We start from the raw sequence: 43,862 nt of genomic DNA on the forward strand, positions 1-43,862 counted from the left end.
ACCAAGGTTATCGGTCTTTCCATCGACCCCGTCACGAATCACGCGCAATGGGCGAAGGATATCGAAGAGACGCAGGGCAGCGCGGTCAACTATCCGATGATCGGCGACGCGGATCTGAATGTCGCGAAGCTCTACGACATGATCCATCCGAACGCGAGCGGCGGCAGCCCGCGCACCGCCAACGACAATGCAACGATTCGCGCCGTGTTCCTGATCGGTCCGGACAAGAAGGTGAAGGCGACCTTCACGTATCCGATGAGCGCGGGCCGCAACTTCGACGAAGTGCTGCGTCTGCTCGATGCATTGCAACTCAACGCCAAGCATACGGTGGCCACGCCGGTGAACTGGAAGCCGGGCGATGACGTGATCATCCCCACTTCGGTGTCGGACGACGATGCGAAGAAGAAATACCCGGACGGCTTCAAGACACTGAAGCCTTATCTGCGCACGGTCGCGCAGCCGAAGTAAGCGTCGTTCACCTGGCATCCTGAAAGCGCCGGCCGCTGCAAGCGGCGCCGGCGCTTGTTGTTTCAGCTTGTGTTTTCAGAAAGGCATTGCTCAGTGGCGGCCCGTGCGGCGCTCGGGCGTGGTATCCACTTCACCGGGCCTGCGCAGCATCTTGTCGACTTCGCCCGCATGCAGCTCTTCGACCTGGATCATCTGCCGCGCATATTCCTCCAGCGCGACCGACCGGTCTTCCACAATCCGCAGCAATTCGCGATAGTGACCGAGCGCAACCTGCTCGGACTGTAGCGATTCGCGAAGGATGGTGGAGATGTCGAACGTGTGGGTATCGAGCAGCGGTCCGATGGTCAGCGACGGATACGCGCCGAGCGTGGTGATCCATTCGCCGGCCTGATGCGCATGCATCAGCGACTCGTCGGCTTGTGCGCGCAACCACGACACGATGGGAATACGGCCGAAGCCGAACACCAGAAACGAGTAGTGGGTATAGCGCACGACGCCTGCGAGTTCGGATTCGAGAATCCGGTTCAGGACGCCGACGACCTGTTCCTTGTCGAGTTCTGCCATTCCTGCCTCCGTGTCTTGAACGTACGTCAGCGCACGAGCGCACCGCAGGGCGGACGCGCATGCGTCCTCGCACGCGAAGCTTCACCCGGGGCTTCACTCATTTTAGTCACGCGAACGGCGCATGCGAGGCGAAAGCGCTGACCCAGGGCTCGTAGAGTCGCGCAAGATGCGCTCCCGGCTTGCAGGAGCGTCTTTGCGGCAGTGCGGGAAGAACAGCTTGCTAGCGGGTGTCAGACGAGAACGTGTCAGACGAGCTCTTCGGTCCACAGCGAAGCACTGCGCGCGAGCACTTGCGTCATGGCCTCGCGGGCGGCCTCGCTGTCATTGAGTTCGATCGCGCGCACGAGCCGGCCATATTCGCCGAGCTGGCTCTCCGGCACGCGTGGCAGCGCATGCGGCTGCGTGCGCAGCGCCGCCTTCATCGTCTTGATGCCGATGCGCACGACGCAACCCATCTGCCGCAGCAACTCGTCGCCGCTGGCATCGACGATGGCGGCCTGCAAGGCATCCTCCGCCGTGGATTGCAGCGCTTCGGTCGGGCTCGTGTGCAGCAGCTTCTGGAACGCCGCGTTGATGGCAATGCGTTGATGGCGGTTCGCGCGGGTCGCAGCCAGCGCGGCGGCGGGCGGATCGACCAGTGTGCGGAACTCCATGAGGCGGCGCACGAAGTCCGTATCGGGCTGGACGCGCAGACGCCATTCGGCAACCTCGGCATCCATCACGAGCCATTCGCTGACCGGCTTGATGCGCGTGCCGGTCTTGGGCCGCACGTCGAGCATGCGTCGCGAGATCAGCACGCTCAGCGCTTCGCGCATGATGGTGCGGCTCACGCCGTGCTTCTTCGAAAGCAGCACTTGCGGCGGCAGGACATGGTCCTGGTATTCACCGTTCACGATGCTTGCGACGAGTTGATTCACCACGCGCTTGACGAGCGATGCTTCATAACCATGATTCATGTTTTTTGTTCTCGTGAAATCGCCCACGCTTCAAGGCTTCCGGCCGCTCATCCCCGAACGGTTGATCCGCGCCTTTTCGAATTCCGGCAGCGTGCACCCCGCGCCCTTCCCTGCGCTTCCATGCGCCCGCGACGTGCCTGCCCTGCGGCCTGCCGTGTATTGATCCCCGGGATCACTGTCGACGATGCGCTTCCGAATGCGGCCAGATTCTGGCGCTCGGCTCCCCTGCGGACGGCATTGTCAATCCACTGAAAGAAGCGTATATCCGTATGGCCTGATTTAACAATATGGTTCACCGCGAATTCGACTGACTATGGTGCGTCCGCACACAAAGTTGCGACGATAGCCAACATCACGCGATTTGCTTCGACAAGCGCAAGCGTTTGCGCATCTTCGCTAGCGTTGCGCGTGGACCGGCCGCTTCGCTGTGTTACCGTGGCGAGCCAATGCAACGCCATGCAATGAGGAGAAGGCGAGATGAAAGTCGCGGTGATGGGCGCGGGCGCGGTCGGTTGTTATTACGGCGGCATGCTGGCGCGCGCGGGTCACGAGGTCGTGCTGATCGCGCGGCCGCAACATGTCGAGGCGATCGAACGTGAAGGACTGCGGCTCGACACGCAACAGTTCGACGAGCGCGTGCACGTCGCGGCCAGCACGCACGCGAACGCAGTGCAGGGCGCGCAACTCGTGCTCTTCTGCGTGAAGTCCACCGATACCGAGAGCGCCGCTCGCGAACTCGAGCCGCATCTCGAACGCGACGCGTTGTTGCTCTCGCTGCAGAACGGCGTCGAGAATGCGGCGCGTCTGCGTGAGATGCTTCCGCAGGAAGCGGCGGCCGCCGTCGTGTACGTCGCGTCCGAAATGGCCGGTCCCGGACATATCCGGCATCACGGCCGCGGCGAACTCGTGATCGAGCCATCGACACGAAGCGAGGAAGTGGCACGCGCGTTCATCGAGGCGGGTGTGCCCACCGAGATATCAGACAATGTACGCGGCGCGCTCTGGGCCAAGCTCGTGCTGAATTGCGCTTACAACGCGCTCTCGGCCATCACGCAATTGCCGTATGGAAAGCTGGTTCAGGGCGAGGGCGTGACGCGCACGATGCGCGACGTGGTAGATGAGTGCCTGGCCGTCGCAAAGGCCGAAGGGATGACCATTCCCGGCGACGTGGATGCCGCAGTGAGCCGTATCGCGGAAACCATGCCGAGCCAGTTTTCCTCCACCGCGCAGGATCTTGCGCGCGGCAAGCTCAGCGAGATCGATCACCTGAATGGTCTGATCGTACGGCGCGGCGAGGCGCTGGGTGTGCCGACGCCGGCGAATCGCGTACTGCATACGCTCGTCAGGCTGGTTGAGAGCAAGGCGTCATAGGGATTTCCCTAGCGGTCTGGCACGCTCGATGCTGAGTATGAAGCACGCGCAGAAAAATCTCTGCGCGATGTCTACATACCGGAGGATCACCATGAAATCCTTGATCAAGGCCGTGGCCATTGCCGCCGTTGTGGTGGCGCCGGCCCTCTCATTCGCGCAATCCGATTCGACCGTGACGCGCGCCCAGGTGAAGCAGGATCTGCGGCAAGTGGAAGCAGCGGGCTATGACCCGTCGCAGTCGGATCAGACTTCGTACCCGCAGGATATCCAGGCCGCGGAGGGCCGTGTGCAGCGTCAGAACGGCAATGGGTATAACGCCGATATGAATGCGTACGGCGGAACGCGGGCCGGCACGTCGGCGTCCGGCATGCGCTCGATGCGCCCGATGGACAACGACGGCACCAAGCCGGTCTATTTCGGCCACTGATCCGTCATTGCCCCGGCAGCGGGGCTGACAGGCGAGGCGCAGTCGCGGAAACGCGGCTGCGCCTTAGTCGTTTGAGCAGGGATCACGCGAGGGCGCTACCATCATTTCGATCACGCGCGTTGGGCGCGCCCTGCGAGGCTGAAACTCATGGACAAAGCCGTAAAGATTCCCGGACCGGATCATCCGATCACCATCGAACGCAGTCCCTTGCGCGTCGTCGTCAAGGCAGGCGGCCGCGTGATCGCGGACACGACGGAAGCGCTCGGACTTCGCGAGAGTACGTATCCGGAAGTGCTCTATGTGCCGCGCAAGGATGTGGACATGGCGCAACTCGAACGCACACCACACAGCACCTATTGCCCTTACAAGGGCGAGTGCAGCTATTACAGCATTCCTGCGGGTGGACAGAAGTCGGCCAACGCGGTGTGGACCTACGAGACGCCGTATGAAGCGGTCGCGGCGATCAAGGACCATCTCGCGTTCTACAAGGATCGCGTGGACTCGTTCGAAACGCTCGAGCGCTGAAACTCGCGCAGGCGCATCTCAGTCGAGTAACAGCCTGGCATGACGCTTCAGCACCGCGCTGAAGTCGTCCAGCCAGCCCACCGCCAGGCGCCAGCTTTGCCAGTGCAGATCGACATCGAAGCGCACGCCCGGCGACATCTCCACCAATTCGCCGCTTTCCAGTTCGCGCGCGACCAGGCGCCGCGGGCACATGCCCCAGGCCATGCCCGCGGTACACGCGCTCACGAAGCCCGCGCCGTGCGGCACCACGTGAGCGGGCGGATGGATGTCCGCGCGCGTCACGCGCCGGATGAAACGCCGCTGCAGCTCGTCCTTGTCGTTGAAGTTCACGCACGGCGCCTGACGGAAGGCATCGCGTGTGAGACCGCGCTCGAAATGCCGCGCGAAATAAGCAGGCGCGCACACTGCGCCATAACGCATGCGTCCGAGCTTCATGGAACGCCAGCCGGGCACGGGCTCGGCCAGCGTCGTCACTGCACCTTGCACGTCGCCATCGCGGATGCGCTGCGCCGTGTGATCCTGATCATCGACGACGAGATCCAGCAGCACCTCCCGCTCGACACAAAACTCCGCTGCCGCCGCGAGAAACCAGGTGCTCATGCTGTCGTCGTTCACGGCGATGCGCAGCCGCGCGCGCCGTTCGCCTGAAGTACCGGGCAGGGCCGGCATGCGGCCGCCGAGTTCCGCTTCGAGCAACTGGACGCGTTCCGTGTGACGACACAGCAGCGCACCGGACGCCGTGGCCTCGCAGGGCTGACCGCGCCGCACGAGCAGACTGCCGACGCGCTCTTCCAGAAGCTTAACCCGCTGCGATACCGCCGATGGCGTGATGCTGAGTTCGCGCGCGGCACGCTCGAACGAGCCGGTGCGGACCACGGCCAGCAGCGCGTTCAAAAGGGCATAGTCCAGCATTAGCGTTCCTTGATCGGGATTAGCAAAATGAGCTTTGTTAAGGCCTGTCGAACGCGCAGACTACGGCTTTCTTCGAACCCGATCAAGCCACGCATCATGCAACCGACGCCATTCAAGCTGGAACGCTACTTCGCGCAACACGAGTTCACCGCGCGCCATCTGCTGTGCAGTTCAGATCCGGAATCGATGTCGGTCGGCGAACTGCTCGAATTCGAACCGGACGCGCTCGATGGACTCCGCGACACCTGGCTCGGCTATACCGAGTATCCCGGCGCGCCCGCATTGCGCCGTGAACTGGCGTCGCTGTATGACAGCGTGAGCGCGGACCAGATCATCGTGCATACCGGCGCGCAGGAAGCCATCTATTCGTTCATGAGGTCGATGCTCGCGCCGGGCGACCACGTGATCGTCCAGATGCCCGGCTACCAGTCGCATTATTCGGTGGCGGAGGCATCGGGCGTGCGGGTGTCGGCGTGGATGGCGCGCGAGACGCATGGCTGGGCGCTCGACATCGACGCACTGGAAACACTCGTGACGCCCGCCACGCGCGCGCTCGTGATCTGCGCGCCGCACAACCCGACCGGATATTTGCCATCGCGCGAAGCGTTCGAACAGATCGTCGATTTCGCCCGGCGGCATCAGTTATGGCTGTTCAGCGACGAGGTGTACCGCGGGCTGGAACACGATCCCGCCGATCGCCTGCCGGCCGCCTGCGACGTGTATGAACGCGCCGTATCGCTCGGTGCGCTTTCGAAGACGCACGGACTGGCCGGCCTGCGGCTCGGCTGGGTGGCGACGCACAGCGCCGAGGTGCTCGAACGCATGAGCACGTTCAAGGACTATCTCACCATCAGCAACAGCGCGCCGAGCGAATATCTGGCAACGCTTGCCGTGCGGCATAGCGGCGCGCTGCTGGCGCGCAACCTCGAGATCGTGCGCGCCAACCTCCGGCTGCTCGACGACTTCTTCCTGCGTCACGCGCAACGTGTCGAATGGCAGCGCCCGCGCGCGGGGACGATCGGCTTCGTGCGCCTGAAGCAGGGCGCTGCCACGCGTTTCTGTTCAGAACTGCTCGAACGGACCGGCGTACTGCTGTTGCCTTCCACGCTGATCGATCATGGCGATGCGCACGTGCGTCTCGGCTTCGGCCGCCGCAACCTGCCCGAGGCGCTCGCCATCCTCGACGCCTACTTGGACGCGACCGTCACCAGCACCGCGTCCTGACGCCAGACACCCGGGAACATCTGCTTGAGGTTGCCCACCTTGGGCAGATCGTTGATCGCGATATACGGGCTTTCCGGGTGCTCCGTCAAATAGTTCTGGTGATAGCCTTCGGCGGGATAGAAGCCCTTGTAGTCCTCGACCCGCGTGACGATCTTGCCGCCATAAGCATGCGCGCGGTCGAGCTGCGCGATATACCCGGTGGCAATCTCGCGCTGCGCCGCATTCGTCGGGAACACGGCCGAGCGATATTGCGTGCCGTGGTCGGGGCCTTGATAGTCGAGTTCGGTCGGATTGTGCGCGACCGAAAAGAAGATCTGCAGCAGTTTGCCGTAGCTGACCTGCGCCGGGTCGTAGGTGATACGCACGGATTCCGCATGACCCGTATCGCCTTCGCTGACACGCTCGTATTGCGCTGTGTTCGCCGCGCCGCCCGCATAACCGGACATCACTTCCTTGACGCCGCGGACGTGCTGGAACACGCCCTGAACGCCCCAGAAACAACCGCCGGCGAACACGGCGGTTTCGCTATGCACCGCGCCGGCGGTTTCGTCGTGCGCGGGCGGCGGAATCTTTACCGCTTCCTCGCTCGAATGCGCGACACGCTGCAACGCAAAGGCGCCCGCGAACAGCACCGCCACGCTCGCGACCTTGAAAGACTTGCTGGTTTTCAACATGGATTACTCCTGGTGACACACGCTGTATCCGCTGATGCGGAAATCAACCGAACGTGAACGCGTAGGCTTCGACGCCGGGATCGAGAAATTCGATGGTGAACGTGCGATCCGCAACCGGACCGGTCTGCCGCACGAGCTGATACAGGCGCTGTTCCTTCACGGTACCACTGCCGTCGGCCTGGATGTCGCTGCCGTGCGATGCGCCGGGCGCCGCGCCGTCGATGCTCACGCGAAACCGCACCGGCTTGCCGTCCTTGGACGGCCCGAGCACGAGATGCAGGTCACGCGCATGAAAGCGGTAGACGATGCGCCCCGACGCGCCTTCCAGCGTGGCATGCTCCGCGCCCACCTTCCAGGCGCCGGCGAGGCCCCAGTCGTTGGTATCAAGCGCCTTGGGCGCGGCGTAATCGTGCAGGCGATCCGGCGTCTGTCCGCCGGGCGACATGAACTGCGATGCCCGTTCGTAACCGACATAGGTTTCCGGCGAGCGCATGTCCGCGTTGTCGGCCTGCATCATCGCGCCCTGGCCGGCGGCGGCGTCGTGCTGCGGGGCGGCCGTCATGGCAGCCGACGGCGGCGCGCCATGTCCCGCTTCGGCAAGCAGCTCCTGAATGACGCGCTCGGACTCCGCATATTCGCCTTCGCCGAAATGGTGATAACGGATGTTGCCGTTGGCATCGACGAAGTAATGGGCCGGCCAATACTGATTGTCGAGCGCACGCCAGATCGCGTAGTTGTTGTCGATGGCCACCGGATAGTCGATGCCGAGATCGTGCGTCGCCTTCTTCACGTTGTCGATATTGCGCTCAAAGGCGAACTCCGGTGCATGCACGCCGATCACCACCAGGCCCTGATCGCGATACTTCTGCGCCCACGTCTTCACATACGGAAGCGTGCGCAGGCAGTTGATGCACGAGTACGTCCAGACATCGACCAGCACCACCTTGCCCCGCAGCGCTTCACGGGTGAGCGGCGGCGAATTGAGCCACTGCACCGCGCCATCCAGCGGCGGCAGCACGCCTTCCACAGGCAGGCCGGACGCGGCGGCTTTTTGCATGCCAGTGCTGGCGCGCATCATCGCTTGCGGTGCTTCGCCGGCGTCCTGCTTCTGCACAGGCGCAGGCTTCTGCGCCGACATCATCATGGCGCCATTGCCCTTCGAGAACTTGTCGACGAGCTGCTGTTCGATGCCCGCGGTGGCCACGGTCGAGACGCGGGCGAGTGCGCCCGTATCGAGACCGAGTGCGATCGCGACCACGCCGAGCAGCATGGCCGCGCCGAGCCCGCGCCGCACCCATTCGCCGGCGCCGAGCGAGCGCTTCATCGCCGCGAACACCCGTCCGCCGATCAGCAGCGCGACCGCCAGCGAAGTCGCCGCGCCGGCCGCATAGGCGAGCAGCAGCAGGGTCGTGCCGACGCTCGCGCCATGCAGCGCCGCGCCGGTCAGCACTAGGCCGAGGATCGGGCCGGCACAGGGCGCCCACAGCAGGCCCGTCGCGATGCCGAGCACCACCGAGCCGCCGATGCCCGGCTTGCCGTCGCCATGCTGCGCGTAGGCCGTCAGACGGTTGCCCAGCGTGACCAGCGGATGCATCACGCGGTCGGCGAAGCGCGGCAGCAAAAGCGTCAGGCCGAACACGGCGAGCAGCGCGATGGCGGCCCAGCGGCCATACTGGTTCGCCTGTGTCACCCAGCCGCCGCCCACGGCGGCGAGCGTCGCGACGCCGGCGAACGTCAGGCCCATGCCAGCGAGCAGGGGCAGGCCGCTACGCACGAACGACTGATCCGCGCGCGCAAACACGAAAGGAAGGACCGGCAGGATGCACGGGCTGAGAATCGTCAGCGCGCCGCCGAGATAGGCCAACACGATCAGCAACATGATGAGCTCGCGTAGAAAGGTTTCTTGGGTAACAGCGCGTCAGGCCGCGCCGGGATTGAACGTCATCGCCACGCCGTTCATGCAGTAGCGCAGTCCGGTGGGCTTCGGGCCGTCGTCGAACACGTGGCCGAGATGGCCGCCGCAGCGCCGGCAATGGACTTCCGTGCGCAACACGCCGAACGAACCGTCCTGACGTGTCGCGACCGCGTGATCGAGCGGCGCCCAGAAACTCGGCCAGCCGGTGTGGCTCTCGAACTTGGTCTGCGACGAAAACACCGCGAGCCGGCATCCCGCGCAGCTGAAGGTGCCGGCGCGATGTTCGTCGTTCAGCGGGCTGGTATAGGGGCGCTCGGTGCCCTCGCGGCGCAGCACGTCGAATTGCGCGGGGTTCAGCAGGCGGCGCCATTCGTCGTCGCTATGGACGATCTCGAAGCGCTCCGGCGCGGCAGCCTGCATTGCACCCTGCGGCGGCGTGCCGGCGAGGGCGCGGAAGCGGCCCGACAGCGCGAAAACTGAGGCGGCGGCCGCGGTGCCGGTCAGGAGAAAGCGGCGGCGAGTCGGCATGGCGTGATCCTGGTCGTGGACTGGAATGGCCTCATGCTAATCGCGCGCGCATCTCCGAGTCCTCACCGAAAGTTAAATTAAATGTGATACTTGGCCGCGCGCTTTTCTGCACAATGACGGCAGGGCGCGCCTCATCGTCATGCGGTTTCGCGCCAATCCGCCACGCACCTTCCCATGGACCAACCGAAACGCATTCTGATCGTCGAAGACGACATGCATATCGCCGACGTGCTGAGTCTCAACCTGCGCGACGAACGCTATGAAGTCGTGCATTCCGCCGATGGCGCCGAAGGCCTGCGGCTGCTCGAACAAGGCGGCTGGGACGCGCTGATTCTCGACCTGATGCTGCCGGGCGTCGACGGCCTCGAAATCTGCCGGCGCGCGCGCGCCATGACGCGCTATACGCCGATCATCATCACCAGCGCGCGGTCGAGCGAAGTGCATCGCATCCTGGGCCTCGAACTCGGCGCGGACGACTATCTCGCCAAGCCTTTTTCCGTGCTGGAACTCGTGGCGCGCGTGAAAGCGCTGCTGCGCCGCGTCGATGCCGTCGCGAAGGATTCGCGCCTCGAAGCGGGGCGCATCGAGGCTGCCGGCATCGCGATGGATCCGCTCGCGCGCGAAGCCTGGGTCGATGGTGCGCGCATCGAGCTCACGCCGCGCGAATTCGACCTGCTGCATCATTTCGTGCGCCATCCGGGCAAGGTCTTTTCGCGCATGGATCTGCTCAATGCCGTGTGGGGTTATCGGCATGAAGGTTATGAGCACACCGTCAACACGCATATCAACCGGCTGCGCGCAAAAGTGGAGCGCGATGCGGCCGATCCTCATCGCATCCTCACCGTGTGGGGACACGGTTACAAGCTTGCGGCACAGAACGCCGGCGAGCCGGGAGCCGCATCGTGAAGCTCACGTTGTCGCAACGGCTCTTTGCGGTGTTCTGCGGGCTGCTTCTGGCGTGCTGCGGCGCATCGGCGTGGCTGCAGATCCGGGCGAGCGACCTGCGCGAGAAGGAAGTCATCCAGAGCCTGTCGCGCAGTCTCGCCACGCATGTTGCGCACGACGGCGCGCTGGCGGACGCGAAGGATATCGACGCGCCCGCGGTGCGCCGTCTCTTCAGCCAGTTGATGGTGGTGAACCCGAGCGTCGAGGTCTATCTGCTGGACAACACGGGCCGTATCCGCGCCGATGATGCGCCGCCGGGCCATCTGAAACGCGAACGTGTCGATCTCGCGCCCATCGAACGTTTCCTGAAGGGCGACGCGTTGCCCATTCTCGGCGACGATCCGCGCAGCGCGGACAAGCGCAAGGTCTTCAGCGCGGCGCCGCTGGGCGTGGCGGGCCAGCCGCCGTTCGGTTATGTGTATGTGGTGCTGCTCGGCGAACAGCACGATGCGCTGGCGGCGAAGGCGTCGGCGAGTGCGGTGCTGCGTACCACGCTTGCGTCGATGGGACTCGTCACGCTGCTCGGGCTCGTCGCCGGCGTGGTGGCGTTCGAGCTCGTGACCCGGCCGTTGCGGCGCCTGACCGAAGCGATGCGCCGCTTCGATGCGAGCGCCGCGCCCGGCGAGCCGCCGCTTGCCGCGTTGCCGGCGGCTGTAGTGGCAGACGAACGCGACGAGATTGTCGTGCTGGAAAGCGCGTTCGCGCAAATGGCGGCGCGTATCGGCGAGCAATGGCGCGAGTTGGGACGGCAGGATCGCGAACGCCGCGAGATGGTCGCCAATATCTCGCATGACCTGCGCACGCCGCTCGCGTCGCTGCATGGTTATCTGGAAACGCTGACGCTCAAGTCGGAGTCCCTTGCCGCCGCCGAGCGCCGCCGCTATCTGTCCATCGCGCTGGCGCAGAGCACCAAGGTCGGTCATCTCGCGCAGTCGCTGTTCGAACTGGCTCGGCTCGAACATGGCATGGTCGCGCTCGAGCGCGAAGTCTTTTCACTGCCGGATCTTCTTCAGGACGTGTTCGAAAAGTTCGAGTTGCCCGCCCAGTCGCGTAGCGTGCAGCTGAATGCACACCTCGCGCCGCGGCTGCCCAGTGTCACGGGCGATCTCGGCATGATCGAACGAGTGCTCACCAATCTGCTCGACAACGCGATCCGTCATACGCCGCCGCAGGGCGCCGTGAACGTCACGCTCGGCAACGTGGACGAAGAGGGCGGACGGGTCTGCATCACGGTCAGCGACACCGGACCCGGCATTCCTCCCGACATGCGGGATGCGCTGTTCCAGCGGCCATTCACGTCTGGCGGAACACATCGGGGCGGTCTGGGCCTGCTCATCGTGCAGCGCATGCTGCAACTCAATGGCAGCCAGATCCGCTTGATCGATACCGGCCCGCACGGCACCACGTTTCGCTTCGATCTGCCGGCGGCCAGCGCGCGCATGCGGGAAGACCCGGCGCCGGCGCGGCCGGCATAAAAAAAGCCCGGCATGTGACTGCCGGGCTGAATGGGATGGTCATCACCTCGCCTGTAGCGCCGTTGGGATGCGCATGAAGCGGTGCCCGGTCAGACCATCCGCGTGGACGTGCGGATCTGAAGCGTCGCGCGGTTCGCTCCTCCCGATGCATTGAGACGATTGCTTGCTCGCGCCACAAGAAACGTTTTAGTCTCTTCGCCTTAAACCAGTCTTAAGGAATGCATGGACGGTGCATTGCATTTTTCGGCTTACGCTTTTAACGGCGGTGCTGTAGAGGACCGTCCTGCACGGCAATCGAAGTGAAATCGCGGCCTTAAGCGCGAAAGCAATAAGTGCAAGGCACTTCTCCTTACGGAAAACTCTCCTTGGATTCCCGATGTATGTTTGCTAGCATGTAAGCGAGTTGCAGGCCTCGGACCGCGGCCCTGATGTCAAACAACAGCGGTCAAACAACAGCGTCCCTAGACGTTTTCCATGCCAGGCTGGGCTTCGGCGCGCAGGGCTCTTCTGCGTAAAGCTGTTTCGCATCGTCGATTACTTGCTTGAACTGTTGCTTGCATTGTTCCAGCTCGGGAATCGGGTGGTTATCTATCGGTGCATCACAAGCCGCACGAGTCGCGAAAGTCACGAAGTCACAATAGGGCGACGCTTACGTTCAAACATCGCCGGCATTACACGACACGCTTCAGATCAGCACGGCTTCTTGGCGTTATGCGCAAAGCAGGGCTCGCTTGGATGTGGAATGTCGCGCGTATCTCCTGACGTTGCAGGTGAATTCCAGGGCAATCGGTCATCGTCATTGCAGATCCGGATGAAGGTGAAGTTGTCGCACGCATACGATCCGCTCAACCAGCGGGAGGAAACGTGGAAACGGAACTCAGTCAGCGGCTAGCGAAAGCTTTATGGCGTTGTGCATCGCACGGACACGTGCTGCCCTATCAGCGCTTTCATGCACTCTGCGAGCGAAGCATTCCACTGGCGCAACGCTATGCCGCGCTCGAATCGGCCATCAAGACCCTGGGCGATGTGCGCGAGATCGACTATGGCGTTTTGATGGCGCTCGACAGCGGCCTGCCGGGCGCGGAGTTCTTCCAGCGCTACTTGCGCCATCGTCACAGCGAATACGTACAGCTGATGGGCGACCCGAAATATCACCGGCAGACGCTCGCGCACAAACGCACGCTCGTGGCAGGTGAACGAGACCGGGTGTACGCGCATGCACGCCTTATCGGCGAGGAGCGGGGGCGACAAGCGGCTTGACCTCGCGTGTGACCTTCGAACAGGGCCCTGCGTCTTGCCTCGACGCGGGGCATACGTCGTAGTGCATTGCTCCGCTCAAGCGATCGGAGCGGCCAAGCGCTTTGCTTGTTTTGCGAAGGCCTGCCATCTGCTCCGTGCTCATACCGGACCTTTATCCGGTTCGGTGTTTACCATGATTTCCCAGGCGGACCACGTTACAGCGCTCGCTGTTTCCTCATGCGTCTCACCATGGATTGCCTGACGATGAAACCCATTCGAAAGCCAGGCATCGAAAGGCTTACTGATCTTCATGCGTGAATGAGCGCTGCCAAACACAAGCCCCCGCGTTAAGCGCCATTTGATAGCTTCTTTGGGCACAATTTGCGGACCGAATGTCGTGATAGCGGGAGCGATTCATATAATCGCCTCAATACCTCGCGAACCCGCGACAAGTAAAGCCGGCTGGAATCCATGAGATGGCACTCCTGGATCGCCCGTGATCCGGCTCGACATGCAGCGGGCCAACTTCGCATCCGGGAACGTCGATTGCGCACAAACACCTCCACGGTTGTGTGCGCAGGGACGTTGACGGCCTGACATGTCAAGGCGAGACTTGCCGGCGGGAGACATGCCTGGCCGAATTGCGCGCCACCAGAGACGAGGAAAAGATCTAATGAGACCGGTTGTATTCGGGAATCGCTTCGGATGGCTGCATGCAGGGACTGGCACGCGCGGCGTGCTGCTCTGCAATACATACGGCCACGAATACGTATGGACATACAGCGGCATGCGGCACCTTGCCGATGCCTTGTCCGCGCGCGGCTTGTGGGTGCTGCGCTTCGACTATCGGGGAACGGGTGACTCGGCAGGCGCCGATGGCGCGCCCGACCAGTTCGCTTCGTCCGTCGACGACGTCGAAGCGGCCATCGACTGGTTCAAAGAGACTACGGGTATCGAGCACCTGACCTTGTGCGGCTTTCGCGTCGGCGCGGCATTTGCGCTCGAGGCCGCCTTGCGCAAGCCGGTGGACGATCTGGTGTTGCTCGCTCCGGTGTCGAGCGGGCGCATCTACATGCGCGAGCTGAACATCGTGCGCAAGACCTGGCTGGATCAGCTTGCGCCGCCGTTGCGCGAGATGCAGCAGTCCGCCGAGCCGCTCAACGTGCTGGGTCAGATCTATAGCGACGAATTCAAGCGCTCGCTGGAACAGATCGATCTCGTCGCCAGCGTGAAGCGTGCTGCTGCCGTACCCGCGCGCCGGGCACTCATCATGAATGTGCGGGCGGGCGGCAAGGATCCGTTGCGCGATGCGCTCGCGGAACGCGGCGTTGAAGCCGATGTGACGCCATTCGAAGATCTCCTCGGCTTCATCCAGGAAACGGCCTTCAATGCGTTGCCACTCGCGGCCTTTGAAGAAGCGGTGCAATGGATCACCCGCGACGCCGCGCAGGAGCAGGGCACAGCGTCTGAAGCCGTGATGCAGCAGGAAGCGTGGCCCGACCTGACGATCGAAACGTCAGAAGCGATCGAGCGGCCAGTTTGCATCGGCGAAGAAGGGCTCTTCGGGGTGCTGTGTGAACCGCGCACTGGCCTGTCGCGCGGCTCGGTATTCCTGATCGCCAACACATCGGCAAGCTCACGGGTGGGCGACAGCAGGCTCTCCGTACGCATCGCGCGTGAACTCGCGCGCCGCGGGGTAGCCTCGTTGCGCTTTGACGCGCGCGGCCGCGGCGATAGTCCGGCGGCCTCCGGTATCGTGCAATCGGATACGGCGTTTGGCCGGATCTATAACTCCGTCGCCACCGACGACACCGCCACGGCCGCCCGCTGGCTTTCGCGCCAGGGATACAAGTCGATCTTCTCGTTCGGCGTGTGCTCGGGCGCCTATCACGCGTTGAAGGCCGCGTTGATCGAGGACTCGATCACCGGCGTGGTCACGGTGAATCTGCCGACCTTCAAGAAGCCCGCCGATATCGCGCCCGATGCCTTGCGCCAGTCGACGCGCAATTCGATGGCAGGCTATGCGTTCTCGATGCTCGATCCGCAGAAATGGAAAGCGATCCTGCGCGGTGAAAAAGATCTGAAGCGGGTACTGCGTTTCGTGTCGGGCTACATGATGACGCGCGTACGTTCACGGGTCGTCGATGTCTTGCGGCTCGACCGCCTGACGCAAACGCCGCCCGAACTCGCGACCGAGCCTGGCCCGATGATCCGTGCGCTGGATGCCCGGCACGTCAAGACGGTGCTCATCTACGGCGCCTACGATGCGGGCATGGACCTGATCGCCGCGAACTTCGGCAAGGGCGGCGCGCGCCTGTCGCGCTTTCCGTCCGTGCGCATGGCGGTGTTCTCCGACGCGGATCACTCGCTGTTCATGCCGAGCGGTTCGAGCCAGGTGGTGGCGCTGTGCGAGAGCGTCGTCAAGGAAACGAGGGCGACCGTCGCGGATGCGATGTTTCCCGGGCGAGAGCCGGTCGTGCTCTGATTCCTGACTGTTCTTTTCTTCTTCTGCACCATCCTTCCCCGCGCGAAGCTCCAGCGAGCTTCGCGCGTCTTGCGTATCCTTCCATAGCAGAACCCGCCTGATGCGGCGGCGTTCCTGTTCCATCGAAATCCCTCTCGACGAAGCTCGCGTGTTTGCAGCGTGCGCGAGGCTCGCTTCGCTTCCCAACTCAGGAGTCTGATGATGTCGATCGAAAAGGTCTTATACCGCGCCCATGCCCATGTCACCGGCGGCCGCGATGGACGCGCCAACATCCCTGACAGCAATCTGGATCTGCGCCTGACCACGCCGAAGGAACTCGGCGGAGGCGGCGGTGACGGCACCAATCCCGAACAGTTGTTCGCCGCCGGCTACAGCGCATGCTTCATCGGCGCGATGAAGTTCGTTGCCGCGCGCGACAAGATTGATTTGCCGAAAGACCTGGCTGTCGACGGAAACGTCGGCATTGGTCAGATTCCGAATGGCTTCGGCATTGAAGTAGCGCTGAAGATCTCGCTGCCCGGCATGGATCGCGGCGCCGCTCAGGCGTTGATCGACAAGGCGCATATCGTGTGCCCTTATTCCAATGCGACGCGCAATAACATCGATGTCACATTGACCCTCGCCTGAGGTTGACTCACAGGTCCATTCGGGGCGTTGAGGCAAGGCGCTCATGAGCGGGATGCCGGCCTCGCCCCGATCATCCGGAGGAAGCGATGACGCTAACGCTGACAATCGGGATTGATCACATCGGACTGACCGCGCGCCATCTCGAGGCGACGCGCGATTTCTTCGTTGAATGTCTTGGCTGGAAGGTCGTGGGCGAGAAGCCGGATTACCCGGCGGTATTCGTCTCGGACGGCAGTGCGCTGCTGACGTTATGGCAAGCCAAGGAAGAACCGCCGACAGCCTTTGATCGCCGCAAGAATGTCGGACTTCACCATATTGCCTTGCGCGCCGCAAATGAAGCCGCATTCAACGAGATTCTCGAACGCGTCTCGACGTGGCCGGGAGTGATCGTGGAGTTTCCGCCTGAACTGCTTGGCACCGGACCGAAACGGCACATGATGATTCATGAGCCTGGCGGCATAAGGGTGGAATTTGACTTCGATCCGCGCGTTCAATGAACGTGAAGCAGTCACGTACCGACTGGCCGCTTGAAAGCGGGCCACTTCGAAAAAGAGACGGCCGAACAATCGAGTGAACTCTGCGATTGAACTCGGCCGTCTCCCAAACCATGCCGCTGCAATTCCGCTTCAGCGAATAAAGTCAGCCGATAAGAAACGGCGTACGGTCTTCAGCGGATGCCAGCCATGCCGGTGCACGGCCGCGACCGCTCCATGTGGCGCCGCTTTGCGGGTCACGGTAAAGAGCAGGCTGCGGACCGCGCGGTTGCCCCTTGCCATTGGCTTTGCCTTTCGTCTTCGTGGCGGCGCGCTTTTTGCCCTTGCCTGCGCCCGAGGCCGCGCCTGCTACCGCGAACTTGCTGCGGTCCCGCGCCTTGGCAATCCATGCGGGCGCGCGGCCTCGTCCACTCCACGTGGCACCCGTCTTCGGGTCTTGATAAGCCACGACAGAGGCTTTGCGTGACGAAGCGGCACGTCCTGACTTCTTGCGTGAACCCGCGAATTTCTCGATGTCCGAAATTGTCAGATTATGGCGCGTCATCAGATCATGAATCTTTTGCAGCGCGCTTTCCGATTGCGTGGCAAGTAGCGATTCGGCTTTCGCCTGCAGTGCCTCGATACGTGCCTGAATGTTCTCGAGCGTTGGCATGGACTTTCCTCTATCGATTTGTATTTTCGAACTATGCCATGCGCATGCGTCATACGCTAGAGGCAATAGACTTCGATCGCATGAAAAGAATCATTTAAAGATATAAGAAGCGGACTTGTTAAAGCTTTTGGCAGGCCAACTCGCTGCATCTTTTTTTGCATTCCGTACTTCGCGGCTATCCGGTCCTGGACGGGTCGAAGGTGCATGAAGCAAAGATAAGAAGCGACAAGGCGCGAGTCACCGGCTTTCAACGAGCAAGCGCGTGCTTGACGAAAGCTTGGCAGATCAGGGCTTACCGCATGCGGGACTGACGCCTCGAAAGTTATCGAAGCCAGGTGCCGGCGCCGTGCTGCCGAGATCTTGCCATGGCTGACCGGACAGACCGTGCTTTGTTTCTCTTTGCGGAATTCAGAAACAATCCAGACCCGATTACGCTTGCACGACTATTCGCGAGCCACGCCCCGCCTGTGCCGCTACGCTACATCCGGAGCATCCCGAATACCTCACAATTCATTACGCATCGTTACGGTGTTTAACACCTGAGGAAGCAGACTACGGGAAGAACACAAAGCAAATACGGTAATCATTTAATTGGCAAGGCAAGGCGCAACGCGGCCAATGATTCAAAGTGCAGAGCATCCGCGTGGCACGCGATGGAAATTGCGGTCGAAATAAATCAGGCTATCGCCGTCGCCACGCGCGCGTATCGCCGTCGTTTCGACGAACATCACCGAATGGGAGCCCACTTCCTTGGCTTCCACGATCGTGCCTTGCAGGCTCGCAAGCGCATCGCGCAATACGGGGACACCGTGCGCGCCTTCATCCCATACCGGCAGCGAGAAGCGCTCTTCCATCGTAAGTCTTGTGAGGCCGGCAAAGTGCCGGGCCATTTCCTCGAAGTGACCGGGCAATACATTCACGCACACGTGCCGGTTTCCCGCAAAGGCCGCGTGCATCGAACTCGACCGGTTGATGCAGACCAGCAGCGTGGGCGGGGCATCGGTGACCGAACACACCGCGCTGGCCGTGATGCCGCAGCGTCCATGCGCGCCCGCTGTCGTGATGACGTTCACGGCCGCGCCGAGATGCGCCATGGCCTGGCGGAATTGCTTGCGGACCGGGTCGATTTCATTGCTTGCTGCTCGGCCGGGCTGAGCGGACATGACGCCTCTCCTGTTCGTTTCGTCTTTCCTGTGTGTATAGCAAGCGGCATCCGGGGCGTCCGCGCTGAGCCGCACACATGCGCATGAAGATCCGCGCTTGCTACGATCACGGCATGAAACTCGATCTCTTTGGCATCGACGGTTGCAAGGCGGGATGGTTCGTCGTCCGGCAGCACGCGGGCACCGGCGACATCTCGACCCATGTGATCGATCGCCTCGACCTTCTTATCGACTGGGAACGCGAGCATGCGATCGTCGCCATGGATATTCCGGTCGGTCTGTCGGCCGACGGCGTGCGCGCCTGCGACCGACATGCGCGCCGCCTGCTCGGACGTCCGCGTGCAAGCTCGGTATTTGCACCGCCGACGCGCGCGGCGCTAGCAGCGTGTACTTACGAAGATGCCTGCGCGATCAACCTCGCCGAATGCGGCAAGCGCATTTCCATTCAGGCCTTTCATATCGGCAGGAAGATCAGTGAAGTCGATGCGCTCCTGCATCGCCATGCCGCCGCGCGCTCGCGCCTCTTTGAAGTTCACCCCGAGTTGAGCTTCATGCACCTGTCGATGCAGCATGGCGGCCCCGAGCACGGCTTGCGCGAAAGCAAGGCGCACGCGGCGGGATTCGCGCAGCGTCATGCCTTGCTGGTCAAATGCTTCGGCAGCGCCGTCGATGCCGCGCTGGCCGCGAGGCGTCCCGCGCAGGCATCGCGGGACGACGTGCTCGACGCCTTCGCGGTCTTGTGGAGCGCGCGCCGTATCGCGGCGGGACAGGCGCTGTGCTTGCCCGAACCACCTGACACGGATGCATCCGGCATCCCGATGGCGATCTACTGCTGACCCGTGCTTCTCCGATAGCTCGCCACGTGCAATGCCTTCACGCGCTCGGCGAAGGCTTCGACGGGACCATCGACGGTGATGTCATCGATCACATCCTGGATCGCCAGGGGACGCACGCGGCCGGGCGTCGCACCGAGTTCCGCGCGCCAGCGCGTGAACTGCGCCGCCGACGCCGCATAGACGATGCGCCCCAGCCCAACCCATGCGTGCGCCGCCGAACACATCGGGCAATGTTCGCCGGACGTGTACACCACCGCGCCGCGCCGCTGCGCTTCCGGCAGGTTTTCCGCAGCCCAGCGGGCAATGGCGAACTCGGGATGACGCGTGTGATCGCCGCCGCTCACACGATTGCGGTCCTCGAACAGCACGCGGCCATCGGCTGCCACGAGCATCGAGCCGAACGGTTCGTCGCCGGCATCGAGCGCTTCCTGCGCGAGGTCGATGCAGCGAAGCAAATGGCGCTTGTCGGTATCGTCGATCATGCGAAGTTCTCCCTGAATTAAAGCGTGCAAGCTTAGCGAAACGCGTGCATATGGGCGGTCATGAGTTGCAGCATCTTGTTGGACGCCACTGAAAGCCTTCGTCCGGTGCGCGTGACGAGATGCGCTTCGGCATCGGCGAGAATGGGGTGAGGAATGTCGATGGCGAACAGTTCGCCCGCTTCCATCTCGCTCGTCACGGCAAAGGCGGGCAACACGGTAATGCCCAGTCCCGACTTCACGAACTGCTTGAGAATGGCAATGGAGTTCGTCGTCACCACTGGATCGAGCCGAAGCTTCTCCGCATATTCGATGGCCTGCAGCATCTGCCGCGTGCCGTAGGACGCATGCGTGACGGCCAGCGGAAATTGCGCGAGCTCCTGCACGCTCAGCGACTTGCGATCGCGCCGTGGAAAACGGGCGCCGACGATCGCCATCATCGGCTGGCGCTTGATCGCGCGCGACACCAGCTTCGGTTCCTGCGGCGGATTGTAGACGAGCCCGATCTCGCCCTCGTCCTCGGAGATCTTGCGGATCACGTCATTGGTGCCGCCGAGATCGAGATTCACGTTGATGCCGGGATGCTGCTTGCAAAAGCGCGGCATCGGCCCTGACAGCAGGTCCGAGACGAAGCCCTCGCCGAGCACGATGTTCACATGCCCCGTGCGTAGCCCGCGCAATTCCTGCAGCCGCGAGAGCAAATCGTCGCGATGCGCGAGTTGTTCCCGGAAATATTCGATCACGCACCGGCCCGCCTCGGTCGGCTTCACGCCGCGTGCATGGCGTTCGACCAGCGCGGCGTCCAGCTCCTTTTCCAGCAGGCCGATCTGGCGACTCACTGCCGATGGCGCCACGTTGAGATAGTCGGCGGCCGCGCGGACCGTGCCGCAGCGGACTGACTCGAAGAAATAGACGATGCGGCTGTCGGTGAGATTGTCGGTCATGGCATCCAGGGCTTCAGCGTGATTGCGCGGCACGTGCCGTTCTAAAAATTAGAACACATCCAATATTGGCGCTGATTGGTTATACGGCTTGCCGGGCGGATCATGGCATCCATGCACAACGCGCGGAGCGGCGGGCAGAGGGCTGCCTCGCCAGGCGCCGCGCATCGGAAGGGGATTTCGCGGATGAAGACGGTAGGTGTGATCGGACTCGGCAACATGGGGCGCGGCATGGCGCGCTCGGCGGCGCGCGGCGGGTATCGCGTGCTCGGTTTCGATGCGGCGCCCGGCGTGGCCGCGGCACTCGCCGAAGATGGCGTGGAGGCGCGCGACTCGATCGCGGCCATCGCGGGTGAGGCCGACGTGCTGATTCTCTCGCTGCCGACCTCCGCGGTCGTCGAGGAGGTCGTGCTCGGGAAGGGCGGCGTGGCGTCGGGCGGCAAGGGCGGCCTGATCGTCGTGGATACGACCACCGCCGATCCCGACAGCACCCGCAAGGTGGCGGCGGCGCTCGCGGAATGCCGGATCGGTTTCGTCGATGCGCCCGTCAGCGGCGGCCCGAAAGGCGCCGCGACCGCAACGATGACCATGGTGCTCGGCGGCTCGGACGCGGACGTCGCGGCCGTCGAGCCGATCCTCGCCGTCATCAGCGCGAAGCGCGTGCATGTCGGCCCGGTGGGCGCGGGACACGTGACCAAGATCATCAACAACATGCTGACGGGCGTGCATCTGCTCGCCGCCAGCGAAGCCGTGCGTGCGGCAAAGGGCGCGGGCGTCGACCCGGAGAAACTCGTGGAGGCGCTCAACGGAGGCTCGGGACGCAACAGCGCGACGCTCACCAACTATCCCACCTGGATCTTCAACGACAAGTTCGATTCCGGCTTCACGATGAAGCTCATGCGCAAGGACGTGCGCCTCGCCATGGCGCTGCTCGACAACGTTCATGAGGACGCGCCCATCGCGAAGGAAGCAGGGCGGCTGTGGGCGGCCAGCGAGGCGAGCATTGGCGACGCCGAGGATTTCAACCGCATCGTGCAGTTCATCGAATCGAAGTAAGGGGACTTGACGGACATGGCACACAACGCAGCAGAACAACTTCTCGCGGCCTTCGCGCATTTCTTCCCGAATGCGAAGACCATCGGCTCCTATGTGGGCGGCGAACTGATCGAAGGCGCGGGCGAGCTTATCCAGCTTCACGACGCGGCCACCGGCAAGCCGAGCCTCGCTTATCGCGATGGCGGCGCGGCCGTGGTCGAACAGGCCGCCACGGCCGCCGCGCGTGCGCAGAAGCAATGGTGGGCGCTCACGCACGCCGCGCGCGGCCGGGTGATGTTCGAGATCGCGCGCGAGGTCAGGAAGGAAGCGGAGGCTATCGCGCGGCTCGAATCGCTGGGCTCGGGCAAGCCGATCCGCGATTGCCGCGGCGAAGTGGCGAAGGTCGCCGAGATGTTCGAGTACTACGGCGGCTGGGCCGACAAGTTCTATGGCGACGTCATCCCGGTACCGACCTCGCATCTCAACTACACGCGTCGCGAGCCGGCCGGCACGGTGCTGCAGATCACGCCCTGGAATGCGCCGGTGTTCACCTGCGGCTGGCAGGTTGCGCCCGCCATTTCGATGGGCAATGCGGTGCTGCTGAAGCCTTCCGAACTGACGCCGTTCACCTCGCTCGTGGTGGGCCTGCTGGCCGAGCGCGGCGGTGCGCCGAAGGGGCTCATCAACGTGCTCGCGGGGCTCGGTCACACGGTGGCGCAGGCGGCGATCGCCCACAAGGTGGTGAAGAAGGTAGTGTTCGTCGGTTCGCCGGCGACGGGCGCGCGCATCGCGGAAGCCGCGGCGAAGCGAGTGCTGCCGTGCGTGCTGGAGCTGGGCGGCAAATCGGCCAACATCATTTTCGCGGACGCCGATCTCAAGCGCGCCGCGCTGACCGCACAGGCCGCGATTTTTGCGGGCGCGGGGCAGAGCTGCGTGGCGGGCTCGCGGCTGCTGGTGCAGCGCTCGGTCTATGACGAGTTCGTCGCGATGGTCGCGGCGGGCGCGAAGAAGATCAAGGTGGGCGCGCCGCTCGACGACGCCACCGAAGTCGGCCCCATCAACAACCTCAAGCAGTACGAGCACGTGATGTCGATGATCGGCAAGGGCGTCAGCGCGGGCGCGACGCTCGCGGCGGGCACGGTCGAACGCTCTGATGCGGGCTACTTCGTTCCGCCGACGGTGCTGGCCGGCGTGACGAACGACATGGAAGTCGCGCGCATGGAGATCTTCGGACCCGTGGTCGCGGCCATTCCGTTCGATACGGAAGAGGAAGCCGTTGCCATTGCCAACGACACCGAATTCGGCCTTGCAGGCGCGGTGTGGACCACCGATGTGGGGCGCGCGCATCGCGTGGCGGGACAGGTCGATGCCGGCACCTTCTGGGTCAACGGCTACAAGACCATCAACGTGGCGTCGCCGTTCGGCGGGTACGGGCTCTCGGGGTATGGCCGGTCGAGCGGCGTCGAGGCGCTCTACGAATACACGCAAACGAAAAGCGTGTGGGTGGAAACCGCCAGGGAACCGGCCACGACCTTCGGCTATCTGTGACCTTGCCGCCCACGCCGTGCAAGCGGCACGGGCCAATATGAACGATCAACGACACGGGAGAAGCGCATGCAAAGCACAATGAGCGCGGAAAGCGCACAAGGCAGTGGCCTGAGAACCGCGAAGCTGTTTTTCTATGCGGCAGTGATTCTGCTGATCGCCGAGTTCATTGGTTCGTTCACGTTCAAGATCGGTCCGGGCAAGGTCATCCTGCTGCCGATGATCTGGGCGCTGCTCCTCGGCGCTGCGCTCGGACTCGTCTCCGAACGCTGGAACAGCGAGGCGCGTCTCGACGTGCGCAGCCAGTTCTACGCGGCAGCGATTCTGCAGCCTGCGCTGTTGTTGTTCGTCGCGAAGCTCGGTCTCATGGTGGGCAGTGCGTTGCCCAAGCTCGTGGCGGCCGGCTGGGCACTGGCGTTCCAGGAACTCGGGCACTTCGTCGGCACGATCCTGCTGGGCCTGCCGCTCGCGCTGCTGCTCGGCATCAAGCGCGAGGCAATCGGCGCGACATTCTCCGTGGGACGGGAACCGAGCCTGGCGATCATCGGCGAGAAATACGGCATGGACTCTGCCGAAGGGCGCGGCGTGCTCGCCGAATATCTGACGGGCACCGTGTTCGGCGCGGTGTTCATCGCGATCTTCGCGGGCTTCGTCGCAAGCTTGCATATCTTTCATCCGCTCGCGCTCGCCATGGGATCGGGCGTCGGGTCGGGCAGCATGATGGCGGCCGCCTCCGGCGCGATCGCCGCGCAACAGGACCCGGAAACGGCCAAGTCGGTGCTGACCTTCGCGGCGGCCAGCAATCTGATCACGACGACCATCGGCACCTATTTCACGCTCTTCATCTCGCTGCCGATGGCGGTTTTTGGCTACCGCGTGCTCGAACCGCTGATTGGTCGCAAGACCCGGGCCTCCGACGCGAGCGAGGTCGTCACGGCGGCGCCGCGACTGGGCGACGTGAAGACCGCCGCGCCCGAACTCGGTTACGGCGGCAAGCTGCTCGCGTGGGGCGTGACCGCGGCGATGGCGCTCGTCGCCGACTGGATCACGCACGGCACGACACCGCTGCAAGCCTTGCCGGGCATGGCGATCATGGTGCTGGCGACGATCGTCGGCGACGCCGTCGCGCAGGCCACGGGCCGCAAGATTCCGGCGGTGTGCTGGGTGTCGATCGTCGCGATGTTCCTGACCTCGCCGTGGTGCCCCTGGGGCGCGCAGATCGCGACGCTCAGCGCGCAGAACGATTTCCTCGGCGTGACCACGCCCATGCTGACCTTCGCGGGCCTGTCGATTGCCAAGGACATTCCGGCGTTCAGAAGGCTTGGCTGGCGCATCGTGCTGGTGTCGTTCGTGGCGAATGCGGGAACGTTTCTCGGCGCGGCGCTCGTGGCCCAACTCTTTCATATCTGAGCAGGAAGCCGGGACAGCAAAGGATACGGCAGCGGGCAGAGCGGTATAAAATTGAGACGTCTCTTACCGCGCCTCAAAGCGCCTGCTGCCATGGAAACTCACTCGGGCAAGGAAAGCTCCAGCAAGATCTCGCACCGCATGCTCAACGTGCTCACGGCGCTCGTCGGCCTGGCCACGCTTGCGCTCGGCGTGGCGTGGCTGATCTACACGTGGATCGTCCATCTCGAAGTCCCGTACTTCGCCATTCCGCTGGTGCTCACCGTGCCAGTCATCGTCGCGGTCGCGTTCCGGAATTGCTGGGAGTAAAGAGCGCTGGATCTCGCGTGTACGGTAAGTGCCTGGCGCGAGTGCCAACGAAAAAAAGCACCGCCGCGATGAAGATCGCGGCGGTGCCTTTTTTCGGGAATGTCGTTGGTAGGCTCGATTGGATTCGAACCAACGACCCCCACCATGTCAAGGTGGTGCTCTAACCAACTGAGCTACGAGCCTACAGAAGGCGCGAATTATAGAGGAAGCTTTCGCGTTGTGGGAAGAGCCGCGCAAAAATATTTTCCAGAAACGCGCGGCAGGGCTGCGGAACGGAGCGCTTGAGCCGTTCGTTGATCGAGGGCGCCTTCAACGCGGCGGTTCGATCTTCCAGCCCATTATTGCCTTACGCAATATCGGTATTAAATCCATTGCATTGTCAGCATGTCTGCACGGCCGTATCTTCGTCTCCATTCAAGGAGACATTCATGAAGATTGCATTTCTCGGAGCCGGCGCCCTGGGCTGCGCGATCGGCTCGGCGCTGACGGAAGGCGGCCACGAGACCTGGCTGGTGGACCGGTTTGCCGCGCACGTCGAGGCCATGTCGCGCGACGGCCTGCAAGTGGACGACGAGCGCGGCACGCGTCGCGTCAAGGTGCGCGCCACGATGGATCCGGCGGAAGTCGGCCCGGTCGATGTCGTGATCGTGCTGGTCAAGTCCTTTCACACCGACGCCGCGATGCGCGGCGCGCTCGACCTCGTGGGGCCGGAAACGGTCGTGCTGTCCTTGCAGAACGGCCTGGGTCACGAAGACGTGCTGAGCGGGATTGTCGGCCGTGAGCGCGTGCTTGCCGGGAAGACCTATGTCGGCGGCGTGTTGCGGGCGCCAGGGCATATCCAGTCGGGCGTGACCGGGAAGCTCACGATCATCGGCGAACTGGATGGCCGGATCACGAGCCGCGCACAGGCAATCGCGGAAGCATTCAACAGCGCGGGCCTGACGACCACGGTCAGCGACAACATTCTCGGCACGATGTGGGACAAGCTGCTGATCAACGTGGCGACCGGCGCGATCACGGGCATTACCCGTCTCACGTACGGGCAGCTCTACGACGAGCCCGTGCTGAAGGCGACTTCCATCGCCGCCATCGAGGAAGCGATGGCCGCCGCCAAGGCCGCCGGCGTCAGGCTGTCCATCGAGCAAGCCGAAGATGCCTGGAACATGGCCGCTGAAGGACTCTCGCCGGAATTCAAGACCTCGATGCTGCAAAGCCTCGAAAAGTCCTCGGTCACCGAAATCGACTTCATCAATGGCGCGGTAGTGCGTTGGGGCGAACGCCTCGGCGTGCCGACGCCGGTGAACTCGACGCTCGTTGCCTGCATCAAGGGCATCGAGCGCGCGATGACGGATGGTCAGAAACAAGGAGCCTTGGCATGAGCGTTCCGAAAGCATATCTGGAGCACGTTGCCATCTGGGTGAAGGACATTCACTGGCATATCCGCTTCTTCGAGGACGTCCTCGGCATGACGATGCGCGAGGTCGATGGCACGCGCGAAGAACCACGTCAGTACTGGACCCTGGGCGGTTTGCAATTCATCCACGAGCCGCGCTTCGAAGGACCTGAAGGCCGGCTCGGTCATCTCGGCGTGATGTGCGAAGACCTGGAGGCGGCGCTTGCCGCCGCACAGGCGTTCGGCGTCACTGAAATGCCGCAAGGACGCAACTGGCTGCGTCTGCCCGACGGACTCGCCGTCGAACTCATTCAGGCGAAACCTGCTGCGTGCGTCGCTCAGGCGCTGGCAATCAATCCCCGCGTGGAGGAGTGAGCATGAGCATCATCGAAAAGTACTGGGACGACGCGCAGGAAGGCGACGAATGCGCGAGCCCGACCTACACCGTCACCAAGGCACGCATCCTGGCCTATGCCGACCTCACGGGCGATCACACGCCGGTGCATGTGGACGAGGACTACGCCAACGCGAGCCATTTCGGTTCGATCGTGGCGCACGGCCTGTTCGGATTGTCGATTGCCGATGGCCTCAAGACGCAAAGCGACTATCGCTTCCTGCCCGGCATGTCGCTCGGCTGGACCTGGGACTTCCTGCTGCCGATCAAGGTCAACGACATGCTGCACGTGAAGTTCCGCGTCGGCTCCATGCGGGCGAGCAAGAGCAAGCCGGAGTGGGGCATCGTGGTCCTGCCGTCCGAGCTCATCAATCAGAACGGCGATGTCGTTCAACGCGGCGAACATCGCCTGATGATTCCGCGTCGTCCGGGAGCCAACTGATGCAAGCCCGTCCTCTCGAAGGTATTCGCGTCGTCGATTACAGCCATTTTCTTGCGGGTCCGTATGTGGGCCGCTGTCTCGCGGCACTCGGTGCGGAAGTCATCAAGGTCGAACGTCCGGGCAGCGGTGATGCGGGACGCCAGCACGCCACCATTCTCGACGACCAGCAAAGCGCCTACTTCCTGCAGCTGAACATGGGCAAGCGCGGCGTGAGCGTCAACATGAAGGATCCGCGCGGCAAGGCGTTCATGGAGCGTCTCTGTGATTCGGCGGATGTGTTCATCGAGAACTATCGGCCCGGCGCGCTGGACAAGCTTGGCCTGGGTTATGCCGCGTTGTCCGGGCGTAACCCAGGACTCGTCTATTGCTCGATCTCGGCATACGGACACACCGGACCGGACGCGCATCGTGCGGGCTTCGGACTGATTGCGGAAGCGAAGAGCGGCATCATGCAGATGATCGGCAATCCGGGCGAGCCGCCGCCGCTCATGCGCATCTCGCTCGGCGACATGTACACCGGCATTCACGCGGTGGCCGCGATCAACGCCGCGCTGCTGGGCCGCGTGAAGAGCGGGCGCGGTCAGCATATCGACATGGCGTTGTATGACACGCTGTTCTCCATGCATGAATACGCGGTCCAGTGCTACACCATGCAGGGCGTGGTGCCGGAGCAGACCGGCCACGACATGCCGACTTCCACGCTGTACGGCGTGTTCCGCGCGGCCGATGGCGATCTCGTCATTGCCGCCCAGGTCGACGATTCATGGAAGCGCTTCGCGGCGATCGTCGAGCAGCACGGCGGTCCCGCGGCCTTCGCGTCCGATAGCCGGTTTCACAGCCTGAACGGGCGCAACGCGAACCGTGAAGCGGTGCTTGCGGTCGTGAAGCAGTGGGTGGCCGCGCGTTCGGTCGCGGAGGTTCTGGCGCTGCTCGACAGCGTGGACGTGCCCTGCGCGAAGGTGCAGCGCATCGATGAAGTCGTCGCCGATCCGCAGATCGTCGCGCGCGGCATGGTGATCGAGCAGGAGCATCCGCGCCTGGGCAAGCTGCGTCTGCCGAACCTGCCTTTCCGCTTTTCCGACTGCGATACCTCCATTCGCGAAGTCGGCCCCGATCTCGGGCAACACAATGCGGAAGTCGCGCAATCGCTGGGCTTCAGCGCCGCCGAGATCGACGCGATGCAGACCGACGGCGTGCTGTTTTCGAAAGGACCTGCGTCATGAGCGACTCCTACGCGGTCATCGGCAATCCGATCGGGCACACGAAGTCTCCGCTGATCCACGGGCTCTTCGCGCAGGAGACCGGGCAGGACCTGACTTACGTTGCGATCGAGGGGCCGCCCGAACCGGCGCAGGCTTTCGCCGGGACCGTCAGGAACTTCATTGCAGCCGGTGGCAAGGGCATGAACGTCACCGCGCCCTTCAAGCTGCAAGCGTTCGCCATGGCCGATGAACGCAGCGAACGGGCGACGCTCGCCGGCGCGGTCAACGCGATGAAGTTTCACCACGGGCGCGTCATCGGCGAGAACTTCGACGGCGTCGGGCTCGTGCGCGACATCGAAGTCAATCTGCATCAGCCGATGGCAGGCAAGCGCGTACTGCTGCTCGGCGCAGGCGGCGCGGTGCGCGGCGCGTTGCTGCCATTCATGGCGGCGCGGCCGGCGCAGCTCGTTATCGCCAACCGACATTTGGACAAGGCAACGTCACTCGTCGAACAGCTTGCGTCAGGCGATTCGTTGACAGCATGCGGCTATGCGGAACTGGAGTCGATGGGCCCTTTCGATCTTGTCGTCAATGCCACATCCGCAAGCCTGACCGGGCAGTTGCCGCCTGTTCCTCAGAGCGTCTTCAGCCCCCACGGCACGGCCTATGAACTCGCCTACGGCAAAGGCCTCACGCCTTTCCTGCGGCTCGCGCGCGATGCGGGCGTGCAAGGCATCGCGGATGGCGTCGGCATGCTGGTCGAGCAGGCGGCCGAAGCCTTCACGTGGTGGCGAGGCGTTCGCCCGGAGACGCGCGCGGTCATCGACCGGCTGACCGTTCCGTTGAACTGACGCGTGCGAGGAAACTTCGAATGCAACCTGAAACGTATTGCTATTGCCGCTATGAAGTGGCAGGGCCGTTGCTGACGCTGACCCTCGACCGGCCCGAGGTCCTCAACTCGCTGCATCCCGATGCTCACCGCGAACTGGCCGATGCCTTCGACCGCTACGCCGCCGATCCCGCCTTGCGCGTGGCGATCGTGACTGGCGCGGGCGAGCGGGCGTTTTGTGTCGGCACGGATCTGAAAGCGCTCGATGCAACGGGAGACCACACGAAGCCGTCGACGGGATTCGCGGGCATCACGCATCGCTTCGACTTGTGGAAGCCGCTGATTGCCGCCGTAAACGGCCTGTGCCTCGGCGGCGGCATGGAGATTCTCACGGCATGCGATATCGCGGTCGCGTCCGATCATGCGCAATTCGGCTTGTCGGAACCACGCGTCGGTCTGGCGGCGCTGGGCGGCGGCTTGCTGCAGCGCTTGCCGAGACAGATCGGCATGAAGGACGCCATGGCGCTGGTGCTGACCGGCAAACGCATTTCCGCCGATGAGGCGAGACGCGTCGGGCTGATCAACGAGGTCGTGCCCGCAGCGCAGTTGATGGCCCGGACGCGGGCGCTTGCCGACGACATTCTCGCGTGCGCGCCGCTCGCCATCCAGGCATCGAAGCAGGTCATGTTGATGAGCCTCGCGCAGGCCAGCCTTGCCTCGACCATGCACGAGGACTATCCGCTCGCGCAGCGCATGCTCGCCAGCGACGACGCTCGCGAAGGCCCGAAGGCGTTCGCGGACAAACGCCCGCCGAACTGGACCGGGCACTGATGCATTCATCGAACCGCTCGGAGAAGCGGGCCGTTACCACTTTCCAGGAGATGCACTTGACACCGCAAGAACACGCAATCAACGGCGACCGCGCCGTTCCCATGGAGCACGCCGACGAAAAGCAGATGGCGAACCGCGCGGCACTCAGCAGCATCGCCGGGTCCGCGCTGGAATGGCTGGATTTTGCGGCTTACGGGGCCATTGCCGCCACCGTGTTGCCGCAACTGTTCTTCTCGAAGACCGATCCGACGACCGCATCCCTCGCAGCCTTCGCGACCTTCTCCGTGGGCTTCATCGCGCGTCCGCTCGGAGGGCTGACCTGCGGCTACTTTGGCGATCGAGTCGGCCGCAGGAACATGCTGGTCTTCACGTTTCTGCTGATGGGCATTTGCTCCTTCCTGATCGGCATACTGCCCACTTATGCATCCATTGGCGTGCTCGCGCCGGTTGCGCTGGTCACGCTGCGCTTCATGCAGGGCTTCGCACTCGGCGGCGAGGTCACGGGCAGCCAGTTGCTCACGATGGAACATGCACCGACGGACCGGCGCGGTTTCTACAGTTCCTTCATCGCCATGGGATCGCCGCTCGCACAGGTGCTGGCCAATGCCGTGCTGTTCGGCGTTGCCGCGCTCGTCACGAATGACCAGTTCCTGCAATTCGGCTGGCGCATTCCGTTCCTGTTCAGCTTCCTGCTGGTGGCCATCGGCTTGTTCATCCGGATGCGCATCTCCGAGACGCCCGCGTTCGAAGCGGAGATGAAGAGGAAGCGCACGGGACACTCGCAACCGGCGGGCGGATTTGCAAAGCACGGAGCAACGATCCTGCGCCTCACGTTTGTCTGGGCCGCCGTCTCCATTGCCTACTTCATCGCGACCGTGTTCATCCTTTCGTATGCCACGACGGAGCTCGGTGTATCGAAGCAGACGGCCTTCGCCATTCTGATCGTCGCGCATCTTTGCTCGATGTTCGCGATGGGTCTCGGCGGCGTCTTGTGCGATCGTCTCGGACGCCGTCGCGCCATGCTGGTCGGATCGCGTTCGATGCTGGCCGCCTTCATCGTTTTCTTCCCGCTGATACTGAGCGGACACATCGTCCTGATGGGCGTCGCCATCGTGTTTCTTTTGTGCGCGGCGCAGTTTCATGCCGGCGTACAGCCCGCCTATTTCGCCGAGGCCTTCCCGACCGAGTTCCGCTATCGCGGTTCGGCCGTGGCCTATAACCTTGCCGTGGTCATCGGCAGCAGTGCGCCGTTTGCCGCGACCTTGATCCAGGCCGAGACCGGCGGCGCAACCTGGCCCATCGTTGCGGTGGGCATCGTGTTCAACCTGATTTCCATGTGGGCGATTCACGCGGGCCCGGAAGGCTGGCAGAAGCGCAGCTGATCCGACTCGAAGATATCAACATCAAGCTGGATGAAACGATGAAAACCTTTCTCATGCTGCATGGCATCAACCACAACATGTTCGGCAAGCGGGATCCCGTTCAATACGGAACGGCGACGCTCGAGGATATCGATGCTCAACTGCACCGGCTCGGCCGGGAGCTGGGCGTTGCGGTCGAAAGTTATCAGACGAACAGCGAAGGGGACATGTGCCAACGCATCCATCAGGCTTTCGTCGATCACGTCGATGGCGTGCTCATCAACGCCGGCGCGTGGACGCATTACAGCTACGGCATCCGGGATGCGCTTGCCATCCTGACCGTGCCCGTGATCGAGATTCACATGTCGAATATCCACGCGCGCGAAGCATTCAGGCACAAGTCGGTTTTCGCCGAAGTGGTGAAGGGGCAGATTTGCGGCTTCGGTATCGAAAGCTATTCGCTTGGGCTTCGCGCGGCCGTGTCGGCGGCTTGCTGACACGGCCGGTCCTCACCGTCAGGCCTTCACGCGTATCACGCGTCGGTCCAGGCACGGCGAAGACACGCCGTGCTGTCCCGCATCGATGCGACCGGATCGCCTTCGATGCCGCACTCGCTGCTGAGCAGCCCGTCATAGCCGGCCGCCTTGAGGTGGCCGAAGAACGTCGGATAGTCGTATGATCCCTTTCCCGGATTGAGTCGCCCCGTATCGGCGAGGTGAATATGCGCCAGCGACGGCCCATGTTCGCAAACCCCGCCCGAGCGGTTCCGCCTCTTCGTCCATGTGATAGAAATCCGCGAGCGCACGAACTTCCGGTCGATTCAGCACGTTCACAAGCCGGGCGGCGCCGGCGACGCTGTTGACGAGCGTCGACTCCTTCCGGTTGAGCGTCTCGATGACGAGCGCCGTGCCGCAGCCTCGTAACCCATCGGCGCAGCAGTCCAGCGCGCGCAGGAAATCGTCCTCGGCATGTCCGAGCCCATCTGGAAGCGGCAGCCGCGTGCCTGAACCGAGACAGACTTCAGAAAGGCAGGGAAGGGCTCGGGCCTGCAACCCATCGGAACAACGACGGCGTCTATGCCGGCGTGATCGAACCAGGGGTTGTAGATCATTGGCGCCTTGAAGCTATGCGTTGGAAATTCGATGTGGGCGATGATGGCTGTATTGCCGGTGATCATGCGTGCCTCCGGGCGCTGCTGAAGCGTAAGGAATCAAATGGGGAGAGGATAGGGAACGCGTGGGCTCACGATAAGAGTTTGAACCCGCACGCGCAATGCAATGGTTACAATGAGAGCATTGCGACAGGCAATACCGTGATGAGCCTTTCCGAACTCCCTGACCTGAAACTGCTGCAATTGTTCGACCTGCTGTATGACGTGCGAAGCGTCACACGGGCGGCGGAACAACTCGGCCAGAGCCAGCCCACGGTGAGCATCTGGCTGGGGCGTCTGCGTGAGCATTTGCAGGATCCGCTGTTCGTCCGCACGCCAGGCGGCATGACGCCGACGCCTCAGGCGGATGCATTGATCGGACCGTGCAGGGAAATCCTGGAGTCGCTGCGCCGCTTTGCCGCCTGGGAAATCTCCTTCGATCCCGCCACGGCCAAGCGGCGCTTCCGGATCTGCATGACCGACGCCAGTCACATCACGCTTCTTCCGCGTCTGCTGGCGCATGTTCGGGCCCAGGCTCCCGATATTCGGCTGGAAGCGGCAAGGATCGACGGGAATACGGAACGGGCGCTCGAATCCGGTGAAGCCGATCTTGCGATAGGGCATGTTCCATGGCTTGGAGCCGGCATGTACCAGCAGCAGTTGTACATGCAGGATTGGGTATGCCTCGCCAATCCGCACCATCCTCGCGTGCGCGCCAGGCTGACGCTCAAGCAATATTGCAGCGAAGGGCACGTGATCATCGCGGCCGGCACGGGCGCGCAATTGCTGGAACAAGCGTTGTTACGCGAGGCTATCGAGCGCGATGTCGTGCTGGAACTGCCAGGCATGCTCGGACTGGGATCGATCATCAAGTCGACGGATCTTATCGCTACGTTGCCGCGAAATATCGGCGAGACACTCGCGAGAGTGAATGACATCGCGGTTCATGCGTGTCCCTTTCCGGTGGACAAGTTCGCGGTGCGACAACATTGGCACGCGAAATATCATCATGAGGCGGGCAATCGGTGGCTTCGCTCGGTCGTGGCCGAACTGTTCCTGAGCAGAAGCTAGCCGCCGTCCGGTGGGTTGAAAAAATTCCCGCTGCACCCCGACATGAACGCACAGGCGTGGTGGAGGTCGCGCTCGATTCGACGATGGAAGGCATCGTCATGATGCTGGGCGCCGGCGCGCTGTATTGCATGCTCGCGGTTCTCGGCATGGCGTCACTCAGATCCAGGTCGCAGCGGACCAATGAGTCACGCTTCAATTCTGGCTCGACGAACCGGAGGGCGACTGATTTGTGTGCGCATCCAGGCTGGATCACCCTCGGCCCGACAAGGCTTCGCTCTCTGATGCCATAAAACGCCTACCGATGGTCAGGACACTTGCTTCTCGCGCGAAGCCGTGTTGGAAGTGTCATGCGCGGGCAATGCCATCTACGCTCTGATGGTTGGACAGGCAATGTTTCTGTGCAGTTCTGGTCAATCGCCAGAGGAATCGACAGAAAAGGCCTATCCGATTCGTATGAATGCTTTGTCAACCCGAAATCGCAAAACTGCTGTATTGGTAGAGCCGAGCAGCATCCAGATCAGCTCTCAAAGGGGGAACGACGTGGACAGTGTTCTGGAACCGGTCATTCACGTGGTCGAGGACGACATTTCCTTTCGTCGAGCGCTTACACGCATGTTGTCGTGCTCGGGCTACGTGGTCAGAAATTATGGCTCCGCGGGTGAATTCCTGGTGAGCGCGTCCGATTCGAAAGCGGGATGCATCCTGCTTGACCTCGAACTCGGTGGGCCCGACGGGCTTGAAGTCCAACAGGCCATCCTGCGTCAACATCATGCATTGCCGATCGTCTTCATGAGTGCATACAGCGATGTGCCGCGCACCGTTCGGGCGATGAAATCCGGCGCGATTGACTTTCTCCTCAAGCCATTCGATCGGCAAACGCTGCTGGACGCCATTCAAACTGCGCTTGGTACACACGGGACAGTCCCGGCGCAAGCAGCGAGCGTCGATAAGCCCGCGCTCCTGGATCGCGAGCAGTCTGTCCTCAACGGCATCTTGAAGGGCAAGCGGAACAAGGAAATTGCTGCAGAGCTGAAGTTGTCAGAGCGGACAATCAAGTCCTCTCGAGCAAGCCTGATGCGACAGTTCGGCGCGACGTCCTTGGTCGAGCTCGTCCGTCGCGCCGAGGGCGCTTGATGGCCGGCGGTTGCAGGGTGAACTCAGCGATGTCGCCGCTTTGCAGATCACCGAAATGAACCTGCAGCCTGAGCAGGCTCTGATGAAGGCGCGCTTACACCCAGTGGGCGTCTGTGCCCATGTGGTGCAGGTGCGCCCCGCCTGCACCATTCGACGACGCATTTCCATGCGCAAGACATCGTCACGTTGCGTTCCGAACCTCGTCGTCTGGCTTTCCTTGACCGTCTGCGCGCTGGCGCCGATTGCCGCTCCCGGTGCCGAGCCCGCGCGCGTCGTCTTGCTGACCGGCGCCGATCCGATCCAGCCTGCGGCACTCGTGCAGATCCGGGCGATCCGATCCGTGCTGGAAGCGTCTTCTCCGCGGGGCGCCGAAGTGTTCCTCGATGCCATCGATGGATTTCGCTTTGGCGCGGAGAACATCGCACCCGAATTTCTTGCGCTTTTGCAAAAGAAATACCGGGCTCAGCGCATCGATCTCGTCATCGTTCTGGGAAAACCCGCGGCAGATTTCGCGTTAGCCAACCATGCCCGCATATGGCCAGGCGTACCCGTTTTGCTGTCGAGTGTTCCCCAAGAGTGGTTCACGGGTCGACTCCTTCCGACAGATTTTGCCTATCTGCCTTTTCGCATCGACGCCGCACAGACCCTCGCCGTGGCGGAGCGACTCCAGCCCGATGCGCATCGGCTCATCGTGGTGGGCGGAGTGACGGAGGTCGATACCAGCATGGTCGACAGAGTGGTCAAGGCGGCCGCGACACGTCCACACTGGACCGACGTAGCCGCCTGGATCGGGCTGCCGCCAAGCGAGTTGCAAGCCCGTCTTTCCGCGCTCGATCGCCACACCGCCGTCGTCTACACGACCACGTACCGCGACCGTCTTGGGCATCGCTATTTTCCGGTAAAACTTGTTGCGCCCATGGCTCACGCATCGCGCGCACCCATCTACGCCTGGTATTCGACGTACGTCAATGCCGGAATCACGGCGGGTGCGATGTACGATCTCGAGGAAAACGGCCGCCTGACGGGTGATGCGGCACGCGCGATTCTGCATAACGGAGGGAATTTGAGCGGGCTCTTGTTCCAGCCATTGCTGGCGAGATGCACCGCGGATGTCAGCCAGATCGAACGCTACGGGCTGTCAACGTCCGCGTTGCCGCCCGATTGTATTCTGGTGAATGCGCCCCGCTCGATGTTTCGCGAATATCGTGCGGCCATCCTGAGCCTGTCGAGTGTTCTGGTGATCCAGGCGATCACGATCCTCGCGTTGCTCGCGCAACGTCGCAGCCGACGTCTCGCTGAAGCGGACGCAACTGCGCGGCGCGGTGAACTCGCTCGCGCCGCGCGATTCGCGACCGTGGGCGAGCTGAGTGCATCCATTGCACACGAAGTCGGGCAACCCTTGAGCGCTATTCTGAGTAACGCTGAGGCGGCAGAGTTGCTGGTCGGGGCGGCTCACCTGGATCACAATGAGCTCCAGGAGATCCTGTCCGATATGAAGCGTGATGCGCTGCGTGCCAATGAAGTGGTTCAACGGTTACGCATGCTCTTGCAAAAGCAGACTGTGTCGTTCCATACGATTACCTTGGACGAGGTCATCGAGAGTACCTTGTCGTTGATCAAACCCGAGGCAACGCGCCGAGGAATCGTCCTCGACGTCGATCTGAAGGCGTTCGGTGGCGAGGTCCTGGCCGATGAAGTCCAGCTTCAACAGGTCCTTCTGAACCTGAGTCTGAACGGCATGGATGCCATGGCCGACACGGAGTCCGCACACCGAATCTTGTCCATCAGCACGGTCCTCCTTCCTGAGGGAGTGGAGTTCACCGTGACCGATCGAGGTTCTGGATTCGGTCACGTCTTGAGCGACACGCTTTTCGAGCCGTTCTATACCACCAAGCCGCATGGGATGGGGCTTGGACTATCGATTGTGCGATCCATCGTCGAAGCGCATCAGGGACGCGTGTCAGCGGCACCGGGAGGGCGGGGTGGCTCGGTCTTCTCCATCTGGCTTCCTCGCATAACCCCGGTGCGGCCACGCTTTGCCTCCACGGCATCGTCCGGGAGCAGGACATTGCAGATTCGTCCAGTCATGACGAGCGGGACCGCTGATGGCAGCCGAAAATCATCGTCTTGAGATTGCCGCGACCGAGCGCACGAAGTACAGCCGCTACAGATAGCGAATGACGAGTGCGACCAGCGCATTCATCAAGGTTGAATGACAAGAGCGAGATTGTCGCCGACGGAGCCTTGGCGAACTCCTTCCTGATTCTGGCGAACGCCGAATTTATCGAGCTCATTGTCTCCCGAGATTTCTGGTTGGCCCGGCCCGTCACGGCATGGATGAGGAGTGCTCGGACTACGTTTGAACAACGACTCCCATCGTGAACAAGCGGCTTCGCCTGATGCTTGAGCCTCGTCGGTCCCGCCCAATGCCGGCGCGGCGTGCATTGCCCCAAGGGGCAATGATTTTTGCCCCGAACCCCAATGGTCACGTTCCTTGGTCTGCACAACAATGTGCAGCACACGACCGTGTCCGACGCATGGATGAGACCTTACCGCTTATCGTGATCATTGAGGACGACGCTGGACTTCGGCGCGCGATCGAACGGTTGCTGAGGCTGTCCAAAAGCTTCGATCCGAAGCCGTTCGAGTGTGCGGACAATGCAGACGTTCGACGGCATGCAATGGCCGCGAAATGCCTCATCCTTGACATACAACTGCCGCGACTGTCCGGACCTTCGTTCTATCTGGCGCTTGCGGAACCACGACCGCCCGTGATTTTCATCACGGCTTTTGACGGACCCGCCACGCAGCGGGAGCTCTCTGCAGTCGGGCAATACGCGTTGATCATCAAGCCGTTTCTAGGACAGGACCTGCTGGCGGCGCTCAATACGGCTATGCGCCAGCGGCCGTGACATTGAATATCGACTAGCCATCGAATGATCGCTGGGGGATCTTTCATGCGATTTTCCACAAGACTCACGAGTCTCGCCAAGCCGGTCGTGCGAGCCCCATTCGTTCTCGCCACGGCAGGCCTTCTCGGCCTTGCGATCAATGCGCAGGCGCAGTCCGATACCCAACAGTCGTCCCGTCCGAACATCGTCTTGATTGTTGGCGACGATGTGGGATGGGGTGATCTGGGGGTATATGGCGGCGGGGAAGGGCGTGGAATTCCCACGCCCAACCTCGACAGAATGGCTGATGAAGGCATCACCTTTTTCGACTTCTACGGACAGCCGAGCTGCACGCCGGGCCGTGCAGCCCTTCAGACGGGGCGCAACCCCAACCGCAGCGGCATGACCACTGTCGCGTTCCAGGGACAGGGCGGCGGCTTGCCGCATGCGGAGTGGACGCTTGCTTCAGTGCTGAAGCTCGCTCACTACAATACGTATTTCACCGGCAAGTGGCATTTGGGCGAAGCCGATTACGCGCTCCCCAACGCACAAGGCTATGACGACATGAAGTACGTGGGGCTTTACCACCTCAACGCGTACACCTACGCGGATCCGAAGTGGTTCCCTGAAATGGACCAGCCTACCCGCGACATGTTTACCAAGGTGACAACCGGGATGCTGTCAGCCAAGGCCGGCGAGAAGGCGCACGAAGATTTCAAGCTCAACGGCCAATATCAGAATGAACCTGACAAACGGATCGTCGGCATCCCGTTTGTGGATCGGTACATCGAGAAGGCCGCGCTCGACGATATCGACGAGGCCGCTCAAAAGGGGCAGCCGTTCTTCATCAACGTGAATTTCATGAAGGTCCATCAGCCCAACCTTCCGGACCCGGACTACATCGGCAAATCCCTCTCGAAATCCAAGTATGCGGATTCACTCGTCGAACTCGATGCGCGAGTCGGCCACATCCTGGACAAACTCCGCGAGAAGGGGCTGGACAAGAACACGCTCGTTTTCTTCACCACCGACAACGGTGCGTGGCAGGACGTTTATCCCGATGCGGGCTACACGCCGTTCCGCGGGACGAAGGGCACGGATCGTGAAGGCGGGACCCGCGTGCCCGCTATTGCCTGGTGGCCGGGCAAGATCAAGCCGCACTCGCGAAACTACGACATCCTGGGAGGCCTCGATTGCATGGCGACCTTCGCCGCCATTGCGGGCGTCGAGCTACCGAAAAACGATCGCGATGGCAAGCCGATCATCTTCGATAGCTATGACATGTCGCCCGTCCTGTTCGGCACGGGAAAGAGCAAGCGTAATGCATGGTTTTACTTTACCGAGAACGAGTTGACGCCGGGAGCCGTGCGCGTCGGCCAATTCAAGGCGGTGTTCAACCTCCGCGGCGATGCGGGTGTGAAGACCGGTGGCCTCGCGGTCGATTCGAATCTTGGATGGAAGGGACCCGAGAGTTACGTGGCGACCGTTCCACAGGTTTTCGATCTGTATCAGGATCCGCAGGAGCGCTACGACATCTTCATGAACAACTACACGGAGCATACCTGGACGCTTCCCGCGCTGAGTGGGGCGGTGAAGGAAGAAATGCAGACGTACGTGAAGTTTCCGCCGAGGAAGGCTCAGAGCGAGGCATACTCGGGTCCGATCACGTTGAGCGCGTATGAACGTTTCAAGTATGTTCGTGATGAATTGCAGAAGAATGGCTTCGAAATTCCGCTCCCGACGGGAAACTGATTGACAGATCGTGTGCGCTGGCCGACAGGCGTCGGCCAGCCGTGCGAACGTGCTTGATCTCTGCGGAGGTGTCGGAAAATGCGTCTCGTCAACCACTCAATGCCGCCAAGTAGCGTGTCACGCGGCCTGTTGCGCTTCGTGGTTGCCCTGTGCGTGACGCTGACATCGTGTGCCAGTCAAGACCCTGCAACGCAGCCCGCAGCCGGTTTCGACCAACCAGTCGCAAGCGCGGATGCATCCGCAGGCCCACTGCCTTCCTGGCGCAACGGTGCTGCACGCTCGGCCATTCTGGATTTCGTATCTGATGTCACTCGTGAAGGGAGCGCGACCTATGTTGCCCCCGAAGCGCGCATCGCTGTATTCGACAATGACGGCACTCTGTGGAGCGAGCAACCGGCGCCGTTTCAGCTGTTGTTCATGATCGATCAGTTGAAAGCGGCAGCGCCTCAGCACCCGGAATGGCAGCGCAGCCCCGCTTACAAGGCTTTGATGACGCACGATTCAAGCGCGCTCGGACAAAACAAACGTGCATTGCTTCAGTTGCTCTCCGTCGCCAACAGCGGCATGAGCACGGACGACTACGATCGCGCGATTCGCCATTGGCTGGCGCAGGCACGACATCCCACGCTGAATCGGCCCTACACCGCGCTCGTCTATCAACCGCAGCTCGAACTGCTTCAATTGCTCAAGGCAAACGGCTTTACCGTGTGGATCGTATCGGGCGGCACGGCTGACTTCATGCGGGTGTGGGTGACTCAGGCCTACGGCATTCCGCCAGAGCACGTCGTTGGTACGCAGGAAAAGCTCAGCTATGCCGTACGCGACGGCAAGCCGGTGTTGATGCGTGAGCCCGGTTTCGATTTCATCGACGACGGTCCAGGAAAGCCCGTCGGGATTTTTCGCGCGATCGGTCGTCGTCCGATTCTGGCGGTCGGAAACTCCGACGGTGACCGCGAAATGCTGGAATACACGGCCGGCGGGCCCGGTAAAACGCTCGCGCTGCTCATTCATCATGACGACGCCGAGCGCGAGTTCGCCTACGACCGCGCATCGCCTACTGCCAGGCTAGACACCGCTTGGGACGAGGCCATGACACGCGGGTGGGTTGTCGTCAGCATGAAGCAGGATTGGCAGATGGTTTACCCCGCGCCGAAGCCCTGATTCGTCTTGCAGAGAGTTCATATGCTCCCCATCGACCACAGCACATCGGAGTATCCGATAAAGTTTGTTGCCAAGCGTCCCGCAGGGGAGCCCGTCGCGCCGCGGCAGAAAGGCCGCTTCCACGCGATGGCCAAGCCGATCGGATCCACTTGCAATATCGATTGCAGCTACTGCTATTACCTGTACAAGGAACATCTGCTTCAGCAGCATCGGGGCCGTCGCATGGAATCCTCGATGCTCGAGCGCTACATTCGCCAGTACATCGAGGCCCAGAATGGCGATGAGGTTATTTTCTCCTGGCAAGGCGGTGAGCCGACCATGCTTGGTCTCGATTTTTTTCGCAACATAGTGGCGCTGCAGACTAAATACCTTCCGCAAGGGAGACGCATCTCGAACGACCTTCAGACCAACGGAACACTGCTTGACGACGACTGGTGCCGGTTCCTCAAGCAACATGATTTCCTGGTGGGCATCAGCATCGATGGACCGAGAGAGCTTCATGACGCGTTTCGTCGGGACAGAAAGGGGCAGCCGACGTTCGACAAGGTCATGCGTGGAATATCACTCCTGAAGGCTCACGGTATCAGCTTCAACACGCTCACTGTCGTCAACCGCGTGAACGCCAGGCGGCCACTGGATGTTTATCGGTTTCTGCGCAAGGAGGTCGGGTCGACATACATCCAGTTGATTCCCTGCGTCGAGCCGAAGGAATTTCACACGGTAGCGCCGCAACACTGGGCCGACGACACGATGCCGATCATCGGGAGTAATGCCGCGCGTCCCGGACACAGCGATTCGGTCGTCACCGACTGGTCGGTCGATCCCGACGACTGGGGCTATTTTCTGTCGCGAACATTCGATGAGTGGAGCAAGAAGGACGTCGGACGCGTGCTCGTCAACATCTTCGAAACCGCTGTCGTGCAGACGGCGGGACGGCCAGCACAGACCTGCGTATCAGCTGAGTTTTGCGGCAAAGCACTGGCCATCGAGCATGATGGTGAAGTCTATTCTTGCGATCATTACGTTTATCCGGAGTGGTCCCTTGGAAACATTGCGCGCACACACTTGGGGGAAATGGCATTTTCTTCCCAGCAGCAACGATTCGGCTTTGCGAAACGGGATTCGCTGCCCGCCTTCTGCCGACAGTGCAAGCATCTGAAACTGTGCTGGGGAGAGTGTCCGAAGAACCGCTTCGTGCGGAGCCCGGACGGCGAACCGGGCTTGAATTATCTGTGCTCAGGATTACGTCGTTTTTACGATCATGCTGGCCCGGTGCTCAGGAAACTCGCAATGCAAATGGCTTAGGATCGGGCCGTGGACGCGTTCGTCGATCACCCGGAGGTTCTCTTCCTCATCTTGCTCGTGCTGCGGGTCGCAGCGGTGGCCTTTGGCGCTTATTGCCTCAGGGCGCATGGTCCCATTGCCAGACGCCGATCGTGAGGACTTCAATGTCGTTCAAACCGCCATGCCCACCTTTAATTTTACATAACACAAATTAGAGGAAGATTTGATGTGTCACGGCTTTTTAGATGGAATGGTCGCCTCCCGCCTTAGCGGTCGGTATGGCGCAGCAGGCTCGTCCGCAGATCGTGTGACATTGCTAATTGCGGCACGACAGCCGCCCAGGAGAATCCAGATGGAACCCATGACCATTGCCATCGATCTGGCCAAGCGCGTTTTCCAGATTCACTACGTCGATCCTGTGACCGGCGCGATCTACAGCAAGGCGCTGAAACGCGCGCAACTCGTGCCGTTCTTCGCCAACCGGCCTGCGAGCCGTGTCGTCATCGAAGCTTGCGGCAGCGCTCACTACTGGGCCCGAGCACTTGCGCGGCTCGGTCACGATGTGCGGCTCATCGCGGCGCAGTTCGTGCGACCGTTTGTGAAGTCGAACAAAAATGATGCGGCCGACGCCGCAGCGATCTGGGAGGCCGCTCAGCGCCCTGGTATGAGATTCGTGGCAGTCAAGACCGAGGATCAGCAGGCCATGTTGTCGCTACATCGGATACGCCAACAACTGGTTCGCATCCGCGTCATGCAAATCAATCAGCTTCGCGGATTGCTGTATGAATTCGGCGTTGTTCTCCCACAAGGTCGCCGGCCATCGATTGAGGCTGCGAAGGCGGCGCTGGCCTCTCTGGGCAATCAACTCCCCGCGATGCTAACGGATAGTCTGCAAGATCAGCTCTCGCGACTCAGTGCGCTCGACGAGCAGATCGCACGGCTCGAACAACGCATTACCGATTGGCGGCGCAACGATGACGCATGCCTTCGCATCTCGGAGATTCCCGGCGTTGGCGTACTTACCGCGACAGCGGCGGTATCAGTCATTGGACAAGCAAGTTCGTTCCGGTCCGGGCGCGAGTTCGCCGCCTATCTCGGTCTGGTGCCGCGACAGAACAGTTCCGGTGGCAGGACGAAGCTCGGTGGCATCAGCAAGCGCGGTGACGTGTATCTGCGAACGCTACTGATCCACGGTGCGCGATCGGTTATCTCGAGCTCCAGACATTTACCTGAACGATTGCGTCTGCTGCTCACCCGACGTCCAACTAACGTCGTAGCAGTTGCACTCGCCAACAAGATGGCACGAACGATCTGGGCGCTGCTGGCGTACGGACGAACATATCAAGCCTCACCAACGCAGTAAGCAAGCTACGCAAGTTTAGAACCTATCCACGGTTGCACAGGTAGATTGAACGATGGCAAGACAGGTTGGACCGCGCAAAGGCAAGCCTGAGACATTACTCGGACATCAAGTCCGCTTTTTAGATTAGGACCTTTGCGGCGAAATCCATCGGGGCCGGCGGGCACGTCCCGCGATCGAGTCCGGATATAAGTCCGCAACCACCCTCCTCGCCACGCACAATTACCTTGCAAATGGGAGGCGACCATATAAGTAATGTCGGGTTTGGGCTCATTAGAAATGTCCGGTTTTGCCCTGTAAGGCGCACGCTGACGATGGCGCGTCTTCCAGGGGCTCACCATGAACGAGCGTGGTTTCATCACGGCGACTATGCACGAACTCGAACGTATCAAAGTGATCGAGGCGGTCTGT

Annotated in this window: 43 protein-coding genes, 1 tRNA gene and 2 pseudogenes (1 of these 46 running past the window's edge); 32 read left to right on the plus strand and 14 right to left on the minus strand. The window is 62.2% G+C overall.

Annotation, left to right across the window (positions count from 1 at the left end; translation table 11 throughout):
• On the plus strand, nucleotides 1-468 hold the 3' portion of the coding sequence (locus tag QCE64_RS30940; protein ID WP_309838052.1) for a peroxiredoxin. 189 nt of this gene lie to the left of the window's left edge; 468 of the gene's 657 nt are visible here — the last part of the coding sequence; its start codon lies beyond the left edge, outside the window; its stop codon occupies nucleotides 466-468.
• A gap of 90 nt (nucleotides 469-558) precedes the next feature.
• Here the strand turns inward: QCE64_RS30940 and QCE64_RS30945 are convergent, their stop codons facing one another.
• Together QCE64_RS30945 and QCE64_RS30950 are read right to left on the minus strand one after the other, a co-directional pair.
• Nucleotides 559-1,032: a ferritin-like domain-containing protein gene (locus QCE64_RS30945; protein WP_309926287.1), complete on the minus strand. Its 474-nt coding sequence runs from the start codon at nucleotides 1,030-1,032 to the stop codon at nucleotides 559-561.
• Nucleotides 1,033-1,277: 245 nt separating this feature from the next.
• Entirely contained in the window at nucleotides 1,278-1,988 is a 711-nt protein-coding gene (locus QCE64_RS30950; RefSeq protein ID WP_309926289.1) for an FCD domain-containing protein, read from the minus strand.
• A 477-nt stretch (nucleotides 1,989-2,465) separates the two neighbouring features.
• Between QCE64_RS30950 and QCE64_RS30955 the strand changes: the two genes are divergently transcribed.
• The 3 genes from QCE64_RS30955 (at nucleotide 2,466) to QCE64_RS30965 (ending at nucleotide 4,311) form a co-directional block, all read left to right on the plus strand.
• Nucleotides 2,466-3,359, plus strand: coding sequence for a ketopantoate reductase family protein (locus QCE64_RS30955; RefSeq protein WP_310007960.1), 894 nt, complete (start codon nucleotides 2,466-2,468; stop codon nucleotides 3,357-3,359).
• Between the two features lie 91 nt (nucleotides 3,360-3,450).
• Nucleotides 3,451-3,786, plus strand: a complete 336-nt coding sequence (locus tag QCE64_RS30960) for a DUF4148 domain-containing protein (RefSeq protein WP_309926294.1) — start codon at nucleotides 3,451-3,453, stop codon at nucleotides 3,784-3,786.
• A 147-nt stretch (nucleotides 3,787-3,933) separates the two neighbouring features.
• On the plus strand, nucleotides 3,934-4,311 hold the full coding sequence (locus tag QCE64_RS30965; protein WP_310007962.1) for a DUF427 domain-containing protein: 378 nt from the start codon (nucleotides 3,934-3,936) through the stop codon (nucleotides 4,309-4,311).
• 18 nt (nucleotides 4,312-4,329) lie between these two features.
• Here QCE64_RS30965 and QCE64_RS30970 read toward each other — a convergent pair whose 3' ends face one another.
• Nucleotides 4,330-5,223: a LysR family transcriptional regulator ArgP gene (locus tag QCE64_RS30970; RefSeq protein ID WP_309934771.1), complete on the minus strand. Its 894-nt coding sequence runs from the start codon at nucleotides 5,221-5,223 to the stop codon at nucleotides 4,330-4,332.
• Nucleotides 5,224-5,319: 96 nt separating this feature from the next.
• On the opposite strand from QCE64_RS30970, the gene QCE64_RS30975 reads away from it, so the two are divergent.
• The gene (locus tag QCE64_RS30975) at nucleotides 5,320-6,447 is read left to right on the plus strand and encodes an aminotransferase class I/II-fold pyridoxal phosphate-dependent enzyme (protein WP_310007964.1); all 1,128 of its coding nucleotides are present in this window, start codon (nucleotides 5,320-5,322) and stop codon (nucleotides 6,445-6,447) included.
• Here QCE64_RS30975 and msrA read toward each other — a convergent pair.
• From msrA to msrB, 3 genes are read right to left on the minus strand one after another with little or no spacing between them, the layout of a single operon-like run.
• On the minus strand, nucleotides 6,411-7,121 hold the full coding sequence (msrA, locus tag QCE64_RS30980; RefSeq protein ID WP_309934776.1) for a peptide-methionine (S)-S-oxide reductase MsrA: 711 nt from the start codon (nucleotides 7,119-7,121) through the stop codon (nucleotides 6,411-6,413). The genes QCE64_RS30975 and msrA overlap by 37 nt on opposite strands.
• 43 nt (nucleotides 7,122-7,164) lie before the next feature.
• Complete coding sequence (locus QCE64_RS30985; RefSeq protein WP_310007966.1) at nucleotides 7,165-9,000, minus strand: cytochrome c biogenesis protein DipZ; 1,836 nt, start codon at nucleotides 8,998-9,000, stop codon at nucleotides 7,165-7,167.
• A gap of 39 nt (nucleotides 9,001-9,039) precedes the next feature.
• Nucleotides 9,040-9,564, minus strand: a complete 525-nt coding sequence (gene msrB, locus QCE64_RS30990; protein WP_310007968.1) for a peptide-methionine (R)-S-oxide reductase MsrB — start codon at nucleotides 9,562-9,564, stop codon at nucleotides 9,040-9,042.
• A 174-nt stretch (nucleotides 9,565-9,738) separates the two neighbouring features.
• On the opposite strand from msrB, the gene QCE64_RS30995 reads away from it, so the two are divergent.
• The 6 genes from QCE64_RS30995 to QCE64_RS31020 all read left to right on the plus strand — a co-directional run bounded on the left by QCE64_RS30995 (nucleotide 9,739) and on the right by QCE64_RS31020 (nucleotide 16,832).
• Entirely contained in the window at nucleotides 9,739-10,470 is a 732-nt protein-coding gene (locus tag QCE64_RS30995; protein WP_309926308.1) for a response regulator transcription factor, read from the plus strand.
• The gene (locus QCE64_RS31000; protein ID WP_310007969.1) at nucleotides 10,467-11,984 is read left to right on the plus strand and encodes a HAMP domain-containing sensor histidine kinase; all 1,518 of its coding nucleotides are present in this window, start codon (nucleotides 10,467-10,469) and stop codon (nucleotides 11,982-11,984) included. Before QCE64_RS30995 ends, QCE64_RS31000 begins: the two co-directional genes overlap by 4 nt.
• Nucleotides 11,985-12,848: 864 nt before the next feature.
• Nucleotides 12,849-13,244, plus strand: a complete 396-nt coding sequence (locus tag QCE64_RS31005) for a hypothetical protein (protein WP_309820197.1) — start codon at nucleotides 12,849-12,851, stop codon at nucleotides 13,242-13,244.
• Between the two features lie 652 nt (nucleotides 13,245-13,896).
• Nucleotides 13,897-15,708: an alpha/beta fold hydrolase gene (locus tag QCE64_RS31010; RefSeq protein WP_310007971.1), complete on the plus strand. Its 1,812-nt coding sequence runs from the start codon at nucleotides 13,897-13,899 to the stop codon at nucleotides 15,706-15,708.
• Nucleotides 15,709-15,909: 201 nt separating this feature from the next.
• On the plus strand, nucleotides 15,910-16,335 hold the full coding sequence (locus tag QCE64_RS31015; protein ID WP_309927511.1) for an organic hydroperoxide resistance protein: 426 nt from the start codon (nucleotides 15,910-15,912) through the stop codon (nucleotides 16,333-16,335).
• An 86-nt stretch (nucleotides 16,336-16,421) separates the two neighbouring features.
• Entirely contained in the window at nucleotides 16,422-16,832 is a 411-nt protein-coding gene (locus QCE64_RS31020) for a VOC family protein (protein ID WP_309926313.1), read from the plus strand.
• Nucleotides 16,833-16,974: 142 nt separating this feature from the next.
• On the opposite strand, the gene QCE64_RS31025 is transcribed toward QCE64_RS31020, so the two are convergent.
• Nucleotides 16,975-17,481 carry an H-NS family nucleoid-associated regulatory protein gene (locus tag QCE64_RS31025; RefSeq protein WP_310007973.1) on the minus strand — a complete coding sequence of 169 codons (507 nt, stop codon included), beginning with the start codon at nucleotides 17,479-17,481 and terminating at the stop codon, nucleotides 16,975-16,977.
• 623 nt (nucleotides 17,482-18,104) lie between these two features.
• Nucleotides 18,105-18,644, minus strand: a complete 540-nt coding sequence (gene hpaC, locus QCE64_RS31030; RefSeq protein WP_309926316.1) for a 4-hydroxyphenylacetate 3-monooxygenase, reductase component — start codon at nucleotides 18,642-18,644, stop codon at nucleotides 18,105-18,107.
• 113 nt (nucleotides 18,645-18,757) lie between these two features.
• Between hpaC and QCE64_RS31035 the strand changes: the two genes are divergently transcribed.
• Complete coding sequence (locus QCE64_RS31035; protein ID WP_310007975.1) at nucleotides 18,758-19,480, plus strand: DUF429 domain-containing protein; 723 nt, start codon at nucleotides 18,758-18,760, stop codon at nucleotides 19,478-19,480.
• Here the strand turns inward: QCE64_RS31035 and QCE64_RS31040 are convergent.
• Both QCE64_RS31040 and QCE64_RS31045 read right to left on the minus strand, forming a co-directional pair.
• On the minus strand, nucleotides 19,471-19,962 hold the full coding sequence (locus tag QCE64_RS31040) for a nucleoside deaminase (protein WP_310007977.1): 492 nt from the start codon (nucleotides 19,960-19,962) through the stop codon (nucleotides 19,471-19,473). The two genes, QCE64_RS31035 and QCE64_RS31040, sit on opposite strands and share 10 nt — an antisense overlap.
• A gap of 32 nt (nucleotides 19,963-19,994) precedes the next feature.
• A complete protein-coding gene (locus tag QCE64_RS31045; protein ID WP_310007979.1) occupies nucleotides 19,995-20,903 on the minus strand; it encodes a LysR family transcriptional regulator in 909 nt (302 codons plus the stop codon).
• Between the two features lie 75 nt (nucleotides 20,904-20,978).
• Here QCE64_RS31045 and QCE64_RS31050 point away from each other — a divergent pair, with 75 nt between their 5' ends.
• From QCE64_RS31050 to QCE64_RS31065, 4 genes are all read left to right on the plus strand, one after another.
• The gene (locus QCE64_RS31050; RefSeq protein WP_309934796.1) at nucleotides 20,979-21,956 is read left to right on the plus strand and encodes an NAD(P)-dependent oxidoreductase; all 978 of its coding nucleotides are present in this window, start codon (nucleotides 20,979-20,981) and stop codon (nucleotides 21,954-21,956) included.
• Nucleotides 21,957-21,971: 15 nt separating this feature from the next.
• On the plus strand, nucleotides 21,972-23,483 hold the full coding sequence (locus tag QCE64_RS31055; protein WP_310007981.1) for an aldehyde dehydrogenase family protein: 1,512 nt from the start codon (nucleotides 21,972-21,974) through the stop codon (nucleotides 23,481-23,483).
• Nucleotides 23,484-23,549: 66 nt separating this feature from the next.
• Nucleotides 23,550-24,890 (plus strand): DUF3100 domain-containing protein, encoded by a 1,341-nt coding sequence (locus QCE64_RS31060; protein WP_310007983.1) that lies wholly within the window; start codon nucleotides 23,550-23,552, stop codon nucleotides 24,888-24,890.
• 90 nt (nucleotides 24,891-24,980) lie between these two features.
• On the plus strand, nucleotides 24,981-25,196 hold the full coding sequence (locus QCE64_RS31065) for a hypothetical protein (protein WP_309926327.1): 216 nt from the start codon (nucleotides 24,981-24,983) through the stop codon (nucleotides 25,194-25,196).
• Nucleotides 25,197-25,302: 106 nt separating this feature from the next.
• Here QCE64_RS31065 and QCE64_RS31070 read toward each other — a convergent pair.
• Nucleotides 25,303-25,379: transfer RNA gene (locus QCE64_RS31070), tRNA-Val, on the minus strand.
• Between the two features lie 245 nt (nucleotides 25,380-25,624).
• Between QCE64_RS31070 and QCE64_RS31075 the strand changes: the two genes are divergently transcribed.
• The 8 genes from QCE64_RS31075 to aroQ are packed head-to-tail and all read left to right on the plus strand — an operon-like array spanning nucleotide 25,625 to nucleotide 32,145.
• On the plus strand, nucleotides 25,625-26,575 hold the full coding sequence (locus QCE64_RS31075; protein ID WP_309926328.1) for a ketopantoate reductase family protein: 951 nt from the start codon (nucleotides 25,625-25,627) through the stop codon (nucleotides 26,573-26,575).
• Nucleotides 26,572-26,964: a VOC family protein gene (locus QCE64_RS31080; RefSeq protein ID WP_310007985.1), complete on the plus strand. Its 393-nt coding sequence runs from the start codon at nucleotides 26,572-26,574 to the stop codon at nucleotides 26,962-26,964. The genes QCE64_RS31075 and QCE64_RS31080 overlap by 4 nt, the downstream gene beginning before the upstream one ends.
• 2 nt (nucleotides 26,965-26,966) lie before the next feature.
• Nucleotides 26,967-27,425 (plus strand): MaoC family dehydratase, encoded by a 459-nt coding sequence (locus tag QCE64_RS31085; RefSeq protein WP_310007987.1) that lies wholly within the window; start codon nucleotides 26,967-26,969, stop codon nucleotides 27,423-27,425.
• Nucleotides 27,425-28,648 (plus strand): CoA transferase, encoded by a 1,224-nt coding sequence (locus tag QCE64_RS31090; RefSeq protein ID WP_310007988.1) that lies wholly within the window; start codon nucleotides 27,425-27,427, stop codon nucleotides 28,646-28,648. Before QCE64_RS31085 ends, QCE64_RS31090 begins: the two co-directional genes overlap by 1 nt.
• Nucleotides 28,645-29,478 carry a shikimate dehydrogenase gene (gene aroE / locus QCE64_RS31095; protein ID WP_309926334.1) on the plus strand — a complete coding sequence of 278 codons (834 nt, stop codon included), beginning with the start codon at nucleotides 28,645-28,647 and terminating at the stop codon, nucleotides 29,476-29,478. Before QCE64_RS31090 ends, aroE begins: the two co-directional genes overlap by 4 nt.
• A 20-nt stretch (nucleotides 29,479-29,498) precedes the next feature.
• The gene (locus QCE64_RS31100) at nucleotides 29,499-30,287 is read left to right on the plus strand and encodes an enoyl-CoA hydratase-related protein (protein ID WP_310007990.1); all 789 of its coding nucleotides are present in this window, start codon (nucleotides 29,499-29,501) and stop codon (nucleotides 30,285-30,287) included.
• 56 nt (nucleotides 30,288-30,343) lie between these two features.
• Nucleotides 30,344-31,669 (plus strand): MFS transporter, encoded by a 1,326-nt coding sequence (locus QCE64_RS31105; RefSeq protein ID WP_309934809.1) that lies wholly within the window; start codon nucleotides 30,344-30,346, stop codon nucleotides 31,667-31,669.
• A 38-nt stretch (nucleotides 31,670-31,707) separates the two neighbouring features.
• Nucleotides 31,708-32,145 carry a type II 3-dehydroquinate dehydratase gene (gene aroQ, locus QCE64_RS31110; RefSeq protein WP_309926342.1) on the plus strand — a complete coding sequence of 146 codons (438 nt, stop codon included), beginning with the start codon at nucleotides 31,708-31,710 and terminating at the stop codon, nucleotides 32,143-32,145.
• A 35-nt stretch (nucleotides 32,146-32,180) separates the two neighbouring features.
• On the opposite strand, the gene QCE64_RS31115 is transcribed toward aroQ, so the two are convergent.
• The 3 genes and pseudogenes from QCE64_RS31115 to QCE64_RS31120 form a co-directional block, all read right to left on the minus strand.
• Complete coding sequence (locus tag QCE64_RS31115) at nucleotides 32,181-32,453, minus strand: TIM barrel protein (RefSeq protein WP_310007993.1); 273 nt, start codon at nucleotides 32,451-32,453, stop codon at nucleotides 32,181-32,183.
• Nucleotides 32,454-32,481: 28 nt separating this feature from the next.
• Nucleotides 32,482-32,700: pseudogene (locus tag QCE64_RS38020) on the minus strand (hypothetical protein); the annotation flags it as partial.
• Nucleotides 32,661-32,825 (minus strand): annotated as a pseudogene (locus QCE64_RS31120) (shikimate dehydrogenase); the annotation flags it as partial. The pseudogenes QCE64_RS31120 and QCE64_RS38020, both read right to left, overlap by 40 nt.
• A gap of 138 nt (nucleotides 32,826-32,963) precedes the next feature.
• Here QCE64_RS31120 and QCE64_RS31125 point away from each other — a divergent pair.
• The 8 genes from QCE64_RS31125 to QCE64_RS31160 all read left to right on the plus strand — a co-directional run bounded on the left by QCE64_RS31125 (nucleotide 32,964) and on the right by QCE64_RS31160 (nucleotide 43,454).
• The gene (locus QCE64_RS31125; protein WP_310008611.1) at nucleotides 32,964-33,869 is read left to right on the plus strand and encodes a LysR family transcriptional regulator; all 906 of its coding nucleotides are present in this window, start codon (nucleotides 32,964-32,966) and stop codon (nucleotides 33,867-33,869) included.
• 333 nt (nucleotides 33,870-34,202) lie between these two features.
• The gene (locus tag QCE64_RS31130) at nucleotides 34,203-35,003 is read left to right on the plus strand and encodes a response regulator (RefSeq protein ID WP_310007995.1); all 801 of its coding nucleotides are present in this window, start codon (nucleotides 34,203-34,205) and stop codon (nucleotides 35,001-35,003) included.
• Nucleotides 35,004-35,013: 10 nt separating this feature from the next.
• Entirely contained in the window at nucleotides 35,014-37,134 is a 2,121-nt protein-coding gene (locus QCE64_RS31135; RefSeq protein ID WP_310007997.1) for an ATP-binding protein, read from the plus strand.
• A 406-nt stretch (nucleotides 37,135-37,540) separates the two neighbouring features.
• The gene (locus QCE64_RS31140) at nucleotides 37,541-37,915 is read left to right on the plus strand and encodes a response regulator (RefSeq protein WP_309934814.1); all 375 of its coding nucleotides are present in this window, start codon (nucleotides 37,541-37,543) and stop codon (nucleotides 37,913-37,915) included.
• Nucleotides 37,916-37,960: 45 nt separating this feature from the next.
• On the plus strand, nucleotides 37,961-39,646 hold the full coding sequence (locus QCE64_RS31145; RefSeq protein ID WP_310007999.1) for an arylsulfatase: 1,686 nt from the start codon (nucleotides 37,961-37,963) through the stop codon (nucleotides 39,644-39,646).
• Nucleotides 39,647-39,724: 78 nt separating this feature from the next.
• Nucleotides 39,725-40,807 (plus strand): HAD family hydrolase, encoded by a 1,083-nt coding sequence (locus QCE64_RS31150; protein ID WP_310008001.1) that lies wholly within the window; start codon nucleotides 39,725-39,727, stop codon nucleotides 40,805-40,807.
• Between the two features lie 21 nt (nucleotides 40,808-40,828).
• The gene (locus QCE64_RS31155; protein WP_310008004.1) at nucleotides 40,829-42,112 is read left to right on the plus strand and encodes an anaerobic sulfatase maturase; all 1,284 of its coding nucleotides are present in this window, start codon (nucleotides 40,829-40,831) and stop codon (nucleotides 42,110-42,112) included.
• Nucleotides 42,113-42,443: 331 nt separating this feature from the next.
• The gene (locus QCE64_RS31160) at nucleotides 42,444-43,454 is read left to right on the plus strand and encodes an IS110 family transposase (RefSeq protein WP_310008006.1); all 1,011 of its coding nucleotides are present in this window, start codon (nucleotides 42,444-42,446) and stop codon (nucleotides 43,452-43,454) included.
• Nucleotides 43,455-43,862: the final 408 nt, after the last annotated feature.

The organism is Caballeronia sp. LZ043, assembly GCF_031451075.1.
Classification (GTDB): Bacteria; Pseudomonadota; Gammaproteobacteria; order Burkholderiales; family Burkholderiaceae; genus Caballeronia.

Bases quoted from the DNA above. Each gene is read 5' to 3' on its own strand.
- msrA (WP_309934776.1), bottom strand. From the start codon at position 7,121: ATGTTGAAAACCAGCAAGTCTTTCAAGGTCGCGAGCGTGGCGGTGCTG.
- QCE64_RS30945 (WP_309926287.1), bottom strand. From the start codon at position 1,032: ATGGCAGAACTCGACAAGGAACAGGTCGTCGGCGTCCTGAACCGGATT.
- QCE64_RS31040 (WP_310007977.1), bottom strand. From the start codon at position 19,962: ATGATCGACGATACCGACAAGCGCCATTTGCTTCGCTGCATCGACCTC.
- aroE (WP_309926334.1), top strand. From the start codon at position 28,645: ATGAGCGACTCCTACGCGGTCATCGGCAATCCGATCGGGCACACGAAG.
- QCE64_RS31140 (WP_309934814.1), top strand. From the start codon at position 37,541: ATGGATGAGACCTTACCGCTTATCGTGATCATTGAGGACGACGCTGGA.
- QCE64_RS30970 (WP_309934771.1), bottom strand. From the start codon at position 5,223: ATGCTGGACTATGCCCTTTTGAACGCGCTGCTGGCCGTGGTCCGCACC.
- QCE64_RS31090 (WP_310007988.1), top strand. From the start codon at position 27,425: ATGCAAGCCCGTCCTCTCGAAGGTATTCGCGTCGTCGATTACAGCCAT.
- QCE64_RS31150 (WP_310008001.1), top strand. From the start codon at position 39,725: ATGCGTCTCGTCAACCACTCAATGCCGCCAAGTAGCGTGTCACGCGGC.
- QCE64_RS31145 (WP_310007999.1), top strand. From the start codon at position 37,961: ATGCGATTTTCCACAAGACTCACGAGTCTCGCCAAGCCGGTCGTGCGA.
- msrB (WP_310007968.1), bottom strand. From the start codon at position 9,564: ATGCCGACTCGCCGCCGCTTTCTCCTGACCGGCACCGCGGCCGCCGCC.
- QCE64_RS30965 (WP_310007962.1), top strand. From the start codon at position 3,934: ATGGACAAAGCCGTAAAGATTCCCGGACCGGATCATCCGATCACCATC.
- QCE64_RS31060 (WP_310007983.1), top strand. From the start codon at position 23,550: ATGCAAAGCACAATGAGCGCGGAAAGCGCACAAGGCAGTGGCCTGAGA.
- QCE64_RS31010 (WP_310007971.1), top strand. From the start codon at position 13,897: ATGAGACCGGTTGTATTCGGGAATCGCTTCGGATGGCTGCATGCAGGG.
- QCE64_RS31155 (WP_310008004.1), top strand. From the start codon at position 40,829: ATGCTCCCCATCGACCACAGCACATCGGAGTATCCGATAAAGTTTGTT.
- QCE64_RS31055 (WP_310007981.1), top strand. From the start codon at position 21,972: ATGGCACACAACGCAGCAGAACAACTTCTCGCGGCCTTCGCGCATTTC.
- QCE64_RS31015 (WP_309927511.1), top strand. From the start codon at position 15,910: ATGTCGATCGAAAAGGTCTTATACCGCGCCCATGCCCATGTCACCGGC.
- QCE64_RS30985 (WP_310007966.1), bottom strand. From the start codon at position 9,000: ATGTTGCTGATCGTGTTGGCCTATCTCGGCGGCGCGCTGACGATTCTC.
- QCE64_RS31035 (WP_310007975.1), top strand. From the start codon at position 18,758: ATGAAACTCGATCTCTTTGGCATCGACGGTTGCAAGGCGGGATGGTTC.
- QCE64_RS31045 (WP_310007979.1), bottom strand. From the start codon at position 20,903: ATGACCGACAATCTCACCGACAGCCGCATCGTCTATTTCTTCGAGTCA.
- QCE64_RS31100 (WP_310007990.1), top strand. From the start codon at position 29,499: ATGCAACCTGAAACGTATTGCTATTGCCGCTATGAAGTGGCAGGGCCG.
- QCE64_RS31125 (WP_310008611.1), top strand. From the start codon at position 32,964: ATGAGCCTTTCCGAACTCCCTGACCTGAAACTGCTGCAATTGTTCGAC.
- QCE64_RS31075 (WP_309926328.1), top strand. From the start codon at position 25,625: ATGAAGATTGCATTTCTCGGAGCCGGCGCCCTGGGCTGCGCGATCGGC.
- QCE64_RS31020 (WP_309926313.1), top strand. From the start codon at position 16,422: ATGACGCTAACGCTGACAATCGGGATTGATCACATCGGACTGACCGCG.
- QCE64_RS31065 (WP_309926327.1), top strand. From the start codon at position 24,981: ATGGAAACTCACTCGGGCAAGGAAAGCTCCAGCAAGATCTCGCACCGC.
- QCE64_RS30960 (WP_309926294.1), top strand. From the start codon at position 3,451: ATGAAATCCTTGATCAAGGCCGTGGCCATTGCCGCCGTTGTGGTGGCG.
- QCE64_RS31160 (WP_310008006.1), top strand. From the start codon at position 42,444: ATGGAACCCATGACCATTGCCATCGATCTGGCCAAGCGCGTTTTCCAG.
- QCE64_RS30955 (WP_310007960.1), top strand. From the start codon at position 2,466: ATGAAAGTCGCGGTGATGGGCGCGGGCGCGGTCGGTTGTTATTACGGC.
- aroQ (WP_309926342.1), top strand. From the start codon at position 31,708: ATGAAAACCTTTCTCATGCTGCATGGCATCAACCACAACATGTTCGGC.
- QCE64_RS30995 (WP_309926308.1), top strand. From the start codon at position 9,739: ATGGACCAACCGAAACGCATTCTGATCGTCGAAGACGACATGCATATC.
- QCE64_RS31025 (WP_310007973.1), bottom strand. From the start codon at position 17,481: ATGCCAACGCTCGAGAACATTCAGGCACGTATCGAGGCACTGCAGGCG.
- QCE64_RS31085 (WP_310007987.1), top strand. From the start codon at position 26,967: ATGAGCATCATCGAAAAGTACTGGGACGACGCGCAGGAAGGCGACGAA.
- QCE64_RS31080 (WP_310007985.1), top strand. From the start codon at position 26,572: ATGAGCGTTCCGAAAGCATATCTGGAGCACGTTGCCATCTGGGTGAAG.
- QCE64_RS30975 (WP_310007964.1), top strand. From the start codon at position 5,320: ATGCAACCGACGCCATTCAAGCTGGAACGCTACTTCGCGCAACACGAG.
- hpaC (WP_309926316.1), bottom strand. From the start codon at position 18,644: ATGTCCGCTCAGCCCGGCCGAGCAGCAAGCAATGAAATCGACCCGGTC.
- QCE64_RS30950 (WP_309926289.1), bottom strand. From the start codon at position 1,988: ATGAATCATGGTTATGAAGCATCGCTCGTCAAGCGCGTGGTGAATCAA.